Raw genomic sequence first — 57,671 nt, 5'->3', positions numbered from 1 at the left:
TGTCCGATCAAAGCAACGGCAAGCCCTATTAACTGTTCCAGAGCAGAAAATTCAAACATTCTACCGATGAAAATAACAAGTACTCCTTTTAAGGCATCGCCAAGAAAGGTAAGAATAAAAGTCTTTTTTCCATACAAACGGCCTGCATTTCTTGCGCCTGGATTGCCCGAACCTTCCCCAAGAATTTCTCCCTTATAAAGAATTTTCACAAGAAAATGTGCGGTTAAAATGTTCCCTATAAAATAAGAGCTAATGAAATAAAGTATAATATTCATAGTATACTCCAGTCTTTGAAAAAATAAAGATCATTTCACGTTTAATTATGAAGTAATTTTAAAATTTCTTCAATAAAAGTAGCACCCATTATCTGGGTGCCACAAGTATATTAATTTTTTAAATTCAGCTCCCCTTTTAACTTATAAGAACCTAATTCATAGGAACTGATTTTATTCGGGGATAATGCATAGAACGTTTCACCGATATATAAGGCGCGCTGAATGCTATTCTCCCACTCCTCATAGATGGAATTTGGATCCTGGTGGGTAATTTTAGCTTTCAGTGAAAATCCTTTTTTTAAGTCAATATTGTAAACGTAAGCACCTTGGAATGCAAAGATAGAATCCCATTCCATTTCGTTCGTTGCTTTTCCATTTTCATAAACGGTAATCGGAAAAGCAAATAAGTTTTTCTTTTTATCAAATAGGAGAGCCTTATGGTCATAATTTAATTGGGAATACGTCCCTCTGCCGCCAATTATTTCTGTAAATTTCTCCTTTGGATCCGATAAATTAGTAATGTCAAATAATGAGAGCTTTACTCCGTTTGTGTAAATAAGCGGCTCCCCTCCTGAGCCCTTTCCAGGGATGACCTTTGTATCATGACCAAATCCAATTAAATGATTTTCGTCATATGGGTGCAGATAGTTACTAAAACCAGGAATCTTCAATTCTCCTAAAACCTTCGGCTGTTTTGGATTCGATCCATCTATGACAAAGAGCGGATCTGTCTCCTTAAATGTTACAATGAAGATTCTATCGTTCATAAAGCGAGCTGAATATATTCGTTCCCCTCTCGCTAAATCCTCTAACTGTCCAACTTGCTTTAAATTCTCATCCAAGATATACAGATTATTAGCTGATGGTCTTGAATTATCCCATACTTTCCCCTTTGTAGTTGCGATGCGGAAATAACCTTGATATTCATCCATTGAGAATTGATTTAGTATCGTTCCTGAAATTTCGCTTGAACTGTGGAAATCAACTTTCATGCCATCTACCGTAAATTTATAAACCGTTGTATCCGGGTTAAATGAATAATCTCCTTCAACTGCCATTGGCATAAAATTCGTAACGGCAAGATAAAGATTGTTTTTTGACATATAGAGCTGATCGCCACTTCCTAAATATGTCGTAAGAGCAATTTTGGAAGATGGATTATCTAAATCAATTACAGCAATATTTGTAAAATTGGTTTCTTTAGAGTCTGGAAAATATTGAATCTTATCGTAATTAACAGCTTGCATTTTTGAATGACTAGCCGAATCTGAATATCTTGGACGAATATCAATTTCTGGATTCTCGTGGAGCAGCCAATAATCCGGATATTTATTGGCAATTATATAAACCTTACTGTCCATTAATCTTGAAGTGACAAGTGTTCCTTCAATCTCAATCTGCCTAATTTCTACAGGGTTCTTTTTATCTTTCACATCATAGATAATCACTTTCGTTGTTTCATATATGGGTGCAATTTTCATGTCTGCTGGATTATTCTTTCTCGTTTGTTCCTCGTAACTCGTCCCGATAACGATTAGCTGATCTTTTTGTAAATACATTTGAAACGGAGAAAATGTTTGTTTATAAATAATCTCTTTTTCCAATGACATTTTTTCAGCTGGGATTGCCTTAATAATTTGCAGCTTATTATCTTTCAACTGGTATATATGCTTGCCATCAGTTTTGACAAAATCAGCCTCATCAATTCCATTCACTTGAACATTTGTTTCTGAATGATTTTGCTTCATTTCAGATTCTCCTGCTGCTGTATCCATTGCAGCTTCTTCTTTCGCACTGTAATCATAACTTTTCCGCATGTCTGCGATTCGTTTTAAGATATGTTCGTTTAACTTGCTTTTTGATTCTGCATACGGCAGCGATTCATTTACAGTAAAGCGCTGAGAAATACTTGCTACCATTTTTCTTCCCAAAGTTGACTGGATTTCTTTTGATAGCCGCAATGTATAGGATTTAAAATCGTAACCATTAACTGGGGGTTCAATGACTATCGTTTTCTGGTCGTCACTCAATGAAACAGGAGTCTTTTGCTTCTCCCCCTCTTGATTCAAAACAAATACAGTACGTTCATTTATACTTGATGGGTCTAGTTTTTCGGAAAAATGTATTTTCCAAAGTTTATTCTTTAAAACCGCCATATCATCCTTTTCGTCTAATCCGCCTACTGCTTTTAATTGAGTAACAAAAAAGCCTGTAAGGACAAACATCACTATCACGAGCGCGCCAACTACTACTATCCATTTCTTCTTCATATACTTCACTCCTTTATAGCTATTGACGCACCTCGTTTGAAAACTGTTACATATTTGTAATAAAAATGAAAAATAAAAATCCACTCAAAAAAAGAGTGGATAGGCTATTTATGTAAGGATATAGTGTTTTTACCAGTTCTCTGTTTTTTCAAGCAATAAATCAATTTCAATGTGTCTGATCATATAGTGAAAATCGTCATCTGCAATTTCTTTCGTTGCATCCAAAAGCTTATCAATATCCGTATTCATCTTTAGCATAATCAGACCTCCTTTTCCTTTTATAGCTTTTTACTTTATTAAAATATTCGGTAACCTGTCTATTTTTTTGGGGGTCAACATCCTTTTACCCTGGTTGTCCATTTTGCAAACCACACGCTTTACTTTTTGGGATATCTTGTAAACAACTCACCAACAGAAGGTAGGAGAATATATTATAAGAAAGGTCATTAACAGCATAATGAATCATTCCCCTGTTTGTTAATTAATAATTAGCAGGTGTTTAAATATGAAACCTAAAGTAGATTCACATGAATTGGCAAAAGTAATGCAATCTGCATTAAAAAAAGGTCAAAGTGAAAATCAACTGACAGTTAAAGAATTACTTAGGGATATTAGAAAACAATTAGAACCACACTATAGGAGATAAGATATTAGGCTTAAAGACTTTGTCTTTTAGCCTTTTTTTGCGTCTAGAATGATTAATTTTTAGAAAAAATAAAATTTAACCAAAAAAAGTTTGACAATTTTGTGAACAAAATGAATAATTTATATATATAAGGAGGATGATTGATATGAACGTAAATGCAAATATACTGAAGGCAGTAAACTATGTTGCTGTCGTCATATTGGCAATTGGTCTCATTATTTTTTCATTCGGTTTCTTTGGAAACGGTAACAATATATTAACACCAATTGGAATTGGAACAGTTATGGGTGCGGTTATTATATTTGTGATGGGAATATTTTTTGTAGCGACAGAAGAGATGCTGAACAAAACAAAAAAAGGAGCATCATTTTAGATGCTCCCTGCATTGCAGTTTTTACATATCCCAATTGAATAGGAATAGTGTGCCAAATATTGTAATTAACGCTACGAATATCATAAAGTATACATTGCCATATATGGACCATTTATCCTTTGTTTCACCTGCGTGCATGAATACGACAAGTTGAAGCAATGCTTGAATAAATGCAGTCACGATCAGAATGGCTAATCCTGCTGAGAATGACAAGTCGAAAAAATAAACTGCTAGGGCAACAGCCGTTAGAATTAAAGAGAATACAAAGCCCATTACTTGTTTAGCTGGGAATAATTCTTTCATATTACATCATTCCTTTCAAGTAGATGAAGCTAAAGATAAAGATCCAAACTACATCTAAGAAATGCCAGTAAAGGGAGAAAATAAATGATTTATTGGCTGTTTCAGGAGTCAGTCCGCGTTTCTTTACTTGCAGGATAATCGCTAATCCCCAGAACAAACCGAATGTTACGTGTGCTCCATGCGTTCCTAATGTCGTTAAAAGACTCGCTGTAAATGCACTCGTTTGTAATCCTGCTCCTATGTGAACATAGTGAACGAACTCGAAAATTTCAAATCCTAAAAATCCTAAGCCTAATACAAGAGTGATGGCAAAAAAGCTAATCATTGCCTTAATTTTGCCTAAACGCATCGCATGAATTCCAAGACCAATCACAAAGCTACTTGTTAAAAGTAAAATTGTTTCAATTAAAACTGGTGTTATTTCAAAAATTTCTGCGCCGGTAGGACCATTGCCTGTTCGGTGCTCCAATGTGAAATAAGTAGTAAAAAGTGTTGCGAAAAGCATAATCTCGGCACCAAGGAAAATCCAGAAACCGAAAATATTTAAATTATTTTGCCCAGTACTATATTCAAGAGGCTGCGAGTGATCTAGTTTCATAGTTTAGCCCCCCCTGTTTTCTCTTCTGTTTCTTTAATCTCTTCAACGGAGATATAACGTCCGTGATCTTTCTCGAATGAGCGCAATGCCAAACAAGCAAAGATGCCAAGTGTTGAAAGAATGACTAGCGGCCAGATCGCAAATACAAATGAAAAGCCCCATACAAAGAAGATTGAACACAAAATAAATGGCATGCCGCTATTATTAGGCATATGAATTTTGTCTAATTTAGCTGGGAATAACACATGTCCCTTTTTCTTTGAATCCCAGAATGGCTGAATAGAATTTACTTGTGGTGTCACTGCAAAGTTATATTCAGGAACTGGTGTATTGGTAGCCCATTCTAAAGTACGTGCATCCCATGGATCTGATCCAATATTTCTTGGTGAGTATCGGATACTGTAATAAACATTATAGACGATTAACGCGAAAGCAATGCCCATAATCCCTGCTCCAATGAATGAGATCATATTCAATGTACCGAAGCCAGTTGCTTCAGAATATGTGTACATACGTCGTGCTTGACCGTCTAGTCCAGTAATGTACATTGGGAAGAATGCAAGTACAAAGCCGATTGAAAGCAGCCAGAACGTCCATTTTCCAATTCGTTCATTTAACATAAAGCCGAACATTTTTGGCCAATAATACGTAAGACCTGCAAGCATCGCAAATACGACACCAGGAATAATTGTATTATGGAAGTGAGCAACTAAGAACATTGTATTATGATATTGGTAATCTGCTGCTGACATCGCAAGCATAACCCCAGTCACTCCGCCAATTGTGAAAAGTGGAATAAATCCGATTGAATAAAGCATAGGAACAGTGAACCGAATTTTCCCTTTCCACATCGTGAATAACCAGTTGAAAATCTTAACCCCTGTTGGTACAGCAATGGCCATCGTTGTAATAGAGAAGAAGCTATTGGATGCAGCTCCTTGACCCATCGTAAAGAAATGGTGAGCCCATACTAAACAAGAAAGTACTGAGATGATCACCATTGAAGCGACCATTGATTTATAGCCATATAAATTTTTGCTTGAGAAAGTAGAGATAATCTCACTGTAAATCCCAAAAGCTGGTAAAATTAAGATATATACTTCTGGATGTCCCCAAACCCAGAATAGGTTCGCCCAGAGCATATCCATACCGCCGTTTGAGCTTGTAAAGAAATTGGTTGCAAAAAGACGATCCATTGTTCCCATAGCAAGTGCTACTGTTAAAACTGGGAATACAGTCACAATGATAAGGTTCGCAACTAACGTAGCCCATGTGAACATTGGCATTTTCATCAATGTCATACCAGGTGCTCTCATTTTCATAATCGTAGTAATCATATTAATACCCGTCATTAATGAACCAAGACCAGAGATTTGGATCGCGATCATATAATAATTGGTTCCTACTGATTTACTAAATTCAGTTCCTGCAAGAGGGAAATAAGACGTCCACCCTGCATCAGGGGAACCGCCAATTACGAATGAGATGTTAAATAGCATTGCTCCCATGAAAAATAACCAGAAACTAATGGCATTTAAACGTGGAAACGCTACATCCCGTGCACCAATTTGCAATGGAACAATGTAGTTCATAAATGCAAAAATGAAAGGCATCGCCATAAAAATGATCATAACGACCCCATGTGTAGTAAAAATTTCATTATAGTGCTGTGCATCTAATAGTTTACTATCAGGCGTAGCTAGCTGAGCTCGCATCATGATGGCATCTACGCCACCACGGAAAAGCATAAGTAATGCAGATATTAAATACATTAAACCAATTCGTTTATGGTCAACCGTTGTCAACCATTCACGCCATAGATAGCCCCATTTTTTAAAATAGGTTAATCCAGCAATAATTGCGATCACAGTTAGTCCAATAACAACCATTGATACATAAATTGCAGGACTTGGATGTGGTATGGCAAAACGTTCAAAGAATTCCATCCGTATGTTTCTCCTTTCGAGTGGGACAATGGGACAGGTTCCTTGTCCCAATAAAATAAGCTGGGACGATGAACCTGACCCCTGTCCCGTTACTTAATGATTGCTATGATCTGAATGATTTTCCTCTAATTCGTTTGAATTAGAATGTCCTTCGTGTCCTTCATGTGTTCCTTCTGTTGATTCACTGTCTGAAGATCCATGATTATGCTCAGGTGGTGGAGCGAATTCTAAATGAGTACCTGTGAATGTCATTTGACCCAGATGTCCAGGTTTTAATAATTCATTATATTTTTCTTCAGTTAGTGGATCAGCTGTTTCTTTTACTTCTTTAATCCAATCATCAAAATCTTTCTGAGACATGGCAGTGACATTAAAAGTATTTTCAGCAAATCCTTTTCCGCTGAAGTTTGCATTACGTCCCATATATTCACCTGGCTCATCAGCAGCCAAGTGCAATGTTGTGATCATGTCAGCCATTGCATATTTTTGACCACCTAATTGAGGAATCCAAAAACTTGTTATTGGACCATTTGAATATAATTTAAATTCAAGGGCACGGTCTGTTGGAATATATAAATAATTGACAGTTTCAATGTTTTCTTCAGGATAACTAAAATGCCATTTCCAGTTAGATGATGAAGCATAGACAATTAATGGTTCCTGTTCTTCATAGCCTTTCGGAGCAGACTCAACGATATAGTTACTTTGCACAGAAACAAAAGATAGATAAGCAACAATTATTACAGGAATTCCGACGCAAATTGCTTCGACCCAAGGATTCCCTTCCATATGTGGTGGTTCATAGTCTTCACTTTGTTTTGAAGCACGAAATTTCACCAACACAAATATTAAAATAGCAAAAACAACGATAACAACTACCGACATAATTCCTATCGATAATAGAATGTCATTGGCTTGCCTTTCAGCTTGAGGCCCTTTAGGATCAAAGACCGCTAACGGCTCACATCCTGTTAACACAGTGACTATAGTGAAAAATACTGCTAATACAGCCCATTTCAATTTCATAACAGGGGCTCCTTTCATATTAGAAATAATAAATTCCAATTATTGTGTACATATTTTCACAATCTTCAACAAAAGAACATCAAAAATGTTCTTGCTGGTTCATTTACAATATTACCACGTTGTTAACGAAAAGAATGTGACAAATAAGCGAAGGAATATTTTTACTTTATAGGAATAACTAATATATTAAAATAGCAATAAACATTGATGTACAGTGCATTTAAGCCATTTTTCCAGTGGAAATAATGATGAAAATTGTAATGTAATCTTCACTAGTTGTTCACATATTTGTAAGAACTTTTTATCCCTGAGTCTAATGACCTGTTAAGTATAGCAACTTATTTTTTTAGAATAATGCTTTTTTATCCATTTTTAACATATTTTTCTTTGTATTGGTCATCAATTTTACCATATACATACCTCGGAAAATTAGTTTTAAACCAATAGTAAAAAATCCTCTCTATACAGATTAGAGAGGATCCATTTGTTTCAGGAAGCTTTGTTATGTGGGATAGCCAAAGGGTCATTTTTTCTAATAATTAATTGTGGTGCAGTGGAAATAATTAGTCCAACAACAATGGAACATAAAACCCAAGATCCAAGCATAGTGACTCCGTTAACCGCGAAGGAGAAAAGGAACGGTGACATCCCTTCAGGTGCAGCACTACCGAAAAATACTACTCCTGCTATGAAGTGCCAGAAATAACGTGCAAGACTGCCAACAAAGATAGCAGTTATAATCCATGCGACTGCTATTTTCTTTTCGCCATTTCTTAGATGCTTTTGTATGACGGTGTAAAATAATCCTGCAAAACCAATGAATGCGAATGCTAAAACATATTCAATAAATGCTTGAACTGGTGTAACAATCCATGCATCCCCCAATACAATTTGAAGAATCCCCCACATAAAGCCTGAAATCATACTGACACGAATCCCCCATCGAAAAGCTAAAATAAAGATCGGCAGCATAGCAACTGAAATAGAAATAGATGGCATTGGCTTGATTGACGGCAATAAATCTAAAATAATGGCAAATGCCGCAAAAAATGAGGCTTCAATCAATGCGATTAACTTAAATTTTTTCATAAAAATACTCCCCTTTTCAAATGGTACGACACCTCAAGGGGAGAATAAGCAAGCAAAACAAATAACACCTATTCAATCCACATTCCTGCGCTAGAATTATCTAACAGGTTCGAAGGGTCAGAACAATGAACTGTTCACTCTCAGCTTACGCTCCCCTTGTGGTTACGTTTATTTAATTATCCTATGTCATTATATCTTGCTTTCCAATATTTGTGAAGGAGAAACTTACTGTGGAGGCAAGGGTCGTATAATTACTCCATCATTTTCTATTTTTTACATTAATCATCCACTATTAAATAATAGTCTTACTCTTTATAATGAAATGGAACGATGAGGAGGGAAAAAGTTGAAATTTAATTTTAAGAAAACTACAACAATTGTTCCGATTTTTTTATGCCTTTTTGTCCTAGCTTATTCCATTTTCTTAATTGTTCAAAATGGAAATAAATCAGCTACAATCCCTTATTCTTCTGTTGAAAAATTGATCGCCTCTCAAAATGGGAAAATAGTTACGATCAATGAACGTATAAATGGAAAGCTTACAATTAAAACTGATGATGGGGAGTTTATTTCACATATCCCACCAAATAGTCAAATGCTTGATAAATTAGTAGAAAACTATCATGTTAATTATACTTTTTCATCTAGTAGTCCATATACACCATGGATTTTAGGCGGGCTTTTTGTCTTGATTATTGCCTTAGCCATTTATTTATATAAATCTGGCAAAGGCGGACTTGGTACAGCAAATACAATGAAGCAAAGTGTATCTAAGGCAAAGCCGCTTCCATCCATTTCGTTTGCTGATGTTGGAGGCATTCAAGGTGAAATGAAAGATGAAATTATGCAAACTCTTACTATTTTGAAAGAACCGGATCGTGCACTTCAAATGGGGTTGAAACCGCCGAAAGGGATTCTATTATATGGCCCTCCAGGAACAGGAAAAACCTTGCTTGCACAAGCGATTGCTAAGGAGCTAGATGCGACCTTCTTTTCAGCGAGTGGTTCAGCATTTAATGAAATGTTTGTAGGTGTTGGTGCTTCTCGTGTTCGAACATTGTTCCAAAATGCTAGGAAACATAAACCTGCAGTTGTTTTTATCGATGAAGTAGATGCCCTTGCCGGTAAAAGAAAGCAGCATGGTGGTGAAGAAAGCGAAAAGACATTAACAGAGCTTCTTGTTCAGCTTGATGGTGGACACTCTAACGATGGCATTCTTTTCATAGCTGCAACAAATCGAAAGGATATGCTTGACGATGCGTTTCTTAGACCAGGCCGGATTGACTTCTCTTTTCATGTTCCTCTACCTGATACAAAAGGCAGGAAAGAAATTATTGAGATTCATATGAAGAATCGAAAATTTGCTGAAAATGCCTTGAGTTTTATAAATGAACTCGCTGAGAGCACTTCTGGTTTTTCTGGTGCAGATCTACAATCTATGTTTGAAACAGCAAGCCGTAAAGCAGTACAAAATGGCAAGGAATGTATCTCAAAAGAGGATATTGATTTCGCTCTAGACAGAACGGTACTTGGAAGCTCTACCCGTGCACTTCAAAATGCAGAAACAAAAAGACGAGTTGCCATTCACGAATCTGGACATGCTCTTGTAGCTGCAATTACTAAGCCTGGGTCTGTTCGTAAAGCAACCATTATTCCCCGCGGACAAGCGCTTGGCTATGTTGCACCAGTTCCAAAAGAATTGCATCTATCAACAACAAGCGACATGCTAGATCAAGTAGCGATGATATTAGCTGGCGGTGTGGCCGAAAGAATCATTCTTGGTGAGCACAGCATCGGTGTTGGCGGCGATGTTCAGCAAGCAAAACAGGTGATTGAACAAATGGTTGATACAGGTTTACTCGATGACGGGTTTACTTTAACCTTTAACAAGTCAGATAAAGAAGCAAAAATGCAAGAGCTTTTCCAAAAAGCACTAGAGAGGTCAGAAAAACTAATAAGAACAAATAGAATCCAATTTGACAACTTGGTAGGTGCTCTCTTAAAGCAAGAGACCTTAGATGGTACTGAAGTACAAAATATTGTGGATCTTAATCCATCAACTGAAGAAAAAGAACTCGATCTTATATAAGTTTTACCGGCTCATTATGAGCCGGTTTTTCAAATTGTCGAATATTGTAAAATAATCAGGAAATGTATTTCCAGTCCATTCAACATTTATCTACATATTATAAAGGATTCCCCTCCCTGCTTGTTTAATTAATTAAGGAACAATTGGGCATAGGGGGTGGTATTCTTGAAGGATTTTGTAGCAGATTTGTTTTTTCACTTTTTTATCATGATGATGATACCATTCATAAATATCATTCTCAGCAGATATAAAAAGGGACTTAAAACAAATAGTATTTTTCTTCTTACGATTTTATTTTCTCTTATACTGTCCATGTCCTTTCCTGTAAAAGTGGGTGATGGCATCGCATTTGATTTAAAATTTATTCCCGTTTTTATTTCCTTTTTCTATATAGGTCCAATTGCTGGCGGCATTACGGTTGTTGCGATATTAGGAGTAAATATACTAGAAGAGCATATGGAATTATTGGTATTATTTATTAATTATTTAATCATTACACCCTTATTTGGATTCGTTTATAAATGCTACCAAATAGGTAATCCTTGGAAAAAACTCTGTATAGGCATTGCATTTTATCTTCTAATTACTGGTTCACGTACCATTGCTTTAATACAATCAGGACATTCAAATGATTTCGTATATCTTTTCTCATTTTCAATTGTCTCATTTCTGACACTTGCTATTATTATTTATTTAATTGAAATGAATAAGCTTCAGATAGCCATGCTGGAACAATTACAAAATGCTGATAAATTAAATGCAGTAAGTCAGCTTGCTGCTTCCGTTGCACATGAAATTCGTAATCCAATGACAACTATACGTGGCTTTTTGCAAATTTTGAAGGATGAAGATAATTTAACTTCTAAACAAGGAATGTTTCTATCTATTTCACTTGATGAATTAGACCGGACACAGAATATAATTGGGGATTTTCTTTCCCTTGCACGTCCTACGAACAATTATTTTGAGTCAATTTCTCTTTCCCAAACATTAGTAGATGTTGCTCAATTTATGCATCCGTTTGCTGTAATGTCTAATGTTAACCTGATCACAAATATTGAAGGAAATTTAGTGATTAATGGAAATACAAATGAATGTAAACAGGTATTTATCAATTTAATTAAGAATGCGATTGAGGCAATGCCCTCAGGGGGAAATCTAGAATTGTTCGCTTACAAGGAAAATGAAAATGCCATCATAAATATCACAGATGAAGGAATTGGCATTGACCCTATCCAGATTAAGCAATTAGGACAGCCATATTATTCAACCAAAACAAAGGGAACTGGGCTTGGTTTAATGATAAGTTTTGACATCATTAAACGTATGAATGGAGATTACAAAATTATTAGTAAAGTAAATGTGGGGACAACCTTTCATTTGTCTTTTCCTATGTAACAATCTCTTTCCGTAAGAATCGACAACATCTTTTGCATACGACAATTTCAGACGAAAGAGATGGCGATTCTAAGCAGGAAATGTCTGAATCTGCGCTTTCCCAAGAAATATTAATTGAATATTTCGTAATTAAAATCATTCCCAGGACCAAGATGTTCCTGGGAATTTTCTAAGAAAATGTCTTTTCATTTAAAGTATATTGCCGAATAGTTTTCATATTAGACTCAAAACCTATACCTGGATGAGCAGGGACAGTAATATATCCATTTTCAACTACTACCTCAGGATCAATGATATCCTTTTCCCAATAATGAGAAGAACCAGCTGTATCACCAGGCAAAATAAAATTCGATAAAGTAGTCAATGCAATATTATGTGCTCTTCCAATGCCTGCTTCAAGCATGCCTCCACACCATACAGGAATCTTGTTTTCCTTACATAGGTCATGAATTCTTCTTGCCTCTGTCAGCCCCCCTACCCTGCCAATTTTAATATTAATTATTTGACAAGCTTTCAATTCAATGGCTATCCTGGCATCCTCAAACGAATAAATGCTTTCATCTAAACAAATCGGTGTTTGAATCTCCTTTTGAAGCTTTGCGTGATCAATAAAATCATTTGCAGCTAACGGCTGCTCAATCATCATTAACCCGTATTCATCCATTGATTTAAACAGTTCGATATCATTTAACGTATATGCAGAGTTTGCATCAGCCATTAATGGGACTTTTGGGAAATGCTTGCGGATTTCTCGAATGACCTCCAGGTCCCAGTCTGGTTTAATTTTTACCTTCATTCGCTTGTACCCTTTTGCTGTATACGCATCAATTAATTGTAAAAGATCATCAATAGTTTTTTGAATACCGATGCTTATTCCTACTTCTATTTTCTTTTTATTTCCTCCAAGAGCTTTGGTTAAGCCTATCCCGTTTTCTTTCGCGTATAAGTCCCATATTGCCCCCTCAATTGTTGATTTGGCCATATTATTTTTTCTAATGGATGAGAGTAGATCTGATACTTGATCTGGATGGTTAAGCTCCTTGTTTAATACTGCCGGGATAATAAAATCCTCGAGCATATGCCAATTTGTCTTTACTGTTTCTTCTGTATACCAGGGCGTGTCAAAGGCTACTGATTCTCCCCATCCGATATGCTCATTTTCGGATTTCGCTTCAAGGAGGAGAAATTCTTTATCTTGCATTGTACCAAAACTTGTTGAAAAAGGAGATTTCATTTTCATCTTTAAATGACGTAAAGTGATTTCACGAATCTTCATAGTACACCTCTATTACTAAACATTTCTTATCATCTTTAATAATAGTGGAAAACTCATTTCCTTTCACTAAAAGTGTGTGAACTAGAATCTTTTTTTCACTAAAACATATACTAAAATTATAGCCGTCCACCTCTTCTACCTTCGCAGCGACTGCGGGACTAACCAGATCAGAATGTGGGCGGCTTCTAATTATTTTCTTCTTTTATATCCCTTCATCTAATAACTCATAGCCAGGAATGAGTTTGGAAAGCGGGACAAGTTCTGCTTTGTCTTTATAAACTGGTATATATGCTTCCAATACACTCGCCATAATTGGACCAGAAATACCAACATGCCCAATTGCAATGAATTGATCTCTTTTACTTAACTTTCCTGCTAATAGGTTCGCTTGTTTTGTGACATGTCGGATTGTATAAACGTCATCAAAAAATAAGTTATTTTCTAGAAATGGAACGTTTAGTTGTCTAGCGATTTTTTCTACAACACTATTTGCTGTTGTTTTGCTATCGAGATAGAAAAATCCATATTCTTTACAGACGTCTAAAACAATTCTCATGACCCTTTCATCTTCTGTTGCTTTTGAGCCCATATGATGATTCATGCCAATTGCATGTGGAACATCTTTAATTGCAGCGACAACTCGGTTTCTAATTTCTGCATCACTTAGATCTGTGGTGATAGCACCAGGACCGAGCCAACTTTTCTTCCCTTTTTTGGGCTCCATTGGCAAATGGACAATCACATCATGTCCGTTACGTTTTGCACGTTCTGCATCTGCCTTCGTACTCGGCATAAAGGGCATTATTGCAGCAGTTAAGCGAATAGGAAGATCTAATAGTTCCTCTGTTCCCTCCATATTATTTCCAAGATCGTCTATCACAATTGCTAGCTCGCTTTTCATTTGAGGAGCTTCTGCATATAGTGGCTGGTTTAAAGAGAAAAGTAAGACAAGCAGGCAAAATAATGGTTTCATTTCACCACTCCTTTTCCCTTTAATTTTTCCATAATCCCATAAGAATATGTTTAGACAGGTAAAAAAACTGACCAGCCTTGTGCCGGTCAGTTTTCCTTTTATTTTGTATGCATTTTAAATTCAAGAAAAAGATCATTGTAATGAGCGAGCATCCTTTTTCCTAAGTTTTCATATACCTCAAGCTTTGATGTCATTTCTTCATCTGGATAAAATCGTTCGTCACTTACTACATCTTCATCCATATATTTTAATGCTTCTTTATTAGGTGTAGAGTAGCCGACATAATCTGTATTTTGGGCAGATACTTCTGGATCAAGCATAAAATTGATAAATTGATGGGCAGCCTCCACATTCTTTGCAGTTTTTGGAATAACCATATTATCAAACCATAAATTTGATCCTTCTTCCGGGATTACATATTCCACATTTTCATTTTCCCACATAATTTCTTGGGCGGTGCCAGACCAAACTAGTCCTATGGCTGCTTCTTCATTTTGTAAAAGTAAACGGTTTTCGTCCCCAACAATCGCCTTTATATTTGGTGTTAATGCATCTATTTTTTCCTTTGCTTCTTGAAGATGATCTTTGTTTTTATCATTCAGTGAATAGCCTAAGCTATTTAATGACATTCCCAACACTTCACGTGCACTATCAACAAGCAAAATTTGATTCTTAAACGCAGGATCCCAAAGGTCATTCCAGCTAGTTAGTTCCCGATCGCCCAGTATTTTCGTGTTGTACAATATACCAACCGTTCCCCAAAAATACGGAATCGAATATTCGTTCCCATGGTCGAATGGCAAATCTAAAAAGCGGGAATCAAGATATTGAAAATTTGGGAGTTTTGAATGATCGATTGGAAGAAGCAGATCTTCTTGAATCATTTTATCAATGATATACTCAGAGGGGACTGCAATATCATAGGCAGTCCCGCCCTGTTCGATTTTTGTCAGCATGGCCTCATTAGAGTCAAACGTCTCATAAATGACCTTTATTCCCGTCTCCTCTTCAAATTGTTTAATCAGTTCCTCATCGATATAATCGCCCCAGTTAAAAATGGTAAGCGTATTTCCGCTCGTATAGCCCTGAGACGAATTTAGCCTGAAAACAATAAATATTAATATTAACGAAACGATTAACACTGCTAATAATGCTCGAATCAGCTGTTTCATTTATCTTACCCCCATTCTGCCTGGCTTGTTATTACGTTTAGTAATGAAGTAATAACCGACTACCAGAAGCATGGTAAAAATAAATAAAAGTGTAGAAAGAGCATTAATATTTAATGAAACGCCTCTTCTAGCAAGTGAATATATTTCCACTGATAAGGTGGTAAAGCCATTACCTGTTACGAAAAAGGTAACAGCAAAATCATCTAATGAATACGTTAATGCCATGAAGAATCCTGCAAATATCCCTGGTGTAATATAAGGGAGAACAACCTTTGTTAAAACATCCCAGCGACTAGCTCCTAAATCAAGTGCGGCATAAATCATGGATGTATTCATTTCTTCAATTTTCGGTAGTACCATAATGACAACGATTGGCACACTAAAAGCAATATGAGCTAGCAATACGGAGACAAACCCTAGCTTAATCCCAATCATCGTAAACAAAATTAAAAAGGATGCTCCGATGATAACATCCGGGCTAACGATTAAAACATTATTCAGCGAAAGCAGTGTATTTTTCACTCTTCTTCTTCTAGCATAATAGATAGCTAAAGCACCTGCGACCCCCAGAATTGTCGATATCGCAGCTGAAAGCAGTGCAATTATTACCGTATTTAGAACGATGATCAATAATCTTGAATTGCCAAATAATTCCTTGTACCATTCAAGAGAAAATCCTTCAAAATGATACATCGTTCCCCCACTATTAAAGGAATAAAACATCAAATATAATATCGGGGCATATAGAATGAAAAACATAATTACTAAATAAACTGTAGAGAGTTTAGATAACTTTTTCATAAGATTCCCCGCTTTCTTTTCCCAGTGAGAATCATAATTAATACCATAGCAATGATTAAAAAGACGGCAATTGTTGCCCCCATCCCCCAGTCTTGCGTAACTAAGAAATGCTGCTCAATAGCTGTACCAAGAGTGATCACTCGATTTCCGGCTATTAATCTTGTAAGCATGAACAGCGACAATGCTGGTATGAAGACAATTTGGCACCCAGATTTAACCCCATCTATTGTTAGCGGAAATACTACACGCTTAAATGTTGTCCATTTAGACGCACCAAGATCATTAGATGCATCAACAAGTGATGGATTTAATTCATCCAATGCATTAAAAATAGGCAGAATCATAAATGGCAAGAATATATATACAGAAACAAAGATAAAGCTAAAATCAGTGAATAGAATTTGCTTCGTCCCGATCCCAATTATTTCAAGAAAGCTATTAGCTGCTCCATATGTACCAAAAATACCAATGAACGCATACGCTTTTAGCAATAAATTGATCCAAGAAGGCAGGATAATTAATAATAATAATAGCTGTTTATGTTTTGTTTTTGTCAGCAAGAAAGCAATCGGATATGCCACAAGCAGTGTAAACATAGTAATTAAAAAGGCATACCAGAAAGAGCTAAATGTCATCTTTAAATAGACAGGGGTAAAAAATTTCTTATAATTCTCGAATGTAAATTGTCCATCTATATCAAAAAATGAATAATAAAGGACTAATAAAATCGGAGTAACCACAAAAAGAGCGATCCAAATTACGTATGGAATGAGGTAAAAGTTCCGTGATTTACTTCTCATGGCTGCCCTCTTCATAGGCTTCTAAACGTTTGTCAAATTCCTCTTCTGTTTCCCCGTGTCTCATAACATGAATTGCCTCAGGATCAAATGTAAGTCCAATTTCCTCACCTACAATAGCCTTCTTAGTCGAATGGACTAGCCATTCATTGCCTTCCTGGTCGTTGCAGCTGATTTCGTAGTGTACCCCACGGAATAATTGAGAATCTACGTTCACACGAAGCTTCCCATTTTCCGGATGAGTAATTTCTAAATCTTCAGGTCGAATAACGATTTCAACTGCCTCATTCGGATCGAAACCTCCATCAACACATTCAAAGGTTTTTCCAGTAAATTGTACAGAAAAATCTTTCAGCATGACGCCTGGGACAATATTCGACTCCCCAATAAAGTCTGCAACAAATCGGTTAATTGGTTCATCATAAATATCTGTCGGTGTGCCACTTTGCTCGATATTCCCATTATTAAGGACAAAAATCTCATCGGACATAGCGAGTGCCTCTTCTTGATCATGGGTGACAAAAATAAATGTAATCCCTAGTCTTCTCTGCAGTTCCCGCAATTCGTACTGCATTTCCGTACGCAGCTTTAAATCAAGAGCGGACAATGGTTCATCAAGGAGAATCACCTCTGGCTCATTAACAATTGCACGTGCGATAGCTACACGCTGGCGCTGTCCTCCAGACATTTCTTTTATTTCTCTTTTTTCATACCCTTCAAGATTGACAAATCTTAAAGCTTCTTTCACTTTGCGATCTATCTCATTGTTTTTTAACTTTTTTATTCTTAAGCCAAATGCAACATTTTCATATACATTTAAATGTGGAAACAAGGCATAATCCTGAAAAACTGTATTCACTTGACGTTTATTTGCTGGAACGTCATTAACAATTTTCCCATTAATAAAGATTTTTCCTTTGGATGGCTCAATGAATCCAGCTATTAATCTTAGAATGGTTGTTTTCCCACAGCCTGATGGGCCTAGAAGAGTATAGAATTTCCCTCTTTCGATTTCAAAGCTTACATCATTTAATACTGGGGGGTCATTATCATATTGTTTCGTTACTTGTTCAAAACGAATTATTGTATGATCTGCCATTTTTATCTCCTTCAATCATTTAGTTTATGTTTGAATTCATCGAAAAAAATCGAAACATAGTAAAGCACAAGCGGCTTGATCACCCTGACATGCACAAACTTTAAAGAGACATCTTGCCTTTTATGAAAAGATTGAGTTGTGATCTCTAGGTGGTAGCAGCAGGTGCTAGACATTTACAAACATTCAAACGTAATAATACCATATTCCAATAAGAACAGGCAGATTTTTATAGAAAAATTTGCATAATAAAGATAGAAGTTGATTAATTTTTCTTTAAAGGATAAAAAAAAGGAAGTATCACTCGATACACCCTTGTCTAAACTAAATAGTTACCTGCTTATTCGATAGCCCCCAACTTTAAACCCAGCTATTGCAAATGCTATGGCTTGACATATAAAGACTATTCCCCAAAACTGTGCAGGAATGATATGTGTTGACTGAGCAAGTCCTGTAGCATCACCTGCTGCATGCGGCTGTGTAAAACTTAACAGAAAAATAGTAAATGATGACGATATAGATTCAACTAAAAGAATGCTTGCTATCATAAGCAAGAAATGCTCCACAATGGCAGCTGTTCCTTTATATAATAGAAAGATAAACGCTGCGCCAAATGTAATAAGCCAAAAAATGCCATAGAAATTTCTAACCCAAAAGATAAGGTTTAATCCAATTAACAATAAGAGAATAATGATCAGTGGCTTATATTGTTTTCTGCTAATAAACCAAAAGGACAGGAAAGCAATAAAGGAAGAAAACACATACCCAGCTCCACCCGTGAAGAAACCGCCAAACCAAGAAGAATGACTTGTGTATGTTACCCCCTCCGTATTCATAAACAGGGAGATTTCATGTACCTTTCCCCCAAATAGAGCAATGATTGCATGACCTGATTCGTGAATGACTGTATTAACCACACGAAAATAGTTTCCTATAATTGGGATATGTGTAAGAATGATAGAAATAACAATAAATAATACAAATTTCAAACTAATATATTCCTTCAATTTATTCATTCTGTGTCTCCTTTTAAAAATTATGTAAATATTATACTGTTACGTTCCAAATTTAGGAAGGTTCCATCATTTTAATTAAATCATGGAATATACTTGAAGTGAATGTGAAAAAGTATCTGTTTTTTTATAAAATTATTATGATTATCATTAAAAATAGACTAAAATAGAAGATAAGAAGTGTAGCCGTCCGCTACGATATACTGGAGGAATATGACGTTAATGGAGACGATTCAAACATTATTACAAAAAAGTGCGTTTAAAAGATTTATTATTTTTGGAATTTTATTATTCGTTCTATATTTGCTTAAAAGCATGATTAATTTAATTCTAATTACATTTATTTTTTCATTTTTACTTAATCGGTTAGTGAACCTTATTACCAGAAAGTTTAAATTGAATCGGAAATTAACCGTGCTCATTGTATATTTGGTGATTATCGGCCTGTTAACAATTGGAATTAGTAGGTACTTGCCGATCATTATTGCTGAAATCTCTCAACTAGTAACACAGATCACAGTCTTCTATACCCAGCAGCATGATAATATCATCGTCAATTATGTAATGAGTTTTATAGAAACCAACCAAATCTCCAAATATTTAGAACAAGGTTTTACATTTTTGCTTAAATATTTTAGCGGAGTAAGTAATATCGCCATTCAAGTAATGTTATCTCTAATTCTTAGCTTATTTTTCTTATTAGAGAAAACAAGATTAATCGAATTTACGGCAAAGTTTAAGAACAGTAAAATTGCTCCTTTCTATAATGAGATTGAGTTTTTCGCGAAAAAATTTGTCCTTACTTTTGGTAAAGTAATAGAAGCACAATTTATTATTGCACTTGTCAATTGCGTGTTAACAACGTTAGCACTTTGGATCATGGGTTTCCCTCAATTAATGGGATTATCAATTTTAATCTTTTTACTCGGTTTAATACCTGTTGCAGGGGTGATCATTTCACTTATTCCACTTTGTACAATTGCATATACACTTGGGGGCTTTATCAAGGTAATCTATATCCTAATTGTAATCATGATCATCCATGCAATTGAAGCGTACATCCTTAATCCAAAATTGATGTCTGCTAAAACTGACTTACCTGTTTTTTACACTTTTATTGTATTAATCTTTGGAGAACATTTCTTTGGTGTTTGGGGTCTCATTGTTGGAATACCAGTTTTCGTTTTCCTTTTAGATGTATTAGAAGTAACGGATAAAAAAATAAAGGGATAATTAATAGAGGCTGGGACATAACTAGCTTCAAATAGTGAGAAGGGAGGATTTGAGAGTACTCAAATTCTCCCTTCTCTATTTTTGCGTACGTTTTTTCTATCATCTTAGTTAATTTTTTAGTTATATTCGGTAATGACTTCATCTACTAGTTCATTTTATAGTTGGTTCGACTTTTCTATTAATCCTTCCTACTATTTTTCGATCGATTTCTTCCAAACAAACGTAAATTTATTCGCATTTGCTTCAATCTTTGTGCCATCAATAAAAATCGCTTCCTGGTCAATCAGATTTTCTTGGACTAACTGTCAGCGGAATTGAACGAAACATTGACGGATTAATGCTTTTACTTCGGGTTGCACACGTAATCGGTTGATTGTTCAGTAGCTAGGTTCATACCCTTGAGCTAGCCACAAACAGGAATCACTTTAAATATAGATGTATGGATTTAATATTAGTTATAGGGCTGAAAAACTCAAAAAATTTCTCTTTATTACAAACAAAACGTTTTATATTGACCTGAAATAACATCTGTATTAGTGAGAGATAATATTTTTATATGTTTTGGTGCTACTACAGAATATTGCATTCCCATTAAGTAATTCATAATTTCTTGTTCGTATTGCGGAAATACTTCCTGATTCGTTGCTAAAACAATCATATCCTTTGTGGATGTATTTATAAAAGCTTGTGCTGAACAGCCGATCCATCCACCTGTATGACCAACCCATTCATCTTGCACGATAAAACCATAACCATAATGCCCTTCTCCCCCAACGATTGCATAACGTTTATTGTCATAGGAGTATACCTTTTATTGTTGCCCCTTCTTAAGGCTACGGATAAAGCAGCCGTTTTTATCAAATACGTTTACCTCATCTTTAAGAATCTCACCTTTTCCGATATGAACGGAAATAGCTTGAGAAGGTTGCACATAATAGCCATAAGCAAGTTTATAGTATCCTTTTTCAGTGTCATAAACATGGTGAAGAGGCTTTTTCATGTCGAGGTGGGTTTTGTCCCAGCCTCTTTTTTTGGGGTTTAGGGTTTAGGGTTAATGCTCCATGCCAGACCAAACATCATAAAAGTAAAAATATAGATGAAAAGACATAAAAGAATCCCCCAAATCGAAAACAATCTTGACCTTTTCTGAGTGAAAATTCCAATTCCGCCTAGTATCAAACCAGCTAATGGCAGTTTAATTAGAAAAAAATCTGGGAAAGCATCATAATCCATAATTAAGGCAATGTTTAATCCAGCAAGTGAAATGATTGCAATAATAAAGGAAAGAAAACCAGTAACAGTCGGAATTCTTTTACTTCGATGCTGTTTTTTTTGATTTTTCACTTCCAATTCCATAATTTCACTTCCCCTACCTTCATTGTCCGAATGACTTCATTTTTTTGAAGTTTCCTTAATTCTGAGGTTGGTCCTGTCACAACAGCCCCATATATGTAAATCCCATTTTTCTCTATATAAGGAACTCTTTCTTCTAGGGCAAGGCTCTTAGCACTAGCTATTTTCGCAGCATTCTCTTCATTAGTTCTTAAAAATTCAAGGATATCCATAAAAACTTCTTCATTTGTTTGATCACGCCCATTAAACGGTGACCAAGTGGTATGATCCACTTGTAAAGGATACCCAATTGGAGCGATTGGGTAGCCTTCTTTATCTGTTTGCTTCTTTTCAAGTCCAGTATCAACTGCCACCCACCGAACCTCTACATTTTTGCCTAGTTGTTTTTCTAATTCTCCTGCATTCATTAATTTATTTAGTGAGATATAAACTTCACTAACTGTTCCATCAGGCAAATTTTTTAATAAGTCCCATTCAACTTCAAGCCCCGGCGGTTTGACAGCATCCGGATGATATAAGCGATTTGAATCCATGCTTGCAATCTTTGGCAATGGCCGTTCTAATAGGATCGTTCTTTCTGGAAACCTAGGATTATCAAAGGCATACTTAATCAAGTATTCCCCCGCTTTATAATCCTCTTTTCCAATGCGCTTAAATACATCAAATTGAATATCCATAGAAAAGAATTTAATATGTTCTTCCAATTCCATTTCCTCTAAGCTGATATTCGGTTCGGTTACATAGACGGTTTTTGTGGCAATCTCAATTAAGTGATTTGCTTTCCCTCCAATGGCATAATATAAATAGGATCCGAGTGTCATACACGGAATAATTAATAGCAGGATCGCAAGACTTATCATAATAGAAGTAATTAATCCCATAAACTTTCCTTTTTTAATTATAGATCTCTGATCCTTTTCATCAATAGACTGGCTATTTTCAAAGTCTTGAATAGATTGATTAATATAAGACTGATAAATTTCATCGTCTTTCTTATTATCCTCTCTCATCCTCCAACCTCCTTTCTTTTACCCTTTCAATCAATTTTTTACGGCCGCGCACAAGATGGCTTTTTAGTGTATTAATTTTTATATCAAGTATCTCCGCTGATTCTTTAAGAGATAACTGATGTAAATCACATAATAGAATCACATGTGTTTCCGTTTCCTTTAAAGAATGGATATCTTCTATCAATAGTTGAAAGCTCTCCTTCTCTAATATTCGATTTTCAGGATTTTTCTCATGAATGATTTGATTTTTGGTCATACCTTCAATCTGATCACTGATGATTAAACGTCTATTCTTCCTGGAAAAATCAATAAATGCATGATATGCCACCTTAAAAAGCCATGCTTTAATATGATTGATCTCACTATCGCCTAAATGGATATACGCACGGTAGAATGCCTCTTGTACTAAATCTTCTGCTGTAAAATGATCCTTTGAAAGGGATAACAAATAACGGTACAAATCCTTTACATATACCTCATATGCCTCATCCAAATCCAATGCTGTACCCCCTTTCAGCATATCCACGTTTAAGCATAGAAAAAAGTTGCAAATTTGGAGGATTTTTATATTAATGTGTACGTTAGTCATTTTCTGGTGTAGTAAATTCTACTTCAATTCTAACTCCCCAAGCTTTTTATACGCTTTATCCCTCACTAGATTTTGCGATTGCCATGTATCTGCATATAAATACTCTCTTTCTGCTTTCCCCTGTTTTAGTAATGCTTTTAATCCTGGTACATTAGGGTCTTTATCATAAAGCTCAATTAGCCCAAGAATTCCTGTTGATGAAAAATTGTTTAAATAGTGGATATCAATTTTCCCTGTTTTCTCAAATCGTGCAATATTACGTTCTACCACAATCTGGTCAAGATTGATGATATTCATGCCAGCATAGTAAATAAGAGATGCGATGAAGTAAAAATGAAATAACGACAATCGATCTAGCCAGATTTTTATAAGGGTGTAAGCAAAAATGACCATTAGGAAAATCATGAACGAATTGACGAGTACTCTAGTAAACGTGAAGCCATATGCATCCTCATACATCGACATTCGCATAAAAGCTGATATGAGGAGGACACCGCTTGATAAAACTAACAACGATAAAGCAAAACGAATCGTTGTCTTCAATTTCCCTTGCACACTTTTTGAAAAAGTAATTACCACTGTTGTTACAGTCAAATTAATAAGGGTTACAAATAAGAGCTCAAAAAATCCTCGGCGCGCATATTCTGCATAGGTAAAGCCATCATCAAGGGTCCCGCTAAAGAAATATTTAAATTGGACAACAACAAATAAGATATACACTAAGTCTAGCAGCAATAGAACAGTCAAAGTAACGACTCCATCCATTTGAGGAAGCTTAAACGCATCTTTTTGCTGGACAATTTGTACCTTTTTTTGTAAAAGAACTTGCATGAACCCAAAAAATCCAAAAGTATAAATTAGAATGATAAGGATACGAAAGATGTATTCAGTTTGAAAGTTAAATAAATTAGGTATGTTACTTAAAAGCTTTTCAAATTGAGCATCAGCAGACATTAGCAGATTAAGAACAACAAAAAGAAACGGAATCGCAATCGCTATCCCTATAAGAACTTTTTTCCAAACATCATTACGTTTAGGATTACTGCTACGGTTTAATTTTTTTGCAATATATCCTATGAAATGACTCGCATAGCGAATTCCATGTCCAATCCTTAAAGTAGTGTATAGAATGAAAAACAGCTTATTCCATTCCATTTTTTTCGGAGAAGTGATTAATGCTAAATGAAAGATTACAAGTGTTGGGATAACAATGATATTTAACGTATAAAAAAGAATGGTATCTGTCAAGTAATAGCCTGCAGCTAAAAGCCATATTGAAATTAATACGAGATATCCCACTCGCTGATGTGAAAACGAAAACGAACGAAAACGAAAGAAGAATATAGTGTAAAAAACGGCAATAAATACAAAATAGGAAATACCAATTTCACCTCTAAAGAAAGCTTCTTCAGCAAGTATCCCTATCATTAAGCATAAAAGAAAAAACAACCAGTCTATCTTTCCTATTTTTAATTCCATGATACAAACCTCCAATATATTTAGTGATTCTATATATATAGTTTCTCTATGTATATGATTAAAAAAAAGCTTATACAGAAGCTTTTTTCCCCCACCGGTAACTAATTAAACAAATGGGGTATAAAAGAATAGTGTATAGGATGCAGATAACGATAAACGTTTCTGTCAGCAGCGGACTAAACCATTCATGTGGGATAATATTGAATACCGTTAAAATCATTAATAAAATATTGGGAAGTAAAGCTAGCAAAAAAGTTCCTTTCATTACCTTTCTTCCCTTATGTCCAAAGCCTCTCCCAATTTCATAGCCTAAGAGCGCCCAAAAAAATGAGTATATTAGTGCAATTATGATTGGAATGGAAGTCAATTGAATCCACACTTTCGTAAGCCAATCCCAATCAAGGAGATTATGTGCGATAGTAAGAATCGCTCCACCGAGAAACAAACATATATTTACCGCAACGAATAGCCATTTCATTTTACTAGTCGTTACGGAGAGTTCTTCCTTCCACAAATCAGCTATCTCTTTCGGTGTTCCGAACTTTGAATAAACTTGATCTTGAATCTCTGACTCGTTCTCTAGTTTGTAAAGAGAAACAAGAAACTCATCCAGATGTACCTCATAATCGTTCAAAATAGATACCTTATCTGGATGATTGATAAGTCTTTGTTCTAACTCAGCTAAAAACTCATTCTTCAGCCGTTCCATGTTTTTTTCTCCCAATCAGCTTGTTCATTACTGAAACAAAGTCATTCCACTCTCGGGTTTTCTCAAGCAGCATTTCCTTGCCAGCTTCCGTTATACGGTAGTACTTCCTTGCTGGCCCCTTCTCCTGTTCCTGCCAATAGCATTCAATGTATTCCTGCTTTTCAAGCTTATGCAGTGCAGGATAAAGCGTGCCCTCTTTCACGGAAAATTCATTTTCACTGCGCTTCTCCAGTTCTTTTACAAGTTCATAGCCGTACATGTCCCGCTCCTCTAATAGTTGCAGCAGCAAGAGCGATGTACTCCCTTTAACCAATTCACGATTAAACATTATTTTCACCTACCTAGTTTTTTTAGGTATATAGAGATTCTATACCTCTGCGATATAAATGTAAAGGGGATTTTTGTATATTTGATATTCCATTCTAAATAAAGGTATAAACTCCTCTATTGATTCATTCATGTGTTATTCCCACTTTTCCCTAATGAAAATCCATCAAATAGCCTTCCACCAAAAGGAAGCAAGATAGAATCAACTAATTGAATTACTTGACTTTTTTCTCCACTTTTATAATAATCATCAAAAGCTTCTATAATTTTTTCTGCGAACGCTTCATCATAATGTCTTAGAGAGCGTACGAGCCATTTTGATGTACCAATCCATTGGTTGTTAGTTCTTAAATAGAATTCGCTAACTAATTCAGCAAGAGTATTTGCAATAAAGAGTTCTTCTGCCCTGTTCGAACATCCAATAAAATCATCCAATGCGTCTGTTATAAAATAGCGCTTTGTTTTTATCGTCTCTACTGACCATTTTTCTGGTCCATTTTCTAATAATTCCTGTGCTTCTTTTTTTATAGAATCTATAATTCCATGATCTTGTAGAACGATTCCTTCTGAAATCATCCTCGGCAAAGAGGGTTTTGCTCTTTTTCGATCACTTTCAAAAAATAATTTATAAGAGGCTAAGTTATGTACAAAAACCTCTATTGCCCATCCAATATCTATTAGCGATTCTCTATAAGAAGTACGAATATTTTTCTCAAAAATAATTATATCAAGGTCTGATGTTTCCGTTGCTTCTCCACGAACGACGCTTCCTGCTAATAATGCGCCTTGACTATCAGGAAAATGTTTATTGATAAATTGTTGTGCAGCTTCAATCGGAGGAAGCTTATTTTGAGTACTCACTGTATTCACCCCGGTTTAACTAAATATATTGTTTCTGATCTCCCAAATCCATTCATTACTCTTTCATAAACCCCAAAAATAGATTATACTTCTAACTAACATATTCCAAATGGAGGAAATTCTTATGACCGATAACAATCAATCCAATGCACTAAAAAAGAAAGTAAGTCTTCAAGAGGCAATGAAAAAGCAGCTTGAAAATAAAAAGAACCAGAATTCACCTAGTAAAGGTAAAGCAAATGTAGACCTTTCTGCAAAGAAAATGAAAAGCCAGCAAACGAAGAAACCAAGCAATACCCGCAGAAAAATGGGCAGCTAATGAATGGAACTAATCGCAAAGATATCTCATCAGGGATTACTGTTGATATTGTATTGAAGGCAGATCAAAGAACTGGAAAGCTTACAAGAGGAATCGTTAAAGATATCCTCACCAATTCTAGTACCCATCCACACGGAATCAAAGTTCGCTTAACAGATGGGCAAGTTGGAAGAGTCCAGCATATTATTTCTAAATAAGAAGACAAAAAGCATTCATGGTTATTTCCAAAGAATGCTTTTTAATTCAATCTAGATAATAGAAGAATGTATCATTTCGCACCTATCATTAGTAACTATATATTACATTTCTTATATGTTCTTTTGAAACATAGTATGTCCATCAACAGTACCTACTTTTTCAAAACCATTATTGCGATAAAAATCATTTAATTTATTATTACTCCCTACACAATCCAATCTTAACGTATTTTTTCCTTCCTTTTCAAGATGAATTTCCAGCCATTGTAAAAAACTTCCTTTCCTAGACCAGAACCGATTTTAGAACGAGTTAGGGCTAATCTGTGAAGGTATACAGCCCCATCATTTAATTTTCCCCAGATATATTTGTCCCAAGAGCTTTGTGCCTGATACAGTGTAAACGTAGCCGCAATCTCGCCATCTTTTTTAACAATAAAAGTCTTTTTATTATTTATTACTTGTCTTATTTCATCATCTTCTCCTCCACCCGCTAGGAATCCCCATTGATCAATCCCCTTTTCATTTAGCCATTTTGCAGCATCTTTTAAAAGTCCTAGTATTTGGTCTGCTTCTTTACTCGTAGCTACAGACACTTCATACTCCTTCAACAAAGAAATTAAGTTATTTGGCATTTTCCATTCCACCATTTTAGAATATCTAGACCCTACTTATTTAGAAAGAGTAACCCTTTGAAAATGTTCAACTGTAGGGAAAGGGTTGTAAAAATGATGCAAAAGCTTTTTCCATTGCTGATATTCTGGAGACTGACGGAATCCTATTATGTGATCATCTAAACTTTCCCAGTGCACCAAAAGCAAATACTTTCCCTTGGTCTCAATGCAACTTTGCAATTCATGTGAGATGTAGCCTTTCAATGAAGAAATGATAAGTGATGCCTTACGAAAAGCATCCTCAAATTCATTCTCCATTCCCTCTTTTACCTGTAACATTGCGACTTCAAGAATCATTGTTAAACCTCCCGTTTATTATTTTTTAAAAGTAGTTCGCTAACTGAAACGATTCAGATAGAACACAAATCTTACTCCGGATTTGCGTCCTATTTTTGAAGATTACCTTTTGTGCAAACTCCAAAATTTAAATCTCCATACCAAACCAAGAAGATTCTTCTTTCATACCCTTTATCAATTCCTCTCTCAAACTTACTAACCAGTCAGGTTCATTTTCCCACTTTTCTTCTATTGATCTTAATACACGAACATACCCATATAAATTTGCGAAACGTCTACAAGCTGGTTCTATGGATAGCATATCTTCTGAAAGTTCATATTCAGTACGATATCCATCCATGAAACATTGCTTTTTTTGCTGAAACATTTCCGCTGGAATACAATCTTGCATGCTATCTAGTGCTCGAACGATATCCATTATATACCAGTGATACATAGCATCGTCAAAATCAATAACATTACAAGAGTGAGACGCTTCATCATAGAATACATTGTCATATTCAAAATCGTAATGAACCAGTCCAAAATTGCTTTTTGTAATAGGAATCGAGTAAAAATAGTCTTGCAGTAATTTTGTTTCCATTAAAGCTGATGTTTCATGTGGTAAATCAATTAGAGTATTATGGATCCAATTTAACACGTCACTGAAAGACCATCGTTTATTCTTAATAGGTTTATACTCACTAGATAATTGATGAAGTTTACCTAATGCTTTTCCATAATTGAAAATGATAAAATCACTTAAATCGGTCTTATTAAGCTGTATGCCTGCTACACGTTTAAATACAGAAGCAAAATATTCGCCCCATGGGGTTTGTGCTTCAATAAGTTCCTCCCCATTTTTTGACAAAGCCGTTTCTAAAACACCGTACTGTTTAGAACGCAAGTAAGAAATAAATTCAAGTTCTGCTAAAATATTTGTCTGACATTTCTCTGATTTTGGGGAAAATCTTAACATTTGTGTCTTGTTTCGTATTTGAAACGGATAAATTGCATTTGAAGATATCCTATAATATTTAAACAAATCAATAGATTCTTTGTCATATTCCCAGTTTCCCAATAACATTTCTGCTAAATCGCTATTGTCAAAAAGATATTTTAACTTCAACATAAACAGACAACTCCTTAATGGCCCTTTTTTAATACTAAAATGTTCCTTTGAAAAAATTGTTCCAACCGTGCTTGATAATCCATTTGTTACCTTCAGTTAAAATTTTGAAAATACCAGCCGGAATTAAATATTTGTCATATAAATCAAACAAAAAAACCACAGAATTATATTAAATAACCCTGTGGCTCAAACGGTTTAATTCATAACAAAAAAGCCTGTGCTTTTATTTGCCCAAGCTCAAATCATAGGTCAAATCAACTTATTTCTACCTAATTTAATCCGTATGAGTGAGAGGCAATAAATTTAATATCCAAGGTTATCTTCATGAAATTTATCATTGCGTAAACTCACTCCCTTCCATAATATTATGAATATTATATCATTTTATTTATCACTTTTCTATAAATTTTTCGGTGATTCAAAAATATGGTCTTTTGAATGTACTTCTTGTAAATCTATCCTTTTTCTATTTTTATTCATAGATTTTAAACTTAACGAATTGCAAAATTATTTAGTCTTCCTTCAGCTTCAAGCAAAGCAGCTTTAAGCTGATCGCTATATCCTCTCCTAAAATAAAGACACCTCATAAAATTCTTGCTGTTTATCTGTGCTATCATTTGTTCACGGCTTCTCTTCCAACCGGTACATTCTGCCAATCCGATTAACCAGTCAGTAATTTTCTCATGAGGAATTAAGTTTTTTACTATCATGGTATCTACTATGCTTGCAATTCGTTCATCCTCCTCATCACAGAAAATATAGATGCCATTATGAAGCATCCTTTTTATCGCATCTAGCACTTCAAACTGCAAAGATATATCACTTTCAGGGCATTGTATAAGTTCTTCTAAAGCATCGGCACCGTGAGCTGCACTATGTGCCCACCCTTCTATAGGTAAATAGCCGCGTAAATCTTTCTCCTCTCTATAATAGTGAAGCAAAGCATTCTTTACAGATTGGTAGTCAGATATCGTCAAAAACGGCTGTTTTAAGTGGCGGTGTAATATTAGTGCCACAGGCAGGACAGAAAAAGATCTTGTTAAAACTGTTAGGTCACCTGCATTTCCGAGATGATATAACAAATGCTGCTTATCTATTAAAATAGACAATAGATTTCTCAGGTCTTCATCTGTAAATTTGTTTGATTCAATAATCCACTTATAAAAAGTTGTATAGATAAGATCATCTCGCAGCTCAGGCTGAGGATCACCAATATAATGAAGCATCTGAGGAAGGAAATCCTGAACAAACTCTCCTTCACGCAGCTGAAATAGTTCCTTCTTGATTCTTATAAGATCCTGTTTCAATTTTTTATTAGTAATATACATTTTTCCATTTCCTAACAATATGACAGATGATAAAGTCATTTTAAACTATATTTATTGTTATCATCAGTAAAAATTATAAGCTATAAAGCATTTAAATATCTAATAACTATAAAGAAAATAAAGAATTTTCTGATGTTACTCACATATAATTTTTATATACAAAAAAACAGAACTCAAATACCGAGTTCTATTTTTACTTCCTATTAATCTGCAACATATTGTCCAATAAAGGTTAACCGTTCAATTTCGACTGAATCAGTCACCCCATCAAGGATTTTACGTACATCATTAATTGTATCAGTTAGGGACACAGATTCCCCTTTTGTTCCAGTAAAATCTTCTGCGACATAAAATGGCTGGGTTAAATAGGCTTCTAGGCGTTCGCCGCGTTTAAATGTTTGGATTTCTGCTGCTGGGAGATGCTCGGATCCTCGTACATTTACTAATGACCGAAGCTCACGATACCGACGTAGAAGTTTTTGTGCACGTTGTTGAGTGGTGAGATGATTCTGATCTAGATGGGCTCCCTCTAATACAGATGAGGTTGAATAAATAGGGTTGATTGCAGGGAATTTATGTCTTGCTGATAAATCTGCATCGAACTGCCATAATGTTTCAAGCGGACCGTATGGAAGGTCCTCGTCAACTGACTCTCCTGTTAAATCGACTAAAAAAGTAGTGACACTATTCATTCCTATTCCCTGTAATCGCTCTTGGAGTTCATAAATTTCCCCAGTTAAAACATTTTTTCGATCGGCAGCAAAAGCAATTTCGCTTGTCTTGCCCTTCATTGCTATTTCTTCATATGCTTCATTAATCGTATTTGCAATGATGTCAGCATTTACAGCAACATCATTTAATTCTGGATAGTCCCCTTTTGGCATGAGCAAAATGGTGGTAAAGTCATCCTTTTTTAAGCGGAAAAATAACTCCGACAATAAGACAAGCTGCCCCATTCCGTGGCGTGCTACGAGACCAATTGTGCCGCCTTTTGCAAGTGGTGCTAATAGATCCAATGCTTTTATCTTCGTTTCAATCATCTCAACCTTCTCCCCTCTAATGATCAACTCATCCAAACTACACGCTGCCAACGAAGCAAGTGCAACTAATGTGCGAACCTCTGACCTGCCGACAGGAATCTTACCTGTGCAAAGGTTTGAAACAGTAGCAGGACGCAAGCCAACAGATTTTGCCGCCGTCGTCAAATTAGGTACTCTTCTACGTAATAATGAAACATTTAATCTCAGATCTTCCAATTTTTTCACCTCCTATTACTTTAAAGAGTAATCTATTTTCATTTAAAGCGCAACACTTTTTTACTCTTTAGCGTAAATATTTTTTCATTTTCGATTTAGATTTTATACTTTAATAACTCAAAATTTTAATATTTCAAAACTAAGAATTGAAATAGCTTGTATTTACTGTGGGAATATATGAAAAGATTTAGGGACGTAAGAAATCGATGGGATATAAAATTAGAGAACTTAAGATGATATCCATATGGAATTTTCGGTGATAGTGGACATTAGTGAGGGCGAATGATACCTTTCTTAAGGAAAATTCACTGGGGGCGGGCATCAAAGAACGCGGATAATTCCCCTCTTAAAAAAAGTCACTTGGGGATTGGCATCAGTGAGCGTAGAAAAACCTTTATCAGAAACTAAAAAAAGCAGGGATCAAAATTCACCAATGATTCCTGCTTCCATGTTATGGGTAAAGATCTCCACCCTCACAAAACCTTCTTTTCCTTTTGTTCTTCATGCTGCATTTGTTCCAGCTCAAGCCTCATTTTTTGGGTTTCAATTAAGTAGTTTTGATGCTTTAGCTTCTCCAATTCTAATTCATCCTGGATCATTTTATGCTTAATTTTTGACTGTTTTTGAAAGTGATCGGTTACGATGGCAATGATTGGTATGGAAAAAATCATCACAACAGCAATAGCTCCAGTCATATTATCCCTCCTAAGGAAAATATCTACAGTATTAATATATCACAGAAGAAGCTGTTGGACTCCTATCTTTGCGTATAGATTTTTTAATTATTTTCAAATCATCTCCATTGCTTATTTGAAAAATTCATCTACCAATCCCTTTCTATCTTCCCAATCACGAGTGATCTTTAATTCGTCATCATTAGCAATTGTTAATTGTCCCTTTATGGCAATTTCTTTAGAAGATTGATTGTCATAGATTTGTATTTTCATCGTATAATTGTAGTCGATCATCCCATTCTCCTTTTCTTTTTCCTTTTCTATTTTGATATCTGATAATGCGATACTTTTATTCGTTTGTTGGGCAATTAATGGCGCTGTGTCATAAAAACGATTTGCCATTTGTTTTTTATAGGCATCCTCTGAAAGGAAATCCTTTACCCTCTCACTAATTTCAATACCTGTAGGCGAATAGGCTGGATCTTCAATTGTATACTGGATGATTTTGTACTCCGTTACAAACTGATAAACCTCTTCCTCACCATATGAGCTCGAATGCAGCTGTGGTAAAAATAACAGAATGACTAATAATAATGCACATGTTCCTGCTAACATGGAGGGATACAAGTGAAAGTGCTTTCTTTTCGATCGTTTTTGACTCTGATTGATTTGCGCAATAAATCTGTTTCTCGCATTTTGATCTAACTCAATATTTTTGTAAGTATGCTCATCAAGTGCCTTTTTCACACAATTTTTTAGTGGGTCCATTCTAAATCGAACCTCCTTTTTATGAGTTCTCTGCCACGGGTTAACCTCGTTCGGACAGTACTTACATTTATGCTCAATAAGGTGCTAATTTCTTTGCTATTTAGATCATGATAATAATAGAGGATAATAATTTCCCGATATTTAACCGGCAATGTCATAATGGTTTTTGATAGTTCAAAATTGCGTTGCATAGCTATTATTTCAGTCTCTATACTTTTGTCACTTCCCCTATCTTGAAAAAACTGATTGAAACTCATGTAACGATAATGCCAACTTTTTAAATAATCTTTGCTTTTATTAATCGCAATTGAATAAAGCCACGTTTTTAAAGAGCTATCTCCTTTAAATTCCTCCAATTTTTGAAATACTGTTAGGAAAACATCCTGCGTAATTTCTTCCATCGTATGATAATTTCTCACATAAGAGTATATTAGCTTTCTAATCTCATTTAAGTAATCTTGTACGATTGATTCAAATAAATCATCTCGCTGCTCCAGTTTTCACACCTCATTTCTCTCTTAATCATTAGACGATGCAAGGAGCTTACAAAACTCATCTTTATAAAAAAATGTTGTCCCTTTTCAGAGACAACATCTTTTGTTAACTATAAATGCTGAATAAATAAGCGAATGACATCTGCTCCGCCAATAAAGGTTCCGATTGAGCTTCCAATATTGGCTAGGACAACAACAAGAAGGATTCGAGTTACCTTATTTTCCCAAAATCCTTTGAGACTAAAAACATCCTCAGAAAGTGTTTCAAAATCCTTAACACTTGGTCTTCGGAAATAGGCTTGGACAATTCCTGCAAACCAGCCTGCAGCAAGTAACGGGTTTAAGGACGTAATTGGTGCACCTATAAAGGCAGTTAAGATAGCAAGTGGATGTCCAAAAGCAACAGCCGTACCAATAGCGGATAAGGAACCATTCCAAAGTACCCAACTAATGGTTTGTTGAAGTCCTGCCGAAGGATTGGATAAAAATGTATAGATAATTATTGCAATTATAAGTATTGGTATGGACCAGCCAATGATCTTTGGGGCTTTTGATTTTGGCGGAATTTCATTCAAACGGTCTAAGTTATGTTCTTTCTTTATTTCTTCTTTAATACCTGGAACATGTGCTGCACCTAGTACAGCAACCACTCTTTCTCCAGGGGCATTTTTTATTTTCTCAGCTAAATACTGGTCCCTCTCATCAATTAATGGCGTTTTTAATTTCGGGAAGGTCTCAGTAAATTCATTCAAAATGGCATTGATCGTATCCTGTTCTTTAATCTTTTCCAGTTCCTCTTCTGATATGCTCTCTTTGCTGAAAATACTAGCTATTACTTGTGTTAGAAGCAATGCTTTTCCTTTTAATCCAATCCCTCCCCAAATACGCGAAAAAGTAATTTGGATATTTCGGTCAGCAAGAACTAATTCTGCACCTATCTCCTTCGCTGATTCAATTCCTTGAATCATTTCTTGCCCAGCATTTATGCCAAATTGCTTTGCCATACGGTTCTGGAAGGAAGAAATAGCTAGATTCATCAATAGCAAGGAGGCTTTCCTTTCTTTTATTACTTGGAAGATGTCCATGTCTTTCCACTTATTCCCATCAGTAATGGATTTATATCTTTGTTCATCCAATTCGATACAAACAGCGTCCGGCTTTTCTGCCTCGATTACTTCTTTCACCAATTCCGCGCTGTGCTTTGATACGTGAGCAGTACCAATAAGTATGTACTCCTTATTTTCTATGTGTAATCTAGTTATATTTTCATTTTCTACAGACATATATTACCTTCCCTTTATTAATAATTAGCCAGTTTCAATTAAGGATGCTTATCATTCAATGCTAACCCTTACTTAATATAGTATAACAGGATTTGCAACTTCCTGATATGATTTGATGATAGACGATAATATTTTAGCTTTTTTTTCCTATAGCAACATTCAGCAGCAAACTAAGGCACAATAAAAGAGGCATAAATCGCCCCTCCGTTTACATTGCAATAGCATGTCCCCTATTCCTTACTTGGTCTTGTAACTGAATCGGTTATGTTTACTTTCCAAGAAATAATAGTTGTACTGTCTTTTACATGATTATCCTGAATGTTTTGAAGAAGCCGTTTTATACTCTCTTCTTCTTCCGAACTTGAAATTACCTTATATATTTCTTTTGGATTAGAAAATGGTTCATTCGGGCATTCGATAAGTCCATCAGTTGTTAAAAATATCCGATTAAACCCTTTTCTTAACTCTCTTATTCCCCTGCTATAACAGGGAACTGTTTGTTCAAACGTGTTGACTTTTCCAACCCATTCAAAGAATTGCCGTTGATTTATTTGGTATTGACCTAGAGAAGCAAGTTCTGGATGAAAGATATATAAGGAACAATCCCCTATTGATAGCCACCAAACATATTTATCTTTTCGAGCGACAATTAAACAAGCAGTTTCTCCTTTAATTTTCCGACAAGAAGAGAGAAATTCTTCTCCTTGGAATAAATCCAAGACTACTTCTTCAAGCCTTTTAAAGCTTTGATTAATAGGCATTGATAAGCTCGTTACAATTTCTGGTTTTTTCATTGTAAATTTCTCTATTACTATTTCTGCACTCTCCGCGGTATTATGTGCATCTAAAATCATAGCAAGTTCCCAATCCTTTTTTTCGCCTATCCATATTAAGCAGCCATCATCATTTTTATTCTGCCCTGCTGTTGATTTCCCTCCAAAACGCCCAATCCTTATTTGATTGATTTTTTGAACATTTATTTTATCAATAAAATGCTCCTGACTGCCAACCCATGTGAATTCTTTCATTAGAATACTCATATTAATTGTTCTCTAAGTATTTTTTTAAACGAAAGCAGAGTTCTAAAACAGCGTTACTATCACCCATTGGCGCATCATCCCAATCATATACTTCCCACGGGCCCCAAAATTCCTTTGGCGTATTTGGATATCTTGCCATTAAATGTAGATGAAGGTGTGGAACGGAGTTTCCTAAAACAACCGCATATACATGTTCTGCCTGTTCAGATTTCATTAGAGCTTGGCTAACCCTAGACATGATTAACCCGAATGCTTTTGCTTCTTCTGCTGTCATATCACCAAGCGTTGCAGCATGTCTTTTCAAGTCAACCATAATATGTCCTAGGTAATTAGGTTTTCCTTTGTTATCAATATGTCCAACATAAACATACTCATTCTCATAGATTGCTATTCCATCCGTTTTTAAAGTCCCACTATGTTTATTACAGATAAAACAATCATTCATTGTCCGCTTCTCCTTTTTTGAATATTTTTAAAATTATAATACAGAAAAGGCCTTATTGGTATAATTTTCTAACTTTTTGTTTCCCGAAATAAAACACCCCCAAAATTATGGAGGTGCAGAAGTTTATTATACTATAAAATTTATACTTTAAATCGTAAGACCATTGATTGCAAGTCCTCAGCTAATTTTGATAAAGAAGCAGTTGCGTACGATATTTCTTCCATGGTGGCAAGCTGCTCCTCCGTTGAGGAAGCAATATTTTCTGTACTTGCTGCAGTTTCTTTCGTTCCTTCAGTTATTCCTTCGATTGAATGCTGCACCAATTCAAATCCAGCAGTAATTTGCTGGGAAGTAGCTGCGACTTCTTGGATTTGTGCTGTAACTTTTTCAATTGAATCAAGAATATCTTTAAAATTGGTCACTGTTTCCATAGAAATATTGATACCTGATGCAACATTTTCCTTAACCTGGACAATGTTGCTGACAGTATCTGCCGATTCACTTTGTATCGTTGCAACTAGCTGATGAATTTTATTGACTGAAAGATTCGTTTCATCTGCTAGCTTTCTTACTTCATCTGCTACTACAGCAAATCCTTTTCCGTGTTCACCTGCTCTTGCTGCTTCAATTGCTGCATTTAATGCAAGTAAATTAGTTTGACTAGATATATCTGTAATTAAAGATGAAATCTCTTTAATTTCTTGTACACTTGATACTAATGAATTTACCCCCTCACCTGCTAAGTCTACAGATTGATGGATAGACTCCATTTGCTCTACAACTTTCTTTACAGATTCAGAACCATTTTCAGCCTGAATTTTCATTGCAGAAGAAACCTCAGCCACATTTGCAGTGTTTTCTGTAACTTCTACTAGATTTTCCAGTGATTGATTAACGGCTTGTAAACTATTTTCCATCATTTCACTTTGCTGTGAGTTACTATCTGCAATTGTTTGCATAGAAGTGGATATGAGTTCGGTCGTTGTCTTGGATTGTTCTGCACTTGCTGATAATTCCTCTGAAGATGCTGCTACCTGCTCAGATGAACTGCCCACTTGTTTAATGATTTCTCTCAATGATTCAACAAATATATTAAACGATTGTGCTAATTGGCCAAACTCATTCTTCCCTTTGATTCTTACTCGCTTCGTTAAGTCAGCTTCTCCATGAGCAATATCTTCCAATTGTTTGTTAATCTGGCCAAGTGGAATTAAAATGGCTCTTAATAAGAAAACACCTAATATAATTCCTAGAACTGTGGCAATAATTGCTGCGGAAAGTAGTGCAACCCTACTCCAGCTTCCTTCTCTAGCGATCCTATTGCTTAATTCATTCACATCTTTTTCAAGGACATCAACTAGTCGGTTAACCGCTGGATCTAATACATCTTTCCTTAATGCTCTCTCTTCGCCAAAATGTAAACTTCCAGCTTCTGATGGGTTATGACGGAAGGTTCTTATTACCTGCTGATTCATCTCTGAAAACTCATCGAAGCTTTGTTCAAGAGAAGCAAGATCTTTTTTATATTTGTCTTCTTTTATTAATGTTCCGATATTTTTAAGGGTTTTCTTAATTTCATTCGCTTTATTTTGCAGACCTGTAGAATATTGTTCATCCCCTGTGATAATAAACGCTCTTTCATCATTTGAAATACCAGTCAGATGATATTGAACTTTTACTATTCCTTTTTGTACTTCCATTTTGTTTTTTAATAACTGATTTTGGTCAATGGTTGAATTGATTATAGTAATAGAAAACAACCCTAACCCTATTACGGCTATTATTAAGATGGATATAGTAGAAATCAGACTCGTTTTAATCTTCAACTTTCTGTCACTCCCATTTGGTGTAAAATAAATTAATAGTTGCTAAACTTAAAAAATTATCTGCAGTAAATGCAATTATTATTCGCACGTTATTATATCGGTAAAGTGATAGAAAGTTTTAATACATTTTATACAGACATATTAATTTTTTTCTTATGAGATTATCTTCAAGATCATGGCAGATCCCAACTCCAATGGACCATTTCATTATTTATGAGTAAAAAAAGCCAAAGAGATCTATTTTACAGACATCTCTAAGGCTATTATTCTTCAGTAGCATAACAATCGATGAATGTTATCCCATGCTTTTTTTAGGAAGCAAACATGCGTAGCAATTTATTTGTCATTTTGTCTACTCAATTCCAAAGCGGTTTTCACTGCCCAGCTTTGATGTTCATGAAATAATTTTCTTTGAGCTTCATCTATCTCCATCCATATTAAATGATGATCCTCTTCAATCGGATCACAAATCTTTTTTCCGAGCTGGCATATATAAAAATAGCCCTGACCCAAATAATTCTTATATTCCTTCGTTGAAAAAAAGTATCTTTCCGCGTATCCAATATATTGTTTGATTTTTATTTCTACGCCTAATTCCTCAATCGCTTCTCTTTTTAGGCACTCGATGTGTGTTTCCTCCCCTTCAATCCCTCCGCCAAGAAGAAAAGATTTCCTGCTATCTGCCTGGACAACTGCTGTTTTATCCATTGTTTCATTGAAAATAACCGCATAGACTGCGGGTCTCTTTATGTATGCCTTATTTGGATCTTTCTTGCCAAAAGTATGTTTTGCTTGCATAGGCTCCTCCATTAATTTACAAAAAATTGAAATTCTATAAAAGTTGATATTATTATAGATTATTACGAAATATTTTACAAAAGATGGGTGAATAAAAATAGACTCCCTATGGGAGCCTCATTTTCAATAATCATAGTCAATCATTAAGCACTTTTCTCTTCTGATAGGAACTCTTCCTGCTTTCCTTCCGAGCGATCCACTATAACTGCACATACTGCATCTCCTGTAATATTGACAGAAGTCCTGCACATATCTAACAAACGGTCGACCCCAAGAACTAATGCAATTGCCTCAACAGGAAGCCCAACAGATGTTAAAACCATCGATAACATGATCAGCCCAACACCTGGAACTCCTGCAGTTCCTATACTCGCCAATGTTGCTGTTAATAAAATGGTAAGCAATTGACTTAAACTAAGATTGCTTCCATATACCTGAGCAATAAATACGGTTGCAACTCCTTGCATAATGGCTGTACCATCCATATTAATCGTTGAACCTAACGGCTGAACGAAACCGCTTACACTTTTTGAAACATTAAAGTTGTTCTGCAATGTCTTCATAGAAATTGGCAATGTAGCACTGCTGCTTGAAGTACTAAAGGCTACAATCATAGCAGGGGAAAATCCCTTAACAAACTTGATTGGATTCACTTTCCCTAATATGGAAAGCGCTGAACCATAGACAAGTACAAGATGAAGAAGAAGAACAAATAATACTACAAACATATATTTCCCCATTGCTGTAATCGCGTCAACTCCTTGGCCGCCGATTGCCGTAGCAATTAACGCAAATGCACCATACGGAGCAAATTTCATAATTACATTAACTAAATACATTAAAATATCATTAGCCTGCTCAATGAGTCGATAGATTCCCTTCACTTTCTCACCAAGCCTAGACAAACCATAGCCGATAAAAATGGAAAATACAATGATTTGGAGCATGGATTCCTGTGCCATAGCATTTACAGGGTTAGTTGGAATAATGTTCACAAGGGTATCGATAACAGGGGGTGCTTCTGTTGCCTCATAATTGGCGCCATCCAATTGAAAATTACCTGCTCCAGGCTGAAATAAAAAGCCCATTCCTATAGCTAATATAATGGCAATTGCGGTTGTAACAAGAAAGAACGAAATAGTCTTTACACCAATCCGTCCTAATTTCTTCGGATCACTGATTCCCGCAGTCCCAAGAATTAAAGATACTACAACAATTGGTACAACCAGCATTTTAATTAAATTTACAAATATTTTTCCTAATGGGTATAAAATATACGATTGCACAGTCTCAAAAATATTCGGTAAAGCTAAATTTAGAATCAATCCAACAATAATTCCAAACCCCATTCCCAGTAGGATCTTTTTTGTTAAAGACATGTTATACCTCCTTTTCACAATATACTGATAATTATAAATATTCCTTCATTTTTAGACAATAGGTCTTTATTCCTACGTGTAGCGGATGGGATCAGTATAAAGCGATCATCCAAACTTCTATTCTAGTACCATTCACGATTAGGCATCCCTAAAAATCAAATACCCAAAAAATTGATACTATTAATCGTGTAATGATAATAAAATAGGATAATCACACTTTCTTATGAAAATCCTTTTAATAGCCCTATAGTTTTCCATTTTTAGGAGAAAGGTATTTCCATATATCTCTTCTTATGCGAAAATAGATTTTAGTCATGATACCTATTATTAGAATGTAGCTTTGTAAAAGAGAGGTTTTTTCAAATGTATTGGTGTAAAATTGCACGTACTGAAAAAGAATTTGCTGAAATTGCAAAATTAAACTATGAAACCTTTGTTGAAGAGATTCCACAACACGAGCCAGATCCAAATGGAGTACGTGTGGACCCATTTCATAATGAAAATCAATATATTATTGTTTTAAAAAACCAAGAGCTTGCAGGAATGATTGCTATTCGTGATCAACGTCCCTTCTCTTTAGATAAGAAGCTAGGTCCTGTTGAAAATCTGTTGCCGCAGGATGCGTTAACTGGCAAGCTTTGTGAAATCCGCCTTCTTGCTGTTAGAAAAGAGCATCGAAATGGCCGTGTTTTTTTTATGCTTACAGGAGCACTATCAGATTATGCATATAGAAAAGGATACAGTGCTGCAGTTATTTCTGGAACTGTACGAGAATTAAAACTATATGCTCAAATGGGATTTGAAGCTTTTGCAGAGCCAGTCGGTTCTGATGATGCACAATTTATTCCCATGGTTCTAACAAGAACTCGTTATGAACAGTCTATTGCAGCAAGATTAAAACAAAAAACGTACTCCTTTTTCCCAGGGCCTGTACAATTAACAGATGATATTCGTAAGGCTCTACTGGAAGAGCCTATTTCACACCGTTCCTATGATTTCTCTGTCTCATTAAAAAGAGTACAGGATCGTCTTTTGAATATGAGCAAGTCAAAATATGTACACGTATTAACTGGCAGTGGCACTCTCGCAAATGAGGCAATGGTCGGCCAAATTAGCCGTTTATCTGGAAAAGGGATAATTCTTACAAATGGCGCATTTGGAGAACGTTTAAAAGCACAGGCAGATCGGTGGAATCTTGAATATAACTTACTTTCACATGAATGGGGCATGCCATTTACAGAGGAGCAAATTAATGAAAAGCTAGAAAATGAAAAATACGAATGGCTCCTAATGGCGCATGGAGAAACATCAACCGGCATGCTTAATAACTTACAAATGGTCCAGCAGATGTGCCAAAAGTATGAGGTCAAACTATGTGTAGATTGTGTGAGTTCATTTGGTGCACTGCCATTCTCCTTAGCTGATGTATATTTAGCTACAGCAGTTAGTGGAAAAGCGATTGGAACGATGAGCGGGATTGCCATTGTTTTTTCAAATCATGTGATAGACGCGGACAACCATTTGCCTTCCTATCTTGATCTAGGTTTGTATGCAAGTGGAAATGTCCCTTTCACCTACTCTTCCCAGCTATTCAAAAGCTTTGAGCAAGCTCTTTATGCATATGAAAATAATGAGCGCTATACGCTGCTACAAAGCCGATATGAACAACTTCTTTCAGCAGAGAATGAAGAGGAAATGTCGTTTTTAACAACTGAAGGCTATCCAATGATTGTCACATTAAAAGGAAACGAAGATGATCAATATATGGCAGAAGATGCTGCCCTTTCAGGTTTTGAATTGCATTATAAGAGTGCTTATTTGGCTGAAAGAGGCTGGGTCCAGCTGTCGATTATCCAGCCAGACTTTGAAAAAGCATGGACAAAATTTAGAAAATGGCATTTGAATTATAGAGGTTATCAGAAAAAACAGCAGCGAATTTATAGCTAACTAAAAAGGATCCCTCACATTACCTGAGGGATCTTTTTCTGTTAAGCTCCAAGTACTTTTAAAGAAAATTTCCTGTTAAAATTGAGTAGATCCCTATTTAAAAATAAAATATTCATTATTTTTCGTTTTTAATTAACTTTTGTTACCTTTTATACTCTTTTCTATGTAAATACACTGCGCTTTTGTCTCGTGTCCACTCCGCCAGAAATGTAGCGATTAGCATAAAAATTCCACCTGACGCTAACCCTATTTTGAAATAGCCTAAAAACATAAATACAATCGAGCCAACAAGCGTTGCTACTAAAACTACTATTAGCCATGTTGTAATTATTTCCTTTCTTTTACTATCCAAAGAGGTCACCCCCCGCGTTACAATTTCCTATTATTTATTTATGTACGGTCATCCCAAATGTAAGTTTCATTGTCCTTTAAGAACTTGTTCTATATTCAATCAACGAAAAAACATGATTTTTTTCGAAATCATTTATTATATATGTCGGAAGGAGCTTTTTTAACTCCTTTGCATCAGCCCATCGGTAATCATCATGTTCAGACGACAATTTTACATAAGTGTTTTCACTTCTGCATAAATATGCTATTATTGCCATCTGTCTATTCAGGTCTGTTTTAAATGTAGCTGCATACAATATATGATTTACTGAAATTTCTAAACCTACTTCTTCCATTACCTCCCGTTTTAAAGCATCTTCTAAACCCTCGCCAAATTCAACCTTCCCACCAACAGGCTCCCACGTACCGCCATTATAGTGAGCCATTTTGGAGCGTTTAATAATTAATACTTTCCCCTCATTTACAATAACTGCTTTTACTCCAACTAAAAACTTATTCTCATTTTGCACAGATTTCCCCTCCTTTCAATCATTTGCTTAATAAATATAATTATTAGTAGATCATTGTATAAAATGACTAGTAACATATTAACCTTAAAAATATTCACTCTCATTAAATACAATCTTGCCAAAGTTATGATCACCTATAAGCATTTATTTATTTCATTTATAATGGCTTGAACACGATTAATATAATATTCCGCTTTTGCTTTATCATTTATAAACGAAATAAACAATATAGAAAGCATTAGAGCCGTATCTAGACGATAGATTGATTGAATTACTTTCTCTGTTTTTATAAGTACCTCTTCGCCATTATATCCTTTTAAAAACTCTTCTACATGTAACTCTTGTGTCTCCGATATCCTCATTAACTCCATTATTGGATTTCCAATAAATGCGTTATCCCAATCAATAATGGCTTGAATAATTCCATCTTTCGCAATGACATTTGGTCTTCTAACATCAAGATGTAAGAGGGTATCATTTGTTGGTGAAGTATTCAATATGGTTTCCAATTCTTCTGACTCTGGAATGATAAAATCTATATTAGTTAGTTTTCTTAATGAAATGACACGTTCTGTTATTCTCTCAGAAATAATTTTACTTAATGTTTGTTCTTGCTGATCTATAATCAATAAGCCATCCGTAGGAACCTTGTGTATTTTTGCTGTTAACTTCCCAAGATCAAAAGATGAAATTTCATGATCATCGCCCAATATATATTCTGATACTAGAAAGTTAATTTCATTACTTAAATAAATCTTATGTATTTTGGGAACAGGAATGTGGTGTTTATAACAATGTTCTGCTATTGCTGCTTCTTTTTGTAAAGAAATGACTCCGCTTGAATGCTTATCCATCATTCTTTCATCCGATCTCCACGGCGTTCTAACCGCAAGCAATCCTCTCTCCTTATCCCTAATTAAAAATACGGCATTTATGACACCGCTGCCAATCAAACGTATATCCTCAATCTCCCATTCCATTTCTCTCGTTAATACATTTTTAACTTTAAGACTTAATTTTTCTAATTCTGTATTTGTTATATTCATATAGTTGCATTCCTTTGTTTAGTTTATGGGTATCTTCATAATTAAGGTAAGTACATAATATCCTTATCATTTATTTTCTTGGATTTTACAATTATCCATCAGCTTCCATTAAACGATTTCTATCTCCACGATAGAAATCAATTGTTTCTGTATTAGTTTCTCTTAACATCTTATATACTTCGATTCCAAATTCAACATAGGCATGCCCTTGTGCTGTTATGACATTATCTTGTATAACAATATCCTTATAACGAAAATTTCTTTCATCAAAAACACCTAAAAAGTCTCTTTGTTTCTTTGATAATGTGACAGTATAAGTAAAGTTATTTAGGATTCCTGCTTTTGCTATTACATATACACCGCTACAAATTGCGGCTATCTTTTTTCCAATATTATGAAATTTATGGACTAATACAAATAACTCTTTTGCATTTGCAATCAATCTTAAATCTCCACCAGGGATTATTAAAATTTCATACTCATTCACGTTAATTTCCTTAACAGAAAAATCGGGAATCGTTTTTAAACCTGCCTCTGATTCACAAGGAAGCTTGTGTAAAGAAAATGTATGTAAATCATGAGTATCTCTTAATATTGAAATAGCAGGGGCAATTTCAAATTCGCAATACCTATCAAAAATAAACAGTAATACTTTGGGTTTCATCCTTTGACTCTCCGTTTCCATACCACTTATAGACTATCATCATCATACTCTACTGATTTTGTCACTGAGAGGAATAGTTTAAATTAATTCTAACAGATTATGGTAATTCATTAAATAGAATTATCTTAATATTCTTTTATAAATCAAACACCACCTTTTGGAAAATGATATATAAAGGAATGAATGAAGGAGTGTAAGTTCATGTATAAAAATCACGAAAGAAAATTGACTTGGCTCGTATTTATTGTCGCGATGATTATGGGCTTATCATTTATTGGGCGTGTGTTTGCAGGATAAGAAAAGGAGTTTTTTGAAATGGGTAATGAAGAAGCTATATTTTTCAGTCGAGTTTTAACTGAAATGACTTTATCCTTCCATATTATTTATGCCACGATTGGTGTGGGCATGCCCCTCATGATTATGATGGCTCAATGGGTTGGGATAAAGAAGCAGGATGAACATTATATTCTATTAGCAAGGAGATGGACCCGTGGCTATGTAATTACAGTAGCTGTTGGAGTTGTTACAGGAACAGCAATTGGCTTACAGCTTTCCCTTCTATGGCCAAACTTCATGGAACTGGCTGGGAATGTGATTGCCCTGCCTTTATTTATGGAGACATTTGCATTTTTCTTTGAGGCAATTTTTCTAGGCATTTATCTATACACTTGGGACCGCTTTGAAAATCAGAAAAAACATTTGCTGCTTCTCATACCAGTTGCCCTTGGAGCATCTTTCTCTGCCGTTTTTATCACGATTGTGAATGCATTTATGAATGCACCTCAAGGCTTCGATATAATAAATGGCCATTTAGTCAATATTAACCCTTTGCTTGCGATGTTTAACCCTGCAATGCCTACCAAAGTCGCACATGTTGTATCATCTGCATATATGACATCTGCATTTGTACTTGCATCTATTGCTGCGTTTCGTTTAATGAAAGATTCTAATCATGTATATCATAAAAAGGCATTATTTTTCACAATGAAGGTTGGGTTACTATTTACGATTGCAACGGTTATCATTGGCGATTTTTCTGGCAAATATTTAGCTGAATACCAGCCTGAGAAATTAGCTGCAGCTGAATGGCATTTTGAATCGGAGGGAAAAGCTCCTCTTATTCTGTATGGAATCCTTGATGATAATAAAGTGAAATATGCGATCAAAATACCATTTGCCCTCAGCATATTGGCACATGGAAATCCTAATTCTATAGTCGTTGGACTTAATGATTTTCAAAAGAATGAAACACCTCCACTCTATATTCACTATTTATTCGATGCAATGGTTACGATCGGCATGCTGCTGTTATTATTATCTTTCGTATATATTGTCGGATTATGGAGGAAATGGAGGTTTATTGGTTCTAAATGGTATCAGTTGTTGATTGTCATAGGTGGCCCACTTTCCATTTTGGCCATTGAAGCAGGCTGGTGGCTTGATGAAGTCGGCCGTCAGCCATGGGTTTTAAGAGGTATTATGAAAACAACGGATGCTGCAACATCAAGTGATCAAGTTGATATAATGCTTATTTTATTCGCAGGTTTATATATTATTTTAGGAATAGGCAGTGTCATTGTCCTCTCAAGAATGTTCCGGAAGAACACAATTGAACAGGAGCTATCAGATCGCGAGGCAGAAGAAGAAGGTGAACTGTATTGACTCTTGAAGTAATTGGAATTTCAGTCCTTTGGCTATTCCTTTTTGGGTATATTATTGTTGCTTCCATTGATTTTGGTGCTGGTTTTTTTAATGCCTACAGTTTATTTAGTGGAAAACAGCATATACTCACAAAAATTATTCAGCGGTACTTATCCCCTGTTTGGGAGGTTACGAACGTTTTCCTCGTATTTTTCTTTGTTGGGATTATCGGGTTTTTTCCAAAATCCGCGTATTATTATGGGACAACATTGCTCGTTCCAGTTAGTATAGCGATCATTTTGCTGGCTATTCGCGGCTCCTACTACGCATTTACAACTTACGGCGGTCTTAAACATAAAATTTTTGTCTTTTTATATGGTGTATCAGGGCTATTTATACCGGCTTCTTTATCCATTGTAATAACTATTTCGGAAGGCGGATTTGTCTTTATGGAGCAATCTGGTCCAGCACTCGATTATTTAAAACTTTTTAGGAGTCCATTAAGTTGGAGCATTGTTGTATTAAGTTTGACAGCCGTGTTATATATTTCAGCAGTATTTTTGACGTGGTATGCTAATCATGCGAAGGACATCCACGCGACCGAACTAATGCGGAGATATGCTCTTATTTGGGCAGGGCCTTGTATCCTTACCGCTACTGGGATCATCGTAGAAATGCGTGTGCATAATTATGAACATTATACTCGCTTATTTCATTTATGGTGGCTGTTTGCGATTTCGTTCGTATTGTTTGTCGGAACTGTTTATTTATTATGGAGACGACAAAGATATGGGCTGGCATTTGGTCTTTTAACAGGACAATTTGCACTCGCTTTTTTTGCTTACGGCATTTCTCATTACCCCTATTTACTCTATTCACATTTAACGATTTACGACAGTTTTACCAATGAAGCCATGGCAACAGCTTTAATCATTGCTTTCATTGCAGGACTTGCTTTATTAATCCCATCATTGGTCCTACTTCTCAAATTATTTTTGTTTAATAAGGAATATGTACAGGGAAGACAAAGCAATCATCCTTAAAAGGAGGGATTTCATGAGTCATTTTCTGATTTTTTTTGCACCATTTATCGTCGTATTTCTTTCTACCGCGGCTGCCTTTTGGATTGTGACTAAAGATAATTTAGTTGAATAACCTATTAAAAAATCACCACATCCATCAAGGTGTGGTGATTTCTCTTCATGAACTCGTTCCTCTATTCTACCCCTTTTCAAAAGTATCGTTAAGAGATTGAAAACCATACAATAGGAGCGATTTTATAAAGAAAAGTAGAGACAATTGTATTTTCTTTAAACGAACAAGCGTACCAATTCCCATCTTCTGAAGGAAATTTACAAAGGCATATGTAAAAAAGGTATCAACAATGAGATTAATAATGATATAACGATAAAAATTTTGATATGTTAGTTTTAAGATCCAAATCGAGCCAATGATAAATGGCCCCCAGATTAAAGGAAATGTACCATGAATTTTCGGGTGGATTTTCACATGAAACCACCACCATTTTCGTTTTGCCGCAATGTAACTTTCAAATGTGACCATGAATGAGATAAATAAGCCTGCAGGAAAGTATCTTTTAAACGATTTTTTTCCGATTAAGGGAGTCGATAGCCATGGGAGAATCATTATTAACAGCATGAGCAATTTTCTATTTCTCATTGTTTATACACCTTATGTAATTTATTTTTCTTCCATAGGATCTTTTAAAAAAAATCATAATTATTCACTCCATCTATAGAAATCCTTCATACTTCTTAGCCCCTACCTGTCATCAACCGCTTTTTATAAAGAAGGTATAATGAATCTTTGGAGCAAGATTATTACATCAAGGAATAATATTCCCTAAATAAGCAAGAAATATCAGTAATCCATTTACTATAGGTGATTTTTCACAAAAAAAGATATCCCATACTTGGGATACCAGTTTCCTACACATTTTACCGCTCTTTATCGTCACCTTCGCACTCATCTTCTGCAAGTATACCTTGCTCCTCATGAAATTCTACTTCCGTTTGACCTGTAATTTTATCAAAGGGCGTGTAGAAAGGTGTCACACTTTTCTTCTTTACAAATACCTTATAAAACCCAATTACTACTAATACTACGATAACGGATGGTAATCCTATTGCTATGAAATTTATTGGATTCATCGAATTATTCCTTTATATAAACATCTAAGACATTTGGCTCTTTATAAATATAGACATATAGATCATTCACTTTTGTACGGATGGAGGCCATTCCTTTCTGAAGATACATTCTTATTCTTTCAGCATTGTTATGAAAACAGTTGAATGATTAATAAATTCAGTTTTTCTTCTAAATCCAAGTTTTTCATATAGACGAATGGCACGTATATTAAACTTCGCTACAGTTAAACGAACAATTTTATTCGTATAGGTTTCCTTAATGTATTGAAGAATATAAGCAAAGAATGAATATCCATAACCTTTCCCTGTCAAATCAGGCTTCATGCCAAGACCTATATCGATATGATCATCCAAATATACGCCATATACATGGCCGATTGGAACTTGGGCAGCGCTGCCAATGCAAAAGAAACCAATTAATTGACCATATTCATCTACCACTGAATAATACTTTTGATCAAGTAATTCTCTAATATTTTCAGCAGATAGGTCATTATTATAAAAATCATATGGGGCTTCATACTTCCAATTGAGAATTTCCACCGCAAATTGTTCAGTCATTCCTCTAATATTAAATTGCATTTTAAGTCCCTTTCAACTTATCTAACTCAAATGTATTTTCAACGTTACTCTACATGAATATTAACTTCAACACCTGTTGAAAAAAGAGTCATATTTATTTAAAGTATTGGCGTACTGTCCCCTTCCCTTCCTCCACAATTACCTCAGCATACGAACCATTGATAAAAGTCATTTGTGGTGGTACATGACCACAATCGATATCATAAGCTATTGGAATATGGAGTTCTTCGCTGATGTCTTGATAAACATCCTCAATCGTATAATTTTCAACAGGCATATTTGCCGCACTTCTGCCAAACATGATCCCAGCACAATTGTCAAACCAGCCAGCTAATTTCATTTGTACTAAAGTCCTTCTTAAATCAGTTGTGCTCAAATGACAATTCTCAAAATACCAAAGAAGAGGAGCATGATTAATGTAATTCTTTCTAAAGCTTTCTACATCACCAAACGGCGTACCTATTAAATGTCGGATGACATCTATACAGCCGCCTACTAGTCGTCCTTCCATCTCAACCTTTTTATTTGAAATCGTTTTCCATCTTGTTGTTTCTGTTAAATGAAATACACATGAAGTTGGTTGATCATGCAGCCACTTTTCTTGATATTTGCTAGATGAATACTGAAGTACATGTTCCCCTGGCTTTGTCGCTAGCACCTTCTCCCACATTGCTGTTGTTTCGTCCGAATATTCCCCTCTTAAATCAATTAAATTTGTTCCATGTGCCGTTGCCACACCTGTTGTTAAAGTGATTGCCAGCAATAACACACTCGTATCCGAGTATCCTAATACCCACTTGTTTTGAATTTTGCTAAAATCAATTTCTTCAAGTATTTCAATTAGCAGCTCCCCGCCCCAAGGAGGAAAGATCAAACCTATATTTTCGTCAGTCATCATTTTATTAAATTCATCGGCACGTTTCTTTGCTGGTCCTGATTTGGCTTTGTCTTGAGTCCAAATTGTATCTCCACAAGTAACTTCAAAACCTTTTAACTTCATCCGTCTGCATGATTGTTTAATCAGCTCATGCAGTTCTGGTTCAACCCCAGAAGATGGAGCTGTAACACCGATTAATGCTTCCTTTTCTAAAAAAGGATAGGTTATCATTTAGAACACTTCCTTAATTACTAGAATATATTCGTACTTACTTTAGAATTTCGACATTTGTCTATCTTTTCCTTCTAATAACAAGCCAATAAATAGTTTCAATTGCTGCAGCCGAGCCCTAAGTGGATTATTACCTGATTATGATAATAGAATAATAATTTCTAAGAAAATTCACTATTTTCTTATACTTGTTAAACATCGTCATAATTTGTAAAAACTGCTATATTCCAACATTTCTATGCTTTAATACGTGAAATTTTTATTGTGATCAATTCCAAATAAATAGTATACTCATTTTAAGGCTATTCTTACTTTGAATAGTACTTTTTTTTGAGGAAAAAATATGAAACCTATAAAATTAAGTATAAAATTATTAATTTTGCTCTTATTAAGCTTCGCCATGATCGGCACGTATGTTGGAAGTTTAATCTCCAGCCAAATCGTTAGTAAAAATACATTAGAGAAAAATTATTTAATAGAGAACGAATTTTATGCAAAAAAGCTGGCTGATACGACTAACATGCATTTTCGTGATATGTTTTTAAATTTAAGTGTGGAAGCAAGAGACGAAGATTATAAAACCTTAGATTTAAAATATATTCATAAAGAACTATATGACTTGCTGCATTCTACAACATATTTTAACAGCACATGGTTTGTAGATCGCAACGGGATTGTTGTTGCAACAGTGCCGGAAATAGATGTTGAAGGAACAAAAGTCAATTCAACTGGAGCCCGTCAGGCTTTAGAAAGAAAAAGGCACACGATTTCCGACCCCTATATTGGGATCAATGGGAAATTGGTTATTTTAATATCTGTCCCTATTTTTAATGATGAAGGTACCTATATTGGTTTTATTGCTGGTACGATCAATCTCAATGAAGAAAATAGCATAAAAGCAATTCTTGGCCAGCATCCTAAGCACGAAAGCGAATCATATGTGTATGTCGTTGATTCAAAAGGCAATATCATTTTTCATCCTAATGTAAATCGAATTAATGATAATGTAAAGGATAATAAAGCCGTTAAAGAATTAATGAAAGGAAACAGCGGAAGCCAAGTAATCATCAATTCTTCAGGTAAGAAAATGCTAGCTGGCTACGCCACAGTTAATGCAAATGGCTGGGGAATTGTTTCTCAAACCTCACAGGAGGCTGTAAATGAACCAACGTATGAACTAGGAAAACAAATTAGCCTCTATACAATCCCATTTATGTTTTTTGTATTTGTACTTACAATCTTCTTGTTAAAAAAAATTGTTGATCCAATTAGGGATCTAGCTATATATGCTCAGCAAGTTACAAAAAACAAGCCTGTACCAACGGAAAAAATACCAGAATGGTACTTTGAGATAAGAGAATTAAAACGAACGCTATTAATTGCCATTGATTTTTACCAGAAAAAGCTACATTCTGCTGAAAGTGAATCAAAGCGTGATCATCTTACAGGTCTATACAATCGCCGTGCATTAGAAAAATTAGCACTCAATAAAGATTCTTACTCCGTTATTCTCTTCGATATTGATCGCTTTAAATTAATTAATGATCAGTATGGTCATCTTAAAGGAGATGAGGTACTTAAGTATATTTCTAAAATGATTACAGGAGGAACGATGATAGAAAGCGATTTATGCTTTCGCTGGGGCGGTGAAGAGTTTTTGATTATACTTCCAGAAACAGACCTAGTAAAAGCTTTAGAAATTGCTGAGCGCTTAAGGAAAACATTAGAAACAACAAACAGCCCTACTGGAAAGCCAGTCACTGTATCAATTGGAGTTGGTCATTTACCGGAATCAGCTGATAATTTTTCTGAACTCCTGGATCTTACCGATCAAGCCTTATATCGAGCAAAGCAAGAAGGAAGAAACAAAATCTTTGCAGCAAGAAATCATTAAACGAAAGCCTGTCTCTATCACTCACAATGGAGACAGGCTTTTCGTTTAATTTCGCAAATATGGAAAAGAAATAGCAATAAGCCCTCTTTAAAATGTAAGTAAGGAGGAATAAATAATGCAAAACATATTAAATAAGAATCCATACAACGTATATATTCATACTTGCTTCTTATCTCAGCTATTCTTCACACTTATTTTTACAGTTAATTTGTTATACCATGTTCAAGTGGTGAAACTCCATCCTCTTGAGCTCGTATTAGTTGGAACCGTACTGGAACTATCGGTTTTTATATTTGAAATTCCTACAGGGGTCATTTCTGATTTGAAAAGCAGAAAACTTTCTATTATTATTGGATACTTTTTAATTGGTGTAGGGTTTTTAGTTGAAGGGTTGATTCCAGTTTTTATCGCAGTCATTCTTTCACAAATTTTTTGGGGGATCGGCTACACATTTACGAGCGGGTCATTACAAGCCTGGATCAGTGATGAAATTGGTGAAGAGCGTGCAGCTGGTGCGTTTATTAATGGTGCAAAAGCAGGAAACCTTGGTCAAATCATTGCCATTCCTTTAAGTATATTAACAGCAATCTTCACTTTAAATCTGCCTATTATCATTGGTGGACTATGTATGATCGGTCTTACTGTATATTTAATGATCAATATGAAAGAAGAAAATTTCATTCCAATGAGGGTGGAAGGTCCATCACCCGCACGTGATTCGATGAAAATAAATATTAAAAAAATAGCTTTTAGTTTTAAGGGCAATCGTTTGCTGCGATTACTTTTTCTGATTGCCTTGTTTTTTGGAATTTATAGTGAAGGGTTTGATCGTCTATGGCTTACCCATTTCATCGAATCCTCTTCCCTGTCTTATTTCTCTGAAAAAAACCTTGTAATAATTACGGGAGGCATTCATTTTTTGGTGGTCATCGGCTCTTTCTTGATTTTGCATTTGATCAATCGCAGTTCTATTCACAAACATTTGCGTTTAATCTATATTTCCCTTTTCATTGGGAGTTTGTTAATTATTTGTTCATTAATTAGCTTTTCATACTCAACGTCAATCATTAGTTTGCTTACTTTTTATATGATCATTCAAATGGCAAGACAGATCATGCAGCCGCTGGAAGAAATATGGCTTAATACGATCATTCCGGAATCTTCCGTCCGGGCAACTTTTTTCTCGATGAAAGGTCAGGTAGATTCGATTGGACAAATTAGCTGCGGACCGATCATTGGCGGAATTGCTTCGATATTGTCGATAAAGACTGCAATCTTTATCAGTGCTATGCTAATATCTCCTGTATTGTATTTATTAAGAAAAGCATTAAAAGTTTCTAGAGGGTGAAATCTTCACCCTTCTCTTTTTTTTAACGGGTAGATGAATTTCCATATAAATTTTTTCATGCTCCCAATGATGGCAATTTTCATCATAATATTCAAAATCATAGCTGCTTTCATCTACTTCATAACCTGAATGTGGAAGCCAGTCTTCAATAATATAACGCCAAGTACCTTTAATAGAAGAAGGAAACTGACTTACTTCCACTAATGGTGTTTTAAACACCGCATATGTAGCGGCAGGAATCTCCCGCTTAACCATTTGAGGTGGAAGATCCTGATTTTGATCATATTCTACTGCAAATAGAAATGTAAAACAATTTCCAATTTCATCATTATTAAAATTAATGCAATATTCCCCATGCTTCTTTGGATTAAGAGTTTTATATAGAGTCGTCTCAACAGAACCATCATTAAAGCCGCCATCTTCCCAAAAAGCAGGCGCATCTCTCGTGTATGAGATATTTTCCATGTGAACCTCAAACATTTTTCCAGCTACCCAAAATGCTTCTCTTGAAATCATTTTCGGCTGCAGGATCATCCCACCTACTTCCTTATGCTGCAACTGTACTAAATTCGGCCGGATCGGAGGAGAGGCTGGACAATGAAGCTTGTATAGACTTGGAGGACAGCCAAAACACCGTTTAAATGCTTTTGTAAAACCAGCATGCGTGTGAAAACCGTAATCCAAAGCAATATCAATAATTTTCTTTCCATTTACAAGCTCAAATAAGGCATACTGCAATTTTCTTCTTAAAACATATTCCATGATCGGATAGCCAGTATGCAGATGAAAAAGCCGATAAAAATGAAAAGGCGAATAACCAGCTAGGTTTGCTAATTCCCTCGGATCTAATTCTTCTTTTATGTGTTCCTCTATGTAATCGATAACCTTTTGTAAAATATTCATTTGCTTCACACCGTTCACCCTCTTATTGCGTAATACTTGTATCCTTTTCGAAGGCAACGTCTTTGATAATATATTTATAATTTAATAAACAGACAATTATCGCTGCCAATGATGATACGACTAATAAGGTAAATATGATAAAAATCTGATATTTTACTGAACCAAAAGGATCTGCCCCAGCAAGAATCATCCCCGTCATTGTTCCAGGTATTTGAATAAGACCAACTGTTTTTAACATATCCACTGTTGGAATCATAGCGATTTTAATTGCCTTCTTTTTTAAAAATTCTTCTTCCATTTCGGGATTGTTTTTCATAGCTTCCAAAACAACCGCACCAGCAATCATCGCATTACCAATAAACATCCCGCCTACTGGAATTAAATATTGTGCCTCAAGTGGGATAATTTCAAAAACGAGCCAAATGCAAATACAGAGAAGGACAGATAGTGATATTCCAGCGAGCAAAATAAAAAAAGATTTTTTCCGATCCATTCCCCTTTTTGATGCATTTAATGAGGCAATAATCATCATTAGAAAAATATAGCCAAAAACGACGACAATATTTTCTAAGGAAAATAAAAAAGAAATAAAAAAACCCAATAACAATAATTGAATAAATCCTCTAATGGATGAATAGAGAATATCCTTGCCCATTCCTAATTTTTGATTCATTGAAATAATAATTGGGACAAAGACAAATAAAAGAATAATGAATAATGCGAGATTGCTAATTTCTTGCATGAATAAAACCTCCCATTATTCATTTTAGGCTTTTATTTGGAGAAATCTAGTATTTTTTTGCTGCAGGAGAAGTTTGATCTATAAAGTTATCATTTCAAACTAAGGTTATCCACCATTAAGGAACCTACCAATTATTCTTAGTATGTTAAAGTCAGCCATTTGTCGTTATAAGAACTCTTATCATCCAATTATGGTCAACGCTGTCAAAGATTCCTTGAATATCGACATCTACTACTTAATTTACTGACCTCTTTTCATATAGAAGTTCAGTATTTTCAAAGGATCATGACAACTATCGGATTGGGCAAAATCCAAAGGAACAGTCTAGAAATTCATTTTCTTAGATGGTATTTAGTATCTAGCTAATGTCTTTTTGAACAAACTTGTCTTCGTTGTTCCGGTATTCCTAGTGGTCTTTTCTCGTTTGTATTGAGCTTTGGAATATTCATTCCCCTTACTAAAACAGTGTGATAGCTTTTATTTTTAAGTCTATTTACTAAATCCCTTCAATCACTTGGCTATCGGTCCGCCACCTAATCGAAAATATTGGCCATTGGGGACACTGTATTGTTAGACATTTCAGTATGCATCCTTGAAAAATATCCAGGCATGACTATTAACTGTAAAAATGGGTAGGCAAGTATCTCATGCGGTTCAGCTCGTACCATTCTATAAAAATTATAATCAGCATATTCATGCAGTTGTTGTTGAATTAGGTAAAATTGGTTGCTTCACGAATACACAAATAGATACATCACTTCAATCATTCTCCAAAGCTTATATTTATTTAATGAACACACGAGTACCTCGCCCATGGGAGAGCAATGTGAACAGCGCATTCGAGACAATGGCCAAGGAGAATATCACATTGGCGGATTGGCATTAATATCATTATCCTTTATACATTTGCTAATTCTGATTTCACAAGTTTTTGAAATTCTGTATCCCTCAAAAACTTCAGCTGAAACTCATTTAGCACTCGAGAAAGTTTCGTTTGCTCTATTAACGTTAAATCATTGGCAAAAAAGGCAAATTCGGTTTGATTCCCTTCCCTATCTGTCGCATACATCGCCATTGTCAGTACAAATGCAGTAGATCCCCCTTTTTGCCCTGCATGCTGGAGCCATCCCCCATTCTTAGGGTTTTTCATTATTTGTTCCATGATTGGATCAAGATGTTCATGAACGTTTTTATTAAAAAACTCTTTCCTGTTTAGTTTCTTCATTATGGACACATAGTCTTTAGTAGTCGATCGTGTTAAACGGTCCGACCAGATTTTTTGACATTCCATATTCATCGCTTTAATTAATGATTGTTTCTCTTGAGAAGTTAGCGGCTGGCTGAGGTGGTTATTGTGAATAGTAATCGCGAGACTTCGATAGTTGTTCATGTCCATTTGTTTAAGCTCTTGCAATGATTCCTTTTTTGTTAAATTCTTTTCTGCCATTAACCTTGAAGGAATAAAAAGAGCACCAACCATTGGATAAACGGGCTCATGATTTGATATGCCTATGCTTTCAACCACTCGATTAATATTTTCTAAGCCAAGAACCTGAATCAAATAATCAGTATTGGCATTCGAACTGAAAGCAATCATTCCCTTAGCAACTTTGCTTAAAGGTACGTGATTCATGATATTGTCCTTCTTTAATTGGGCAAGCCATGCCTCATGAGCACCACCATCTGTTTTCGGAACATAAAATAAGTCTAGTTCTTGTAAACTAACCTCCTTCTTCGGATCAATTCGCCCATCTGCCGCCTGCTGAGCAAACTCAATTGCTATAATGATTTTAACCGTGCTTGCTAAGGGGAGCGGTATCGTTTCATTCACTCCTACCCATTTTTCATTATTGTAATTAATCGATAATGCGACATTCTCATTCTTCGCCTTTTCCTTAATAAACTCTATTAAATAATTAGCATTCATCTTTTTTATTTCTCTTTGGTATATTAAAAAAGCAATGCCTGCTATCAAACCAAGTACAATCACTATTCCCGCAATAGCCCATAAAACAATTTTCAAATTATCCCCTCCGTCGTTCACACTACTTTTATTACGGTATAATATTTTAAAAGTTTCAAATTTTCGTAGGGTTGCTTCTTCAGTTTCCTAATCAAGTTGGGGGATTCATCACCCTGATGAACACCCCTTTTCGTATTTTTTAATCAAATTGGGG

General features: G+C 35.3%; 62 protein-coding genes and 1 riboswitch (1 of these 63 running past the window's edge). Of the genes, 14 read left to right on the top strand and 48 right to left on the bottom strand.

The annotated features are described in order from the left end of the window. The 3 genes from RUH74_RS05585 to RUH74_RS05575 all read right to left on the bottom strand — a co-directional run. A protein-coding gene (locus RUH74_RS05585) for a glycerol-3-phosphate acyltransferase (RefSeq protein ID WP_313799280.1) crosses the window boundary here: on the bottom strand, nt 1-275 show its beginning. It extends 289 nt beyond the left edge of the window; the window shows 275 of its 564 coding nt (coding positions 1-275); it begins with the start codon at nt 273-275; its stop codon lies off the left edge, out of view. A gap of 110 nt (nt 276-385) precedes the next feature. Continuing rightward, nucleotides 386-2,545: a beta-propeller domain-containing protein gene (locus RUH74_RS05580; RefSeq protein WP_313799279.1), complete on the bottom strand. Its 2,160-nt coding sequence runs from the start codon at nt 2,543-2,545 to the stop codon at nt 386-388. A 129-nt stretch (nt 2,546-2,674) separates the two neighbouring features. Beyond that, nucleotides 2,675-2,803 carry a hypothetical protein gene (locus RUH74_RS05575; RefSeq protein WP_313799278.1) on the bottom strand — a complete coding sequence of 43 codons (129 nt, stop codon included), beginning with the start codon at nt 2,801-2,803 and terminating at the stop codon, nt 2,675-2,677. 247 nt (nt 2,804-3,050) lie between these two features. Here RUH74_RS05575 and RUH74_RS05570 point away from each other — a divergent pair, with 247 nt between their 5' ends. Beyond that, on the top strand, nt 3,051-3,191 hold the full coding sequence (locus tag RUH74_RS05570; protein ID WP_313799277.1) for a YwzD family small protein: 141 nt from the start codon (nt 3,051-3,053) through the stop codon (nt 3,189-3,191). Nucleotides 3,192-3,336: 145 nt separating this feature from the next. Then, nucleotides 3,337-3,564, top strand: a complete 228-nt coding sequence (locus RUH74_RS05565) for a hypothetical protein (protein WP_313799276.1) — start codon at nt 3,337-3,339, stop codon at nt 3,562-3,564. Between the two features lie 21 nt (nt 3,565-3,585). Here RUH74_RS05565 and qoxD read toward each other — a convergent pair whose 3' ends face one another. The 5 genes from qoxD to thiT all read right to left on the bottom strand — a co-directional run bounded on the left by qoxD (nt 3,586) and on the right by thiT (nt 8,526). Further along, a complete protein-coding gene (gene qoxD, locus RUH74_RS05560; protein WP_313799275.1) occupies nt 3,586-3,867 on the bottom strand; it encodes a cytochrome aa3 quinol oxidase subunit IV in 282 nt (93 codons plus the stop codon). Between the two features lies 1 nt (nt 3,868). Further along, nucleotides 3,869-4,465 carry a cytochrome aa3 quinol oxidase subunit III gene (qoxC, locus tag RUH74_RS05555; RefSeq protein WP_313799274.1) on the bottom strand — a complete coding sequence of 199 codons (597 nt, stop codon included), beginning with the start codon at nt 4,463-4,465 and terminating at the stop codon, nt 3,869-3,871. Beyond that, nucleotides 4,462-6,411 carry a cytochrome aa3 quinol oxidase subunit I gene (gene qoxB, locus RUH74_RS05550; RefSeq protein WP_313799273.1) on the bottom strand — a complete coding sequence of 650 codons (1,950 nt, stop codon included), beginning with the start codon at nt 6,409-6,411 and terminating at the stop codon, nt 4,462-4,464. Before qoxB ends, qoxC begins: the two co-directional genes overlap by 4 nt. A gap of 93 nt (nt 6,412-6,504) precedes the next feature. After that, nucleotides 6,505-7,437: a cytochrome aa3 quinol oxidase subunit II gene (gene qoxA, locus RUH74_RS05545; RefSeq protein WP_313799272.1), complete on the bottom strand. Its 933-nt coding sequence runs from the start codon at nt 7,435-7,437 to the stop codon at nt 6,505-6,507. 489 nt (nt 7,438-7,926) lie between these two features. Continuing rightward, on the bottom strand, nt 7,927-8,526 hold the full coding sequence (thiT, locus tag RUH74_RS05540; RefSeq protein ID WP_313799271.1) for an energy-coupled thiamine transporter ThiT: 600 nt from the start codon (nt 8,524-8,526) through the stop codon (nt 7,927-7,929). Nucleotides 8,527-8,591: 65 nt separating this feature from the next. Then, nucleotides 8,592-8,693, bottom strand: a riboswitch (TPP riboswitch). Nucleotides 8,694-8,872: 179 nt separating this feature from the next. Between thiT and RUH74_RS05535 the strand changes: the two genes are divergently transcribed. Together RUH74_RS05535 and RUH74_RS05530 are read left to right on the top strand one after the other, a co-directional pair. Continuing rightward, nucleotides 8,873-10,615: an AAA family ATPase gene (locus RUH74_RS05535; RefSeq protein WP_313799270.1), complete on the top strand. Its 1,743-nt coding sequence runs from the start codon at nt 8,873-8,875 to the stop codon at nt 10,613-10,615. A 165-nt stretch (nt 10,616-10,780) separates the two neighbouring features. Continuing rightward, nucleotides 10,781-12,013, top strand: a complete 1,233-nt coding sequence (locus tag RUH74_RS05530) for an ATP-binding protein (RefSeq protein WP_313799269.1) — start codon at nt 10,781-10,783, stop codon at nt 12,011-12,013. Nucleotides 12,014-12,182: 169 nt separating this feature from the next. Here the strand turns inward: RUH74_RS05530 and menC are convergent, their stop codons facing one another. The 7 genes from menC to RUH74_RS05495 all read right to left on the bottom strand — a co-directional run bounded on the left by menC (nt 12,183) and on the right by RUH74_RS05495 (nt 19,144). Beyond that, entirely contained in the window at nt 12,183-13,289 is a 1,107-nt protein-coding gene (gene menC / locus RUH74_RS05525) for an o-succinylbenzoate synthase (protein ID WP_313799268.1), read from the bottom strand. Nucleotides 13,290-13,491: 202 nt separating this feature from the next. Beyond that, on the bottom strand, nt 13,492-14,262 hold the full coding sequence (locus tag RUH74_RS05520) for a divergent polysaccharide deacetylase family protein (protein ID WP_313799267.1): 771 nt from the start codon (nt 14,260-14,262) through the stop codon (nt 13,492-13,494). Nucleotides 14,263-14,360: 98 nt separating this feature from the next. After that, nucleotides 14,361-15,434 carry an ABC transporter substrate-binding protein gene (locus tag RUH74_RS05515; protein ID WP_313799266.1) on the bottom strand — a complete coding sequence of 358 codons (1,074 nt, stop codon included), beginning with the start codon at nt 15,432-15,434 and terminating at the stop codon, nt 14,361-14,363. Next, entirely contained in the window at nt 15,435-16,235 is an 801-nt protein-coding gene (locus tag RUH74_RS05510; RefSeq protein WP_313799265.1) for an ABC transporter permease, read from the bottom strand. After that, entirely contained in the window at nt 16,232-17,035 is an 804-nt protein-coding gene (locus RUH74_RS05505; protein WP_313799264.1) for an ABC transporter permease, read from the bottom strand. The genes RUH74_RS05510 and RUH74_RS05505 overlap by 4 nt, the downstream gene beginning before the upstream one ends. Further along, on the bottom strand, nt 17,025-18,131 hold the full coding sequence (locus RUH74_RS05500; RefSeq protein ID WP_313799263.1) for an ABC transporter ATP-binding protein: 1,107 nt from the start codon (nt 18,129-18,131) through the stop codon (nt 17,025-17,027). Before RUH74_RS05500 ends, RUH74_RS05505 begins: the two co-directional genes overlap by 11 nt. A 329-nt stretch (nt 18,132-18,460) precedes the next feature. Further along, nucleotides 18,461-19,144, bottom strand: coding sequence for a M50 family metallopeptidase (locus RUH74_RS05495; RefSeq protein WP_313799262.1), 684 nt, complete (start codon nt 19,142-19,144; stop codon nt 18,461-18,463). Nucleotides 19,145-19,363: 219 nt separating this feature from the next. Here RUH74_RS05495 and RUH74_RS05490 point away from each other — a divergent pair, with 219 nt between their 5' ends. Beyond that, nucleotides 19,364-20,374 (top strand): AI-2E family transporter, encoded by a 1,011-nt coding sequence (locus RUH74_RS05490; protein ID WP_313799261.1) that lies wholly within the window; start codon nt 19,364-19,366, stop codon nt 20,372-20,374. A 490-nt stretch (nt 20,375-20,864) separates the two neighbouring features. Here the strand turns inward: RUH74_RS05490 and RUH74_RS05480 are convergent, their stop codons facing one another. From RUH74_RS05480 to RUH74_RS05445, 8 genes are all read right to left on the bottom strand, one after another. Then, nucleotides 20,865-21,113, bottom strand: a complete 249-nt coding sequence (locus RUH74_RS05480) for a hypothetical protein (protein WP_313799260.1) — start codon at nt 21,111-21,113, stop codon at nt 20,865-20,867. Nucleotides 21,114-21,412: 299 nt separating this feature from the next. Next, nucleotides 21,413-21,730, bottom strand: a complete 318-nt coding sequence (locus RUH74_RS05475; RefSeq protein ID WP_313799259.1) for a hypothetical protein — start codon at nt 21,728-21,730, stop codon at nt 21,413-21,415. Next, on the bottom strand, nt 21,715-22,737 hold the full coding sequence (locus tag RUH74_RS05470) for an anti-sigma factor (protein WP_313799258.1): 1,023 nt from the start codon (nt 22,735-22,737) through the stop codon (nt 21,715-21,717). Before RUH74_RS05470 ends, RUH74_RS05475 begins: the two co-directional genes overlap by 16 nt. Continuing rightward, nucleotides 22,724-23,236, bottom strand: a complete 513-nt coding sequence (locus tag RUH74_RS05465; RefSeq protein WP_313799257.1) for a sigma-70 family RNA polymerase sigma factor — start codon at nt 23,234-23,236, stop codon at nt 22,724-22,726. Before RUH74_RS05465 ends, RUH74_RS05470 begins: the two co-directional genes overlap by 14 nt. A 108-nt stretch (nt 23,237-23,344) precedes the next feature. After that, complete coding sequence (locus tag RUH74_RS05460; protein ID WP_313799256.1) at nt 23,345-24,805, bottom strand: DUF4153 domain-containing protein; 1,461 nt, start codon at nt 24,803-24,805, stop codon at nt 23,345-23,347. Between the two features lie 70 nt (nt 24,806-24,875). Then, nucleotides 24,876-25,514 carry an HAAS signaling domain-containing protein gene (locus RUH74_RS05455; RefSeq protein WP_313799254.1) on the bottom strand — a complete coding sequence of 213 codons (639 nt, stop codon included), beginning with the start codon at nt 25,512-25,514 and terminating at the stop codon, nt 24,876-24,878. Next, entirely contained in the window at nt 25,495-25,842 is a 348-nt protein-coding gene (locus RUH74_RS05450) for a PadR family transcriptional regulator (RefSeq protein ID WP_313799252.1), read from the bottom strand. The genes RUH74_RS05455 and RUH74_RS05450 overlap by 20 nt, the downstream gene beginning before the upstream one ends. Nucleotides 25,843-25,970: 128 nt before the next feature. Then, on the bottom strand, nt 25,971-26,702 hold the full coding sequence (locus tag RUH74_RS05445; protein ID WP_313799251.1) for a nucleotidyltransferase domain-containing protein: 732 nt from the start codon (nt 26,700-26,702) through the stop codon (nt 25,971-25,973). A 124-nt stretch (nt 26,703-26,826) separates the two neighbouring features. Between RUH74_RS05445 and RUH74_RS05440 the strand changes: the two genes are divergently transcribed. Both RUH74_RS05440 and RUH74_RS05435 read left to right on the top strand, forming a co-directional pair. Continuing rightward, nucleotides 26,827-27,021: a hypothetical protein gene (locus RUH74_RS05440; protein ID WP_313799250.1), complete on the top strand. Its 195-nt coding sequence runs from the start codon at nt 26,827-26,829 to the stop codon at nt 27,019-27,021. Continuing rightward, nucleotides 27,021-27,218 (top strand): YwbE family protein, encoded by a 198-nt coding sequence (locus tag RUH74_RS05435; protein ID WP_313799249.1) that lies wholly within the window; start codon nt 27,021-27,023, stop codon nt 27,216-27,218. The genes RUH74_RS05440 and RUH74_RS05435 overlap by 1 nt, the downstream gene beginning before the upstream one ends. Nucleotides 27,219-27,439: 221 nt before the next feature. On the opposite strand, the gene RUH74_RS05430 is transcribed toward RUH74_RS05435, so the two are convergent. From RUH74_RS05430 to RUH74_RS05365, 14 genes are all read right to left on the bottom strand, one after another. Further along, nucleotides 27,440-27,850, bottom strand: a complete 411-nt coding sequence (locus RUH74_RS05430; RefSeq protein ID WP_313799248.1) for a GNAT family protein — start codon at nt 27,848-27,850, stop codon at nt 27,440-27,442. A 36-nt stretch (nt 27,851-27,886) separates the two neighbouring features. Next, entirely contained in the window at nt 27,887-28,186 is a 300-nt protein-coding gene (locus RUH74_RS05425) for an antibiotic biosynthesis monooxygenase family protein (RefSeq protein WP_313799247.1), read from the bottom strand. A gap of 127 nt (nt 28,187-28,313) precedes the next feature. Then, nucleotides 28,314-29,297, bottom strand: coding sequence for a phosphotransferase enzyme family protein (locus RUH74_RS05420; RefSeq protein WP_313799246.1), 984 nt, complete (start codon nt 29,295-29,297; stop codon nt 28,314-28,316). Between the two features lie 491 nt (nt 29,298-29,788). After that, nucleotides 29,789-30,625, bottom strand: a complete 837-nt coding sequence (locus RUH74_RS05415) for a DUF2785 domain-containing protein (protein ID WP_313799245.1) — start codon at nt 30,623-30,625, stop codon at nt 29,789-29,791. A gap of 203 nt (nt 30,626-30,828) precedes the next feature. Continuing rightward, entirely contained in the window at nt 30,829-31,881 is a 1,053-nt protein-coding gene (locus tag RUH74_RS05410; RefSeq protein ID WP_313799244.1) for an ATP synthase beta subunit C-terminal domain-containing protein, read from the bottom strand. Between the two features lie 473 nt (nt 31,882-32,354). After that, nucleotides 32,355-32,576 carry a hypothetical protein gene (locus RUH74_RS05405; RefSeq protein WP_313799243.1) on the bottom strand — a complete coding sequence of 74 codons (222 nt, stop codon included), beginning with the start codon at nt 32,574-32,576 and terminating at the stop codon, nt 32,355-32,357. A gap of 111 nt (nt 32,577-32,687) precedes the next feature. After that, a complete protein-coding gene (locus RUH74_RS05400; RefSeq protein ID WP_313799242.1) occupies nt 32,688-33,323 on the bottom strand; it encodes a hypothetical protein in 636 nt (211 codons plus the stop codon). Further along, nucleotides 33,311-33,790 (bottom strand): sigma-70 family RNA polymerase sigma factor, encoded by a 480-nt coding sequence (locus RUH74_RS05395; protein WP_313799380.1) that lies wholly within the window; start codon nt 33,788-33,790, stop codon nt 33,311-33,313. The genes RUH74_RS05400 and RUH74_RS05395 overlap by 13 nt, the downstream gene beginning before the upstream one ends. Before the next feature lie 137 nt (nt 33,791-33,927). Beyond that, nucleotides 33,928-35,100, bottom strand: coding sequence for a TraB/GumN family protein (locus RUH74_RS05390; RefSeq protein WP_313799241.1), 1,173 nt, complete (start codon nt 35,098-35,100; stop codon nt 33,928-33,930). Nucleotides 35,101-35,330: 230 nt separating this feature from the next. Then, on the bottom strand, nt 35,331-36,128 hold the full coding sequence (locus RUH74_RS05385) for a PP2C family serine/threonine-protein phosphatase (RefSeq protein ID WP_313799240.1): 798 nt from the start codon (nt 36,126-36,128) through the stop codon (nt 35,331-35,333). 13 nt (nt 36,129-36,141) lie between these two features. Beyond that, nucleotides 36,142-36,585, bottom strand: coding sequence for an HIT family protein (locus RUH74_RS05380; protein ID WP_313799239.1), 444 nt, complete (start codon nt 36,583-36,585; stop codon nt 36,142-36,144). A 140-nt stretch (nt 36,586-36,725) separates the two neighbouring features. Next, nucleotides 36,726-38,411 carry a methyl-accepting chemotaxis protein gene (locus tag RUH74_RS05375; RefSeq protein WP_313799238.1) on the bottom strand — a complete coding sequence of 562 codons (1,686 nt, stop codon included), beginning with the start codon at nt 38,409-38,411 and terminating at the stop codon, nt 36,726-36,728. Nucleotides 38,412-38,747: 336 nt separating this feature from the next. Next, nucleotides 38,748-39,209 (bottom strand): NUDIX hydrolase, encoded by a 462-nt coding sequence (locus tag RUH74_RS05370; protein ID WP_313799237.1) that lies wholly within the window; start codon nt 39,207-39,209, stop codon nt 38,748-38,750. Between the two features lie 143 nt (nt 39,210-39,352). After that, nucleotides 39,353-40,588 (bottom strand): dicarboxylate/amino acid:cation symporter, encoded by a 1,236-nt coding sequence (locus RUH74_RS05365; protein ID WP_313799236.1) that lies wholly within the window; start codon nt 40,586-40,588, stop codon nt 39,353-39,355. 363 nt (nt 40,589-40,951) lie between these two features. On the opposite strand from RUH74_RS05365, the gene RUH74_RS05360 reads away from it, so the two are divergent. Next, the gene (locus RUH74_RS05360; protein ID WP_313799235.1) at nt 40,952-42,535 is read left to right on the top strand and encodes a GNAT family N-acetyltransferase; all 1,584 of its coding nucleotides are present in this window, start codon (nt 40,952-40,954) and stop codon (nt 42,533-42,535) included. 142 nt (nt 42,536-42,677) lie between these two features. Here the strand turns inward: RUH74_RS05360 and RUH74_RS05355 are convergent, their stop codons facing one another. The 4 genes from RUH74_RS05355 to RUH74_RS05340 all read right to left on the bottom strand — a co-directional run bounded on the left by RUH74_RS05355 (nt 42,678) and on the right by RUH74_RS05340 (nt 45,105). Beyond that, entirely contained in the window at nt 42,678-42,887 is a 210-nt protein-coding gene (locus tag RUH74_RS05355) for a hypothetical protein (RefSeq protein WP_313799234.1), read from the bottom strand. A 76-nt stretch (nt 42,888-42,963) separates the two neighbouring features. Continuing rightward, nucleotides 42,964-43,395: an NUDIX hydrolase gene (locus RUH74_RS05350; protein WP_313799233.1), complete on the bottom strand. Its 432-nt coding sequence runs from the start codon at nt 43,393-43,395 to the stop codon at nt 42,964-42,966. A 134-nt stretch (nt 43,396-43,529) separates the two neighbouring features. Continuing rightward, the gene (locus RUH74_RS05345) at nt 43,530-44,441 is read right to left on the bottom strand and encodes an aminoglycoside phosphotransferase family protein (protein ID WP_313799232.1); all 912 of its coding nucleotides are present in this window, start codon (nt 44,439-44,441) and stop codon (nt 43,530-43,532) included. 91 nt (nt 44,442-44,532) lie between these two features. Further along, entirely contained in the window at nt 44,533-45,105 is a 573-nt protein-coding gene (locus RUH74_RS05340; protein ID WP_313799231.1) for a DJ-1/PfpI family protein, read from the bottom strand. A 315-nt stretch (nt 45,106-45,420) separates the two neighbouring features. On the opposite strand from RUH74_RS05340, the gene RUH74_RS05335 reads away from it, so the two are divergent. Genes RUH74_RS05335 through cydS form a run of 3 tightly spaced genes read left to right on the top strand, consistent with a single transcriptional unit; the run spans nt 45,421 to nt 47,901 of the window. Then, nucleotides 45,421-46,767, top strand: coding sequence for a cytochrome ubiquinol oxidase subunit I (locus RUH74_RS05335; RefSeq protein WP_313799230.1), 1,347 nt, complete (start codon nt 45,421-45,423; stop codon nt 46,765-46,767). Continuing rightward, entirely contained in the window at nt 46,764-47,789 is a 1,026-nt protein-coding gene (locus tag RUH74_RS05330; RefSeq protein WP_313799229.1) for a cytochrome d ubiquinol oxidase subunit II, read from the top strand. Before RUH74_RS05335 ends, RUH74_RS05330 begins: the two co-directional genes overlap by 4 nt. A 13-nt stretch (nt 47,790-47,802) precedes the next feature. Further along, the gene (gene cydS, locus RUH74_RS24145; RefSeq protein WP_396229887.1) at nt 47,803-47,901 is read left to right on the top strand and encodes a cytochrome bd oxidase small subunit CydS family protein; all 99 of its coding nucleotides are present in this window, start codon (nt 47,803-47,805) and stop codon (nt 47,899-47,901) included. Nucleotides 47,902-47,967: 66 nt separating this feature from the next. Here the strand turns inward: cydS and RUH74_RS05325 are convergent, their stop codons facing one another. The 4 genes from RUH74_RS05325 to RUH74_RS05310 form a co-directional block, all read right to left on the bottom strand. Continuing rightward, nucleotides 47,968-48,426 (bottom strand): hypothetical protein, encoded by a 459-nt coding sequence (locus tag RUH74_RS05325; RefSeq protein WP_313799228.1) that lies wholly within the window; start codon nt 48,424-48,426, stop codon nt 47,968-47,970. 278 nt (nt 48,427-48,704) lie between these two features. After that, on the bottom strand, nt 48,705-48,917 hold the full coding sequence (locus RUH74_RS05320) for a DUF3951 domain-containing protein (RefSeq protein ID WP_313799227.1): 213 nt from the start codon (nt 48,915-48,917) through the stop codon (nt 48,705-48,707). Nucleotides 48,918-49,028: 111 nt separating this feature from the next. Next, a complete protein-coding gene (locus RUH74_RS05315; RefSeq protein WP_313799226.1) occupies nt 49,029-49,499 on the bottom strand; it encodes a GNAT family N-acetyltransferase in 471 nt (156 codons plus the stop codon). A gap of 94 nt (nt 49,500-49,593) precedes the next feature. Beyond that, nucleotides 49,594-50,607, bottom strand: coding sequence for a S66 family peptidase (locus tag RUH74_RS05310; protein WP_313799225.1), 1,014 nt, complete (start codon nt 50,605-50,607; stop codon nt 49,594-49,596). 343 nt (nt 50,608-50,950) lie between these two features. Here RUH74_RS05310 and RUH74_RS05305 point away from each other — a divergent pair, with 343 nt between their 5' ends. Continuing rightward, complete coding sequence (locus RUH74_RS05305; RefSeq protein ID WP_313799224.1) at nt 50,951-52,501, top strand: sensor domain-containing diguanylate cyclase; 1,551 nt, start codon at nt 50,951-50,953, stop codon at nt 52,499-52,501. A 115-nt stretch (nt 52,502-52,616) separates the two neighbouring features. Further along, entirely contained in the window at nt 52,617-53,849 is a 1,233-nt protein-coding gene (locus tag RUH74_RS05300; RefSeq protein WP_313799223.1) for an MFS transporter, read from the top strand. Here the strand turns inward: RUH74_RS05300 and RUH74_RS05295 are convergent. After that, nucleotides 53,829-54,752 carry an AraC family transcriptional regulator gene (locus RUH74_RS05295; protein WP_313799379.1) on the bottom strand — a complete coding sequence of 308 codons (924 nt, stop codon included), beginning with the start codon at nt 54,750-54,752 and terminating at the stop codon, nt 53,829-53,831. The genes RUH74_RS05300 and RUH74_RS05295 overlap by 21 nt on opposite strands. 22 nt (nt 54,753-54,774) lie before the next feature. Further along, nucleotides 54,775-55,494 carry an ABC transporter permease gene (locus RUH74_RS05290; protein WP_313799222.1) on the bottom strand — a complete coding sequence of 240 codons (720 nt, stop codon included), beginning with the start codon at nt 55,492-55,494 and terminating at the stop codon, nt 54,775-54,777. Between the two features lie 628 nt (nt 55,495-56,122). Between RUH74_RS05290 and RUH74_RS05285 the strand changes: the two genes are divergently transcribed. Continuing rightward, nucleotides 56,123-56,380 (top strand): SGNH/GDSL hydrolase family protein, encoded by a 258-nt coding sequence (locus tag RUH74_RS05285; protein WP_313799221.1) that lies wholly within the window; start codon nt 56,123-56,125, stop codon nt 56,378-56,380. Nucleotides 56,381-56,392: 12 nt separating this feature from the next. On the opposite strand, the gene RUH74_RS05280 is transcribed toward RUH74_RS05285, so the two are convergent. Next, the gene (locus RUH74_RS05280) at nt 56,393-57,517 is read right to left on the bottom strand and encodes a serine hydrolase (protein ID WP_313799220.1); all 1,125 of its coding nucleotides are present in this window, start codon (nt 57,515-57,517) and stop codon (nt 56,393-56,395) included. Nucleotides 57,518-57,671 lie beyond the last annotated feature (154 nt).

Origin of the sequence: Cytobacillus sp., assembly GCF_032154635.1 — a bacterium.
Lineage (GTDB): Bacteria > Bacillota > Bacilli > Bacillales > Cytobacillaceae > Cytobacillus.
The sequence above is the reverse complement of the archived record's forward strand: the minus strand, read 5'-3'. Positions and strand labels throughout refer to the sequence as shown.

Coding starts and splice junctions, on each gene's coding strand:
- RUH74_RS05580 (WP_313799279.1), bottom strand. CDS start 2,545: ATGAAGAAGAAATGGATAGTAGTAGTTGGCGCGCTCGTGATAGTGATG.
- RUH74_RS05575 (WP_313799278.1), bottom strand. CDS start 2,803: ATGCTAAAGATGAATACGGATATTGATAAGCTTTTGGATGCAACGAAA.
- RUH74_RS05570 (WP_313799277.1), top strand. CDS start 3,051: ATGAAACCTAAAGTAGATTCACATGAATTGGCAAAAGTAATGCAATCT.
- RUH74_RS05565 (WP_313799276.1), top strand. CDS start 3,337: ATGAACGTAAATGCAAATATACTGAAGGCAGTAAACTATGTTGCTGTC.
- qoxD (WP_313799275.1), bottom strand. CDS start 3,867: ATGAAAGAATTATTCCCAGCTAAACAAGTAATGGGCTTTGTATTCTCT.
- qoxC (WP_313799274.1), bottom strand. CDS start 4,465: ATGAAACTAGATCACTCGCAGCCTCTTGAATATAGTACTGGGCAAAAT.
- qoxB (WP_313799273.1), bottom strand. CDS start 6,411: ATGGAATTCTTTGAACGTTTTGCCATACCACATCCAAGTCCTGCAATT.
- qoxA (WP_313799272.1), bottom strand. CDS start 7,437: ATGAAATTGAAATGGGCTGTATTAGCAGTATTTTTCACTATAGTCACT.
- thiT (WP_313799271.1), bottom strand. CDS start 8,526: ATGAAAAAATTTAAGTTAATCGCATTGATTGAAGCCTCATTTTTTGCG.
- menC (WP_313799268.1), bottom strand. CDS start 13,289: ATGAAGATTCGTGAAATCACTTTACGTCATTTAAAGATGAAAATGAAA.
- RUH74_RS05520 (WP_313799267.1), bottom strand. CDS start 14,262: ATGAAACCATTATTTTGCCTGCTTGTCTTACTTTTCTCTTTAAACCAG.
- RUH74_RS05515 (WP_313799266.1), bottom strand. CDS start 15,434: ATGAAACAGCTGATTCGAGCATTATTAGCAGTGTTAATCGTTTCGTTA.
- RUH74_RS05510 (WP_313799265.1), bottom strand. CDS start 16,235: ATGAAAAAGTTATCTAAACTCTCTACAGTTTATTTAGTAATTATGTTT.
- RUH74_RS05505 (WP_313799264.1), bottom strand. CDS start 17,035: ATGAGAAGTAAATCACGGAACTTTTACCTCATTCCATACGTAATTTGG.
- RUH74_RS05500 (WP_313799263.1), bottom strand. CDS start 18,131: ATGGCAGATCATACAATAATTCGTTTTGAACAAGTAACGAAACAATAT.
- RUH74_RS05495 (WP_313799262.1), bottom strand. CDS start 19,144: ATGAATAAATTGAAGGAATATATTAGTTTGAAATTTGTATTATTTATT.
- RUH74_RS05490 (WP_313799261.1), top strand. CDS start 19,364: ATGGAGACGATTCAAACATTATTACAAAAAAGTGCGTTTAAAAGATTT.
- RUH74_RS05475 (WP_313799259.1), bottom strand. CDS start 21,730: ATGGAATTGGAAGTGAAAAATCAAAAAAAACAGCATCGAAGTAAAAGA.
- RUH74_RS05470 (WP_313799258.1), bottom strand. CDS start 22,737: ATGAGAGAGGATAATAAGAAAGACGATGAAATTTATCAGTCTTATATT.
- RUH74_RS05460 (WP_313799256.1), bottom strand. CDS start 24,805: ATGGAATTAAAAATAGGAAAGATAGACTGGTTGTTTTTTCTTTTATGC.
- RUH74_RS05455 (WP_313799254.1), bottom strand. CDS start 25,514: ATGGAACGGCTGAAGAATGAGTTTTTAGCTGAGTTAGAACAAAGACTT.
- RUH74_RS05450 (WP_313799252.1), bottom strand. CDS start 25,842: ATGTTTAATCGTGAATTGGTTAAAGGGAGTACATCGCTCTTGCTGCTG.
- RUH74_RS05440 (WP_313799250.1), top strand. CDS start 26,827: ATGACCGATAACAATCAATCCAATGCACTAAAAAAGAAAGTAAGTCTT.
- RUH74_RS05435 (WP_313799249.1), top strand. CDS start 27,021: ATGAATGGAACTAATCGCAAAGATATCTCATCAGGGATTACTGTTGAT.
- RUH74_RS05430 (WP_313799248.1), bottom strand. CDS start 27,850: ATGCCAAATAACTTAATTTCTTTGTTGAAGGAGTATGAAGTGTCTGTA.
- RUH74_RS05425 (WP_313799247.1), bottom strand. CDS start 28,186: ATGATTCTTGAAGTCGCAATGTTACAGGTAAAAGAGGGAATGGAGAAT.
- RUH74_RS05420 (WP_313799246.1), bottom strand. CDS start 29,297: ATGTTGAAGTTAAAATATCTTTTTGACAATAGCGATTTAGCAGAAATG.
- RUH74_RS05415 (WP_313799245.1), bottom strand. CDS start 30,625: ATGTATATTACTAATAAAAAATTGAAACAGGATCTTATAAGAATCAAG.
- RUH74_RS05405 (WP_313799243.1), bottom strand. CDS start 32,576: ATGACTGGAGCTATTGCTGTTGTGATGATTTTTTCCATACCAATCATT.
- RUH74_RS05400 (WP_313799242.1), bottom strand. CDS start 33,323: ATGGACCCACTAAAAAATTGTGTGAAAAAGGCACTTGATGAGCATACT.
- RUH74_RS05390 (WP_313799241.1), bottom strand. CDS start 35,100: ATGTCTGTAGAAAATGAAAATATAACTAGATTACACATAGAAAATAAG.
- RUH74_RS05385 (WP_313799240.1), bottom strand. CDS start 36,128: ATGAAAGAATTCACATGGGTTGGCAGTCAGGAGCATTTTATTGATAAA.
- RUH74_RS05380 (WP_313799239.1), bottom strand. CDS start 36,585: ATGAATGATTGTTTTATCTGTAATAAACATAGTGGGACTTTAAAAACG.
- RUH74_RS05370 (WP_313799237.1), bottom strand. CDS start 39,209: ATGCAAGCAAAACATACTTTTGGCAAGAAAGATCCAAATAAGGCATAC.
- RUH74_RS05365 (WP_313799236.1), bottom strand. CDS start 40,588: ATGTCTTTAACAAAAAAGATCCTACTGGGAATGGGGTTTGGAATTATT.
- RUH74_RS05360 (WP_313799235.1), top strand. CDS start 40,952: ATGTATTGGTGTAAAATTGCACGTACTGAAAAAGAATTTGCTGAAATT.
- RUH74_RS05345 (WP_313799232.1), bottom strand. CDS start 44,441: ATGAATATAACAAATACAGAATTAGAAAAATTAAGTCTTAAAGTTAAA.
- RUH74_RS05340 (WP_313799231.1), bottom strand. CDS start 45,105: ATGAAACCCAAAGTATTACTGTTTATTTTTGATAGGTATTGCGAATTT.
- RUH74_RS05335 (WP_313799230.1), top strand. CDS start 45,421: ATGGGTAATGAAGAAGCTATATTTTTCAGTCGAGTTTTAACTGAAATG.
- cydS (WP_396229887.1), top strand. CDS start 47,803: ATGAGTCATTTTCTGATTTTTTTTGCACCATTTATCGTCGTATTTCTT.
- RUH74_RS05325 (WP_313799228.1), bottom strand. CDS start 48,426: ATGAGAAATAGAAAATTGCTCATGCTGTTAATAATGATTCTCCCATGG.
- RUH74_RS05320 (WP_313799227.1), bottom strand. CDS start 48,917: ATGAATCCAATAAATTTCATAGCAATAGGATTACCATCCGTTATCGTA.
- RUH74_RS05315 (WP_313799226.1), bottom strand. CDS start 49,499: ATGCAATTTAATATTAGAGGAATGACTGAACAATTTGCGGTGGAAATT.
- RUH74_RS05310 (WP_313799225.1), bottom strand. CDS start 50,607: ATGATAACCTATCCTTTTTTAGAAAAGGAAGCATTAATCGGTGTTACA.
- RUH74_RS05305 (WP_313799224.1), top strand. CDS start 50,951: ATGAAACCTATAAAATTAAGTATAAAATTATTAATTTTGCTCTTATTA.
- RUH74_RS05300 (WP_313799223.1), top strand. CDS start 52,617: ATGCAAAACATATTAAATAAGAATCCATACAACGTATATATTCATACT.
- RUH74_RS05295 (WP_313799379.1), bottom strand. CDS start 54,752: ATGAATATTTTACAAAAGGTTATCGATTACATAGAGGAACACATAAAA.
- RUH74_RS05290 (WP_313799222.1), bottom strand. CDS start 55,494: ATGCAAGAAATTAGCAATCTCGCATTATTCATTATTCTTTTATTTGTC.
- RUH74_RS05285 (WP_313799221.1), top strand. CDS start 56,123: ATGGGTAGGCAAGTATCTCATGCGGTTCAGCTCGTACCATTCTATAAA.